The organism is Pontibacter virosus, assembly GCF_003096355.1.
In the GTDB taxonomy this organism is placed as follows: domain Bacteria; phylum Bacteroidota; class Bacteroidia; order Cytophagales; family Hymenobacteraceae; genus Pontibacter; species Pontibacter virosus.
The window spans coordinates 1-57,119 of the sequence record NZ_QEKI01000007.1 but is presented as its reverse complement, the minus strand read 5'-3'; the positions used below and the strand labels follow the sequence as shown (position 1 = coordinate 57,119).

Genomic DNA, 57,119 nt, shown 5'->3' with positions numbered 1-57,119 from the left:
TAAAATTAAGCATAACCGCCTGGAAGAGCAGCAGGGCAGTAGCCACGAGCCGGTAACTCAGGTATGAGCGCCCTGCAATCACGTCTATGGTCCAGTAAACGAATGCCGAAAGGGGCGCCGTGGTATCGTATATTTCGCGGTACATGGCAAAGCCGTCTGCCATCCGCTCCCCCACCAGCATATAAAGCAGCTCGGATGCAGTGGCAGGTATACCTAAAAAGATAAGAGGCAACCGGATAGCCAGAAAGAGTAATACCAGCAAAAATAAGCGGGAAGGCAGTATGCTTCGGAAGTAACTAATCAAAGGAAGACGGAGTTAGAAAGAACTATACACCAGCCTGAGCCGAAATGAATACGGCACAATTGGGGTAAAAATGCGAAATTAATATGATATTTGCATCTTCAATATGGAAAGTAAAAGACAACAGAAATTTTCGCGCCTTATTCAGAAGGAGTTGGCAGAGGTCTTCCAGCGTGAAGTGCCACACTTGTTCGGAGGCGCCTATATATCGGTGAGCGTAGTTCGCATGTCCCCTGACCTGGGCCTGGCACGTGTATACCTGAGCGTGATGAACGCCAAAGACGGCAACGAAATGCTGCTACAGGAGTTGCGCGTCAATACCAAGACTATTCGCCACCTGTTGGCCCAGCGCATCAAGAAACAGGTGCGTGTTATACCTGAACTCGTGTTTTTCCTGGACGATACCGCTGAGTACTCCGCCAAGATCGACCAGCTTTTTGCCAACCTGGACATACCACCCGCTCCTGAGGAAGACGAGGACGACGACACCTATACCCGCTAAGAAGCAGCAACACCCTTATGCAGTACGACCCGATTAAGCGCGTGCTGGGCGATGTTTTTAACAAGACCCCTTTCCTGCGCCGCGTATTTTATAACCTGCTGGACCTGCTCCTGCTACGTGCCTGGCACGTGCACAAAGAGCTGCGCGAGTGGGCCGCCGACCGCAAAAACGAGGAGCAGCACATATTGGATGCAGGCTCTGGCTTTGGACAGTATACCTATTGGCTTTCGAGCCAGAGTAGCAAGTGGAGCATACTGGCCGTCGATGTGAAAGACGAGCAGATATCAGACAGCAACCGCTTTTTCAGGGCCATCGGGCGCCAGAACGTACTGTTTCGCATTGGCGATCTGGTACAGTATCGCGAGGAAAACACCTATGACCTGATCTTGTCAGTGGACGTGATGGAGCATATTCTGGAGGACGTGGAAGTGTTCCGCAACTTTCAGGCATCGCTGGTGCCGGGCGGTATGCTGGTGATCTCTACCCCATCTGACCAGGGTGGTTCGGATGTGCATGGCGACGACGAAACTTCGTTCATTGAAGAGCACGTGCGCGACGGCTATAACATCCAGGAAATTCAGGATAAGCTTTTCTCTGCCGGCTTCAGCAAGGTGGAGGCGCGCTATTCCTATGGCAAACCAGGGCAGATTTCTTGGCGGCTGTCAATGAAGTACCCGCTCCTGATGCTGAATGCTTCGAAAGCGTTCTTTGTCCTGCTTCCATTCTACTACCTGGTTACCTTTCCTATTAGCCTGGTGTTAAACTGGCTTGATGTAAACGGCAAGCACGCCTCGGGCACGGGCTTGATCGTAAAAGCCTGGAAATAAATTGAATTGTTGATGGCTTAATTGTTAAATTGTTGACTCAATACAATGATTAAGTTGATGTGGAAGTTGTGATATAACTGTGTAGCTGCTAAACTTTTTGAATAGGTATAGCAGGAGGAAGGTTAGCACCAGGCCAAGTATTCTGAAAATAGCTGGAGCTGGAAATTTTTTTGTAAAACAATCAACAATCAACAATCAACAATCAACAATCAACAATCAACAATCAACCTTTAGCCTAAGCGCCCAGACCTGCTAAATGAACGTCCCTTATCTCATAGCGAAGCGTTATTTTTTCTCTAAGAAGAAGAGGAACATCATCAGTATTATCTCCAATATTGCCATGATTGGGGTGGCAGTGGGTACAGCGGCGCTTGTTATTGTGCTGTCGGTATTCAACGGCCTCGAGGATCTCATTCGCACCATTTATACCAGCTTTGACCCTAACCTGAAAATTTCGTCTGTCGAAGGCAAGTCTTTTGAAACGGATACGGAATTTATGAACCGTATACGCCGCACGCCGGGGGTGGCGCTCGTAACCGAGGTGATAGAAGACAATGCGCTGCTACGCTACAACGACCGCCAGATGGTGGTAAAGGTAAAGGGCGTGAGCGAGAACTTCTTTGAACAGAACAAGATCGGCTCCTCGGTAGTGGAAGGCCATTATAACCTGTATGCCAACGATAATTACTATGCCTTGGTGGGGCGGGGTGTGCAGTATCAGTTATCCATCAGGACGAGCAACGAGTTCACGTACATGCAGTTCATGTATCCGCGCAATACAAAGTTCAATCCGCTCAACCCCGAAGGTGCTTTCAAGTCACTGCAGATAACACCCGGTGGGGTGTTTGCCATCGAGCGGCAGTATGACGATGCCTATGTGTTTGTGCCGATCCAGTTTGCGGAGGAGCTTATGGAATACGGTCGGCGGCGTACAGCCATCGAGATCAAAGTGGATGCCGGCCATCGCATCGAAAGTGTAAAGCGCTCTTTGCAGAAGGTGTTGGGGGACGGTTTTCTGGTGCAGAACAGCGACGAACAGCACACAAGTCTGCTGCGTGCCGTGAAAGTCGAGAAGCTCTTTGTGTTCATCACCTTTACTTTTATTCTGCTCATCGCCTCCCTCAATATCTTCTTCTCCCTCTCCATGCTGGTGATTGACAAGAAGAAAGACATAGCGGTGCTTGCCTCGATGGGCGCTACAAAAGAGCAGATCCGCAACATATTTTTATTTGAAGGCGCGTTGGTCGCCTTTATCGGGGCCTCTTATGGACTGTCACTGGGCATGCTGATTGCAAACCTGCAGCAGACGTTCGGCATCGTCTCGATGGGTATGGCCACCTCTGTTGTCGACTCCTACCCTGTCAAGCTTGTATTGATGGACTTTGTGCTGACGGGTGCCGCCATTGTGATCATCACCATGCTGGTATCTATACGCCCCGCCCGCAAAGCCGCTGCCATGTCCGTGCGCGACAACCTGTAAGGTATAGCTGACGACCTGCCTGCCCTCCTGCTCCTGTTCACCCTTTACTTCCTCTAGCCAGCAAGTATGCGGCAAGATAGACTTAGCTACTTACAACAATGAGATACAGGTATGGTTCAGCGCAAACGGTGTATACCTACCCATATATGGTGCCTTGCATTTGACTCAAGGTGTCTTTCTGATTCAGGGAAGTGCTGTAAGACTAGTGCAAGCTGATGAGTTAGAGGCAGTTAAAAGACTGATAAAGCTGGCAGAAGAACTTTAAATAATATATAAGCATATTGAAAATTCTATATATTGAGATTAAAAGTCTTTAATGTATTAGAGTGATTGATTTAACACTGAAAATATAAAAATATTTTGATTCGCAGCGGTAATTTCAAGAGTTTAAGGTAGGAAATCAGGAGTTTTAGGGGTAAATTTGAAGTCCTAAAATTGTACCTGTATGAAAGTATACACCACACAGCCGTTTCAGGTAATTTACTCGCTGTTTGAGCACGAGTACCTGGGATACCTGTTCGAATCTTTTGTGGTGCAGATTAATACCAAGGGGCAGCTGACTTTACAGCACCAGAATATTTCTGCCAAAAACGCCGACGAATTCTCCGCTCGCCTCGACGCCCAGGATTTTAAACTGATCGACCTGATCGATCAGATACAGCAGGACGCTGTTCTAAAGAAGTTCTCGAACAAGAAGCTTTCTCCGGTTGATTTCTTCCTGAAGGTATACGACTCTGAAAAGGGCGATAAAAACATGCAGGAGGCGATTAGCCACTACATACAGGTGCGCATGAACAAGATTCTGGAAATGCTCCGGAACCGTCGCACGTTTATAATGGGCAAGGACGGCGATCCCACTTGGAAAGAGATTCAGGTAGCGGACGATAAAGCAACAGTGCGCTTCCACTTGCATCGGAACGAAGACAATACCCATTATTACCCTACCGTCAGGTACAAGGGCGAGAAGTTAAACTTCCAGTACCGCAATGCAGCCCTGATTTGCTACGAGCCGGCCTGGCTGTTGCTGGATGGCGTGGTATACAGTTTCGAGAGCGGCATAGACGGTAAAAAGCTGCAACCCTTCCTGAATAAGAAGTTTATCCTGATTCCGCGTTCGGTAGAGGAAAGCTACTACCGTAAATTTGTGACCTCACTGGTAGAGTCCTTCGACGTGAAGCCAAATGGGTTTGAGATTAAGCCGCAGCAATTCCGACCGAAACCGCACCTGAACTTCTCCGAAGTCAAGGCAACCAACGTGTCTGCACTGCTGAGCAACGGTGGCAGCGAGGCGAGCAAGGCCGATAAGGCTGCCGTAGCTGACAAAATACTTTTTAACCTGTCATTCAGGTATGGCGACCACATGGTGGAGGCACAGGACGCCAAGCGCATTAGTGTGAGTATGGAAAAGACAGAGGAGTCTTATATCTTCCATAAGCTGATACGCGATGCGGTATATGAAAAGCAATATGTGAAAGAGCTTGCCAAGCGCGAACTGGAGGTGAAGAACGGACAGGCGGTGCTGGACAAGAGCGCAGCCTTTTCGTGGCTTAACCATAACCTGCAGGCGCTGGAGGAACTTGGTTTCACGGTGGAGCAATCGGAGAAAAGCGGGAAGAATTACTTTATTGGCGACATCTCTGTTAATGTAGGTATAACCGAAAACAACGACTGGTTCGACATTTACGGTACTGTTCGCTTCGGTGAGTTCGAGGTGCCATTTATCAAGCTCAAAAACCACATCCTTACCCGCAATAATGAATACCTGCTACCGAACGGGCAGGTGGCCATTATACCGGAAGAGTGGTTTACGCAGTATATCGAGCTGTTTGCTTTTTCTGAGGGTGAGCACCAGTTGACGCTGCGCAAGCACCACATGGCGCTCGTAAACGACCTGCAAAACGGTAACCTGGCGCAGGTAACCATGACGCGTAAGCTGGAGAAACTGCGTGAGTTCGATGCCATAGAAGACAAGCCGCTGCCGGCAGGCTTCCAGGGCGAGTTGCGCCCTTACCAAAAAGCGGGTTACAACTGGCTGCACTTCGTGAAGGACTTTAAGTTTGGAGGCTGCCTGGCCGATGACATGGGCTTGGGCAAGACCGTGCAGACGCTGGCCATGCTGCAGCACCGCAAGGAAAACGGGGCAGAATCGGCTACCTTGCTTGTGATGCCTACCTCGCTTATTTACAATTGGCTGAACGAGGCGCAGAAGTTCACCCCAGAGTTACGCATCCTCACCTACACCGGCACCTACCGCGACAAGAACGTGGAGCAGTTCAAGGATTATGATTTGGTGCTAACCTCCTATGGCATTGTGCGCCTGGATACAGAACTGCTCAAGACCTACTACTTCGACTACATCATCCTGGACGAGTCGCAGGCCATCAAAAACCCGGATTCCAATACCTCAAAAGCAGTTCGTTCCCTGAAGTCGCGCCACCGCCTGATCTTAACTGGCACGCCGGTTGAGAACAGCACCATGGACCTCTGGTCGCAGATGTCGTTCATCAACCCGGGTTTGCTTGGCAACCAGCATTTCTTCCGGAAAGAGTTCTTAAAGCCAATTGAGAAACAGAAAGACGAGCACAAGACCCGCCGGCTTCATGCGTTGATCAAACCTTTTATACTGCGCAGGCACAAGTCGCAGGTGGCGCGTGAGTTGCCGCCTAAGATAGAGCACACTACCTTCTGTAAGATGACAGAGGAGCAGGAGCACGCCTACGAAGAGACCAAGTCGTATTACCGCAACAAGATCTTAACCAGTCTGGAGGAAAAGGGGCCGGGCAACACGCAGTTTGTGCTCCTACAGGGTTTGATGAAGCTCCGCCAGATAGCCAACCACCCTTTCATGACTGACCCAAACTATGAAGGCGAGTCGGGCAAGCTGAAAGAGGTGATGCGTATGACGAAGAGCATTGTGGCGAAAGGTCATAAAGTGCTTATATTCAGTCAGTTCGTGAAACACCTGGAAATCATTCGGCAGGCGCTTGATGAGAAGGAAATCACTTATGCTTACCTGGACGGTAATACCAAGAACAGGCAGCAGCAGGTAGAGCTGTTCCAGAATGATCCGAACATACAGGTGTTTCTGATCTCGATGAAAGCTGGTGGCGTAGGCCTTAACCTGACCGCCGCAGACTATGTGTTTATTCTGGATCCGTGGTGGAACCCTGCTGTAGAGGCGCAGGCCGTAGACCGAGCCCACCGAATCGGGCAGCAGAACAAGGTCTTCACCTACAAGTTCATCACCAAAGACACCGTAGAGGAGAAAATCCTGGCACTGCAGAACCGCAAGATTCAACTCGTAACCGACTTGATCAGCACTGACGAGAACGTCATCAAGAGCCTGACGAAAGAGGATATTGACAATCTGTTGAGTTAAGGTGGAATTGTTGATAGTTAAATTGCTGGCTCGATAGCGAATGATTATACCAAGGCCGCAGCATGATGCATGTTGCGGCTTTTTCTATTTTGGTTAAAGCACGATCTTAGGTATAACTTAATAGCGATTGTTTGGTTAATAGACATAGTGCTTAGGTATAAAGAGTAGGCGACGCTCTAAGGTATAGTCCGACCTACAGGTATAGAAGAAAAGGCTATACCTTAACTAGACTTTACTAGTTTCGCCTAGCCAAGTTGTACTGTCTATACCTGAATACTACTGTAACTTGGTTCAACTAGGGAAAGACAGGTATAGCTGCTAATCAACAATTTAACAATCCGACAATTCAACAAATTAATGCGCCTACACCTTCAAACAGCAGTTCAGCAGGATTATCTAAGCGTGTTTTATGCTTTTGATGAGCAGCTATTCAGGAAACTGGCACCGCCCTACCCTCGACTGAAACTGTTGCGGTTTGATGGCAGCGCGCCGGGTGATGTGGTGGAGGTAGAGTTGCAGACAGGTATAAAATCTTTCCGCTGGACCAGCCTGATCACAGAACGTGAAATAACGAATACGACGGCCTGGTTTGTAGACGAAGGACAGGAAGTACCCCCGCCCCTACGCAAATGGCGACACAAGCATCTGGTCACGCAGCACGGCAGCGGCGCCATCATCCACGATATCATCGACTACAGCACCGGGTATAAAGCATTGGATGCCATGCTATACCCACTGATGCTGGTGGCTTTCGGGATGCGGAAGCCAATTTATAGAGAGGTTTTTCAGCAGAAGTGACTTTATGTATAGCCATAGAAGGCTGCTGTTACTTACAGGTATACCAGCATTTATCAAAACCTTTGCCGTAGGCAATCAGTTAAGTGCAGGAGAGCAATAATCTGCTTAAATTCGGGTATGACGAAAGCGGCCATTATCGGATCAGGTATAGGAGGTATAGCCACGGCCATCAGGCTGGCGGTGAAAGGCTATGACGTGACCGTGTTTGAGGCTAATGCTTCGTTCGGAGGCAAGATGCACCAGTTCGACCTGCAGGGTTATCGCTTTGATGCCGGTCCTTCGCTGTTCACGCTTCCGCACCTCGTCGACGAGCTCTTCACGCTGGCTGGCCGCAACCCTTCCGACTATTTCACCTATACCCGCCTCGACCCGATTACGCACTACTTCTGGCCCGATGGCAGTCGCCTGAAAGCGTATGCCGATGCGGAGGCTTTCGCCGTTGAAGCAGAGCAGCAACTGGGCGTGAAGGCGCAGGATGTGCGGGACGTGTTGGCCAAAAGCGCCCGGCTTTACAAGGGCACAGCAGATACCTTTCTGCACAAGTCCCTGCACCGGCTCGATACATATTTGAGCGCAGATGTGCTCAAAGCGTTGGGGTGCCTGTCGGATTTGGGGCTGACAACAACCATGCACGATGCCAACACCAGGCTGTTCGATGATCCGCGGTTTGTGCAGCTGCTCGACCGCTTTGCCACTTACAATGGCTCCGACCCTTACCAGGCCCCGGGCACACTCAACCTGATTCCGCACCTGGAGCACAACACAGGCGCTTTTTACCCGAAAGGAGGCATTTACAGTATTGCGGCCAGTCTGGTGAAACTGGCAGAGGAACTTGGCGTGGCCTTCAGGTATAACGAGCGGGTGGAGCGCATTGTCATACAAAATGGCAAGGCGACAGGTATAGAAACCAGCTCGGGTAGGTATAGCGCCAAAGTAGTGGTGAGCAACATGGACGTGGTGCCTACCTATCGACGACTTCTACCTGACCAACCTGCTCCGGAGCAGACATTGCAGCAGCCGCGCTCCAGTTCCGCGCTGATCTACTACTGGGGTATAGCCCGTGCGTTTCCGGAGCTGCACCTGCACAACATCTTTTTCAGCCAGGACTACAAGCAGGAGTTCGAGCACATCTTCCAGCGCAAGTCCATCAGCCCCGACCCAACCGTGTATGTGAACATCACCTCTAAAATGGAGAAGAGCGATGCGCCTGCAGGTTGTGAGAACTGGTTTGTAATGGTGAACGTGCCGCATCACCAGGGACAGGACTGGGAGCAGCTCGTTGAGACTACCCGCCAGGCTGTGACGGATAAGCTAAGCCGCATGCTTCAGACTAACCTCCGCGAAGCGATTGTCTGTGAGCAGGTGCTGGACCCACTGCTGATCGAGCAGCAAACGTCTTCTTACGCCGGGGCGCTGTATGGCAGCAGCTCCAACAACCGCATGGCGGCCTTTCTGCGGCACCCCAATTTTAGCTCTAAATTAAAAGGACTCTACTTTTGCGGCGGCAGCGTACACCCTGGCGGGGGTATACCACTCTGCCTGCTTTCTGCCCGTATAGTGGGCAACCTGGTGCCCGTCGTAACATCAGTTAACCAAGCGAAACAGCATGCCTGAGACCACACATCCATACCAACCGGCTATACCTTTGCAGCAGCGCCTCAAGCCCTATGCTTTTGCTGCGGCGCTGGGAGTGCTGGCCATTTTTCATGCCGTGGGCTTTTGGGGACTCTTGTTTAGTGGCGAACCCGAAAAGTTTCAGCGGCTTACGCCCATGAACCTGATCCTCACGAACGTTCTGCTCTTTTCTTTTCACAAACGCTGGAACACAGCTTTTCTGCTTTTTGCGATAGTGGTTGTGGCTGCCGGCTTTTTTGCGGAAGTGGTTGGGGTGCACACCGGTTTGCTGTTTGGAGACTATACCTATGGAGAATCATTGGGAATGAAGTTTCTGGACGTGCCGCTGCTGATCGGACTTAACTGGCTGCTGCTCGTTTACACAACAGGGCATTTGGTGAACATGATTGACATGCACTGGCTTGTGAGAGCCGTGGTGGCGGCCCTGCTGATGGTCGGACTCGATTTTTTTCTGGAGCCGGTAGCGGTGGCTTTCGACTTTTGGGATTGGAAAGGCGGTCGCATTCCGTGGTCCAATTACCTGGGTTGGCTGGGGCTGGCTTTTCTGTTTCAGGTATACTTCCAAAAAGCCCCCATCTATAAACAGAACCGCCTGGCACCTTACGTATACCTGGTGCAGGCAGTTTTCTTCATAAGTATCTGGACTCTACTGTAAATCAGACTTATTCCACCTGTTGAGCAGTTTGCGGGGTGCAACTTATTGTGTTACATTTGCATGTTTTTAACGAAACAACAAAAGCAAATTTATAATACACATCAAGTCCACTGTTGCGTATAGATACCTGTCCTGTTGAGGGGCTTGATGACCTACTTCATTCAATGACTTTTCTAGAAACCATATTAGGTGAGCTCCTGCAGATTTTCAAGCGGGAAGGTATAGATGCGAATTCGGATGCGGATCTGATCAGAAAGCTCGACATACGACAGTCAACTTTCCATGAGCTTTTCTCGGACCGCGAGAATATGGTGAAACAGGTAATTCTGTATGATATAGAGGTAGAGAACAAGAGGCAGGCGGACTTGCTCTTAAAAGCATCTAACCCTGTGGAGGAAATCATGCTGCTCCTGCAGGATGGTACCAGAACGATCAAGCAAATAAACCCGGTTTACATCGGTGATTTGCAAAAGTATCCGGAGGCCTGGCAAATAAGCATGCAGAATCTGGTCGACAACAACCAGCATGTAAACGCTGAGATCCTGAACAGGGGCATACTGCAGGGTTATTTCCGCAAAGACATCAACCTGCAACTAGTTACTAAAATCATCCTGGAGCAATTCTTTATGATGATCAACCCGGTAGCTTTTCCGCCTGCAAAGTACGATCTGTCAGAAGTGTTCCGCAGCATCTACCTGTACTATGTGCGCGGCATTTGTACCGATATGGGCGGAAAGCTGGCAGAAGAGTATTTCGCCAAAAATAAAACCTAAGCAAAAGCTACATTATAAAAGCAGCCGGCCCCGAAACATTACGCTTCGAGGCCGGCTGCTTTATATGATTTTCAGAATAGGTACTAGCTGATAGACACACGCACCTTCTTGGTGTATTCACGCAGCGCAGTCTTAAAGTCCACGCCATTGTCGTTCATATAGTTCAGGATCCAGGCGGCGGCTATCACGTGCGTCAGCTGTTCGCCTTCGTCGTCGCCTTCCACCTCAATACCGAGCGGCTGCTCTTCCATCAGGGCTTCTTCAGCGGCTGTCAGGTTCTCCAGCGACTCGTTTTCTACTAGCTTTTTAATAACAGGTATCTTCATTTCTTAAACAGTCAGTTTATTGATCAGATCACGTACGGCTTCCTCCTTACTGGCGGCTACGGTATCTACCAGTTTGCCATTTTTAAAAACAGCAAAGAAAGGCAGGTTTGTTACGCCAGCTGCTTTGCGGGCCTCCGGGCTTGTCTCGGCGTTCACGTCTACGAAAGCCACGTTGGCAAAATCTTCTTCACCAGACATGCGCTTGAACTTAGGCGCAAACAAACGGCAGCTGCCGCACCAGTCAGCGTAGTATTTCACTACCACGTTTTGGTTTGAGTTAAGTACATTATCGAAATCGTTATCAGTTGCTACTATTACAGCCATGTTATTCTTTTTTATAAGATTAAACATCAGATCAGGTATACCTCATCTACCAGGTACAAAGGTAAAGGTTTTGGGCGTAAAATGCAGTGACATATATCACCTTAAACCGGTTGTATGGCCCATAAACAGGCCTGTCAGCGGAATGTTTAGCGCGGACGGCGGCTTTTCTTGGGTTGGTCGTTGAGGAAGGCTACCAGGTCCATCTTGTCGAAGGTGAGCTCCCAGGTTCCCATTAAATCGCCTTTTTTGTAGCCAGTGGCCTGGTCCTGCGGGTACTTTTCTTTGATCAGGAGATAATCGGATTCGCTCAACTCCTGACCCACTGTGCCGTGGCAGCTGAGGCAGCTCTCGTCGCGCAGGTAGATGGGCGAGGTATAGCGGATCTGGTCTTGGCCCAGCTCCTCAACTGTTATTCCTTGCTCCTGGCTGCTGCTATACCTGGCCAGCGTCTTAACTGTGCCGCCCTTGGCCAGGTTTTGCGGGTTGCGTGGGCGCTCGCTGAAGCGGCGCGAGATGGCGCCGAACTTGTCTTGCAATGTCTCTGTCTCTTCGTAGTTTTCAGGCTGGCAGTAAGGTATGGCGGCTGCTATACCTCCCTGGTTCAGGTGCTCGGTCAGGCGCTGGGTATGCAGGCGCTCAGCCACCACTACAATAGAATCACCGTACTTCTGGGTGGCGGCGAGGATATCCTGGCGGGTAAGGCGCTTGATCTTGTGGCGCTCCAGTTCCTGGGCGATTTCCTTCCCTCCTTCAATCGGTTTCACTTTCACATCGCAACCTGAAACTATAAAGGCTGTGCAGAGGGTTATAGTAGCGAGCAAAGAACGGGCAGTGAACATCTTTCGATACAAATTTGTAGTAGAATAAATAAGTAATATAACAGCTGCAACCAGCACTTATGTTTTATTACTTAAACGCCAATTTAGTATCTTTGCAGCTTAAAACCATAACAGAGCGATGTTAGATAAATTAGAAGCCATTAATCAACGGTTTGAGGAGGTAAGCCAACTGCTTATCCAGCCTGATGTGGCCAGCGACATGAAGAAGTTCAAATCGCTGAATAAAGAGTATAAGGATCTTGACAAAATAGTAGTAGAGTATAAGAAGTACCTCAACATCCTGAGCAACATCGACAATGCCAAGCAGGTAATTGCGACCGAAAAGGATGAGGACTTCCGTGAAATGGCCAAGGAAGAGCTGGACGAGCTACTGCCGCAGCGTGAGGCGATGGAGGATACCCTGAAAGAGCTGCTTATCCCGAAAGACCCGAACGATAGCAAAGACATCATCATGGAGATACGTGCCGGTGCCGGTGGCGATGAGGCTTCTATCTTCGCCGGTGACCTATACCGCATGTATACCCGCTTTGCTGAGAAGATGGGCTGGCGCACTGAACTGATCGATGCCACAGAAGGTACATCAGGCGGCTATAAAGAAATCATTGTGGGCATGTCGGGTGAAGACGTGTATGGCAAGCTCAAGTTTGAATCGGGTGTACACCGCGTGCAACGTGTGCCTGCAACCGAAACGCAGGGTCGTATCCATACATCAGTGGCTTCGGTGGTAGTACTGCCGGAGGTAGAGGAGTTTGACATTGACCTTGATATGAACGATATCCGCAAGGACCTTTTCTGTTCTTCAGGCCCGGGTGGACAGTCGGTAAACACAACTTACTCGGCTGTGCGTTTAACACACTTACCAACCGGCCTTGTAGCGCAGTGCCAGGACCAGAAATCGCAGCTAAAGAACTTTGACAAAGCACTGGCTGTACTCCGCTCGCGTATTTATGAGCAGGAGCTTGCCAAGAAACTGGAAGCCGAAGGTGCCCAACGTAAGAGCATGGTAGGCGGCGGCGACCGTTCTGACAAGATCCGTACGTACAACTACCCACAGGGACGTGTAACGGATCACCGTATAGGCTACACTGTTTACAACCTGCCTAACGTAATGGAAGGTGGCATCGACGACTTCGTTGAGGAGCTGCGTATAGCAGAGAACGCTGAGCGCCTGAAAGAGGGTGCCACAGCGTAGTAAGCTAACCTGCTTCTGACTAAGGTATATTTAGGAATGTGGTGCAGCCGAAAGCTGCGCTGCATTCCTTTTTTTATTTTAACTTGTTAAGGGTTATAATCTAAGGTCATTAAACTTTAGTTTCGCTGAACAATAATGGTTGCCAAATAAATGGAGACATTGATTAGAAGTTAACGCTCTTACTGCATGCTATGATAGGGAACAATTCTCAGGTATAAACGGTATGAAAAGCTTAATTTTATACAGTAAGGAGGGGCTAAGAGGTATCAGTAAAGTCGATAACATAGTTACACTTTGCTTGGTAGCAGTTGCTATACCTATTGGAATCTATGAATATGGCTTGTATGCTACTGTAGTAACTGTGTTCATTTTTTACGCTGCTTTTACTTTGTTTGAAATTGTATTTTTGGGCAGGGAGATATTTGCCTTTAGAAACCTAAAGAAGAAGAATTCAATAGAGCAGGGTAGGCTTTTTTATTATCTCATTGCGTTAACCATTATTTTCTGCGGACTACTATACCTGCATGATAAAACAGTCTATGTTCTTACAGCATCAATTACTATTGTCATGTGCTTCGCAACAGGTATTAGTCTCTTATCTTTAAGGTTTAAAAAATAGAGCAACCATTCAACAATTTAACAATCCGGCAATTCACTATCCCTTGAAATACCTGCTCGCCATACTGCCTCTTTTATTCCTACTCTCGATGGTGGGCTGTGAGCCTAAAGATGAGGTTGTGACCAACGACCCGGACGTGGTGCTGCGCTTCTCGGCAGATACGGTGCTGTTTGATACGGTTTTTGTAACGCAGGGCAGTGTAACACGGCGACTCAAGGTATACAACCCACAAAAGAATGCCGTGCGCATCAGCAGTATCAGTTTAGGCGGAGCTAATGTTTCCCCTTACAAATTGATCATTAACGGACAGGAAACTCCAATCGCAAACAACCTCGAGTTGCGCGGTCAGGACAGCCTCTATATTCTGGTGCGTGTCAACATCAACCCGGCAGCCCAAAACCAACCTTTCCTGGTGGCAGACTCTATAGTGTTCCAGACAAACGGAAACCAGCAGAACGTGAAGCTGGTGGCTTATGGGCAAGATGCGGTGTTCCATCAAAAGGGTGTAATCGGCAACACGACCTGGGCGGCAGGTAAACCGCATGTGCTGCTCGACACCGTACTGCTGCGCGAAGGAACCACATTGACTATTGAAAAAGGAGCACGCATATTTGCCACGAATAAAGCCGTGCTGCTGATCAACGGCACGCTGCAGGTTAAAGGCACACCAGAGGAACGGGTGACGTTCTCAGGTATACGACGTGAGCCTGCCTATGTCAATGCGCCCGGACAGTGGGAAGGTATACGCATCCTGGCTGGCAGTCAGAACAACACCATCCGCTATGCCGATATCCGCAACACGATTCGCGGTCTGCGGATCGGCAACCCGGGCAAGGGAGGTACTTTGGTGGAAGGCTGTGCGATACAGTATGCTTTTCTGGACGGCATCGTGGCTTTCACTTCGGATGTAAAGGTGGTAAACACTTTGATCCAGAACTGCGGGCAGTACAGCTTCGGCGGCTTGGGTGGGGGGAATTATGAGGTACTGTATTCGACCCTTGTCAATTACCAGAATCAGTTGCAGCGCGAAACCCCCGCATTTGTCATCGCTGACTTTATACCTGGCACTGATATCCGAGACCAGCCCACACGACTACGGCTGGGCAACAGCATTGTACACAGCGACGGCTCCAACTATATAAACGAAGTACTGCTGGAAGGCAACATTTCAACTGAGGTAGCGCACAACATACTGCGCACGGATGCTTACAAAAACACACTCAATAGCAACGGCAACCTGCTCAACATCGATCCCAAGTTCAAAGACGTTCGCAAGCAGGACTTCAGCCTCGACACCCTTTCCCCCGCCAGCGGTGCCGCCCTGCCTTTGCCAGGTATAGGTAAGGACCTCAAAGGTTTAAACCGCAGTTCCACCAAGCCAGATATCGGCGCTTTTGAGCGGACGGTTGATTGAGTGAGTTGGTGATTAAGTGAATGAGTGATGGAGTGGATGAGTGATTTGTTCAATGGAGCATTGATGGAAGAAACACGCAGATTTTATATAAGTTTACTCAAGCAGTGCTTTTGCGTATGAATCACAACGATCGACCTTTCAGTAAGTCATCCAGAAAATCAATAACTAAATCACGAGTTCGCTCAATCACAAATCAAAAAATAATCACTCATCCACTCCATCACTCATTCACTCAATCAAAAGCAATCACTCCATCACTCATTCACAACTCAGAAAAGACATGTGGTTTCAGAAAGAGATACGCTTGCCAGCCGTAAAACGCGGTTTCCACTTAATCACGGACCTGCTTCTGGCACAGTTGCCTGAGCTGGAGAACTACAAGGTGGGTTTGGCGCACATCTTTATCAAGCATACCTCTGCCAGCCTTTGCATCAACGAAGATGCAGACCCCACTGTGCGGCAGGATTTTGAAAGCCACTTCAACCAGATGGTGCCCGAGAATGCACCCTATTACCGCCATACTCAGGAAGGGCCAGATGATATGCCTGCGCACCTGAAGGCTGCTTTGTTGGGAAGCGCCGTGACAGTGCCGATCTCGGATGGGGAGTTTAATATGGGAACCTGGCAGGGCGTATACCTGTGCGAGCACCGTAATCATGCCTCTAAGCGCACCGTGGTAGTTACCCTGCAAGGCGAAGGCTACTAAGGTATAGCCGTTCCTATTTTACGATACTAACTTTTGTAACAGCGATGCCGTTGGTGCTAGTTGTGCGCAGGAGGTACATACCTGCCGGAATGTGTTGTACATCCAGTCTGATCACCCTGTCTGCCACCTCTTGGCGCAGCATCACCTGGCCGTGGCGGTTCAGCAGCTCTACCAGCTGAATCTGCTGACGTGCTGCCTGCTCTACAATGATATAACCCTTCGCTGGATTCGGGTATACCTTCACATTGTCTGCCGTCACATAGATGTAATCCTCTTTGGTGAGGGTATGGCTTGAGTTCTCGTTGGAAGTGGTGAGGGTAACGCTATACCTGCCCGGGCGGCTATACCTGACGGTTGGGTTCTGCGCTGTAGATGAGGCCGGCGTGCCGCCCTCAAAGTGCCACTGCCACCGTGTGGGCTTAAAACCTCCGAATGAACCGATGAACTGTACCTGGTCGCCGGGGGCCAGCAAAGTATCCTGGGGCTGGGCAGTGCTGAAACGCGAACGCAGCTCACCGGTACAGGCCGTGGACGCAAACATATACCCGCGCGCCGACTCCAGTATCGCTTGCATGTAGGTAGCCTGGCCTTTGGTGAAGAGGCTCATGCAGGCATCGTAGGAGTAGTCCATGTAGTTTTGCCACATGTTGCCGTAGGGGCCGTTGTCGCACGAAAGCTCGATTCCGCCTGGGCAGCCATCCGTCTGGGTAAACTGATTAGGCGTGTCGTCTATGTCATCGGAGTCGTTGCAGGTCATGCCGTTGCCCCAGATGTGCTTGAGACCCAGCCAGTGCCCCACTTCATGCGTGCCAGTTCGTCCCTGGTTGTAGGCCCACAGGCTATTGTTGTGCGGGGCCGCCCCTACCGTGCGATAGTGCAGCACCACCCCGTCGCGCTCAGGTGAGGCGTCTGGCGAGGAGGCATAGCCAATGCTAGTAGTACCCAGGTTGCCTATCCAGATGTTCAGGTACTGCTTTGTGTCCCAGGCATCCACCCCCCCATTGGCTGAGGACTTGATCTGATCAGAGAAATAACTGAAGCTTTCTTTAGCTGTTTGTGTGCGGGTGATACCTGTCGTAGGGTTTCCGTCCGGGTCTACTATGGCCAGGCAAAACTCAATGCGGGTGTCGGCGGCGAACGGTTGGAAATAATCCGGAGTATTGGTGGTGTCTGCGTTAAGACGGCGAAAGTCCCGGTTCAGCACTTCGAGCTGCGAGCGTACCTGCGCCTCGGAGATGTTTTCGCTCCCGGTCTTATACACCACATGAAACACCACAGGTATGGTAATGGTGGCCTGTTGCATGGCCTTGCCAGCAGGGCGCTGGCGCATGAGCTGCTGCACTGCCTGCTGTGTTTTTAAGCTGCGCTCCTCAAAGCCCGGATCTTGTCGTTTTAAAGTCTCCAGGTATGCCTCTGTGCTGCAGCCACGCCCCTGCTCAGCCGTTTGCGCAAAAGTCAGACGAACAAAGGCAAGGGCAAGAATAAGAGCGAGGGTACAGATACGCATAAGCACAGATCAAACAGACACTAAGGGTACAAGCGAAGGTAAAGTGCATGGCTTGAACGGCTTAGTAGAGCAATATACGCAATTTAACCCTTAAAAAAGAAATCGAATAAAAGGCGGTGGCTGCTATAGGTTTGCCTATAGGTTGGCATCAACACGGTACCGGAGGGAATCTCCAAAAATAAGCTTTTGCACGCCCTCCACCCGGTAGCTCGACAGATTGCCTGTACCTGGTTCTGCACTCAGGCTGATGTTTCTTTTAGAGTAGAATAACAGGTTCTCTTCCAGCACCATTGCTTCGAGGCTTTCCAGCTTCTGAGAAGGCGATATGGTGAGCTGCAGACGGTCAACAGGGGCAGCCGCTTCGGCATCTTTTGTGAAGATACTGACCGTGCTACCATTGGGCAAGCTATGGCGCTCTTCCCTGTAAAAATCGCGCAAAGCTGGGCGGCTCAGGTCCACTTCCTGAAAAATGGCGAGTTCTTTTTCCCAATCCAACTCCTCCATTTGCAGGGTTTCAGTTGGCTGTCCTTTTGTGATAACCGACTTTAGCACCGGAGGCTGCTCCTGTTGCAGACGGGCCGTTTGCGCTTGCAGGTAGCCCGTTAGGTCATAGGCAGGTTCTCTGTCCGTTGCAAGAGGCGGAGTAGGCCGCTCACAAGCCGCAAGTCCCCACAGCAGGGCAAATAGTCCGATGATGCGATAGCTGCTCAATTTACTGCGCTTTCTCAAGAAGTGATTCACCCGTCATCTCCAACGGCTGCGCGATACCCATCAAGTCCAGTATGGTAGGGGCAATGTCACCCAACTTTCCTGGCCTAAGGGTGCCTCTATAGTCATTGCTCACCAGTACGCAAGGCACCAGGTTGGTGGTATGGGCCGTGTTGGGTGTACCGTCCGGATTGATCATGAAATCAGCGTTGCCGTGGTCCGCTATTACGATTACGTCGTAGTTGCTTTCCAGGGCCGCGTTTACCACCGATTCGGCACAACGGTCTACCGCTTCGCAGGCTTTCACCGCAGCCTCAAACACGCCGGTATGACCGACCATGTCGGGGTTGGCAAAGTTAAGGCAGATAAAGTCGGCTGTTCTCTGCAGAAGTTCCGGCACGATGGCGTCGCGGATGTCGTAGGCACTCATTTCCGGCTTCAGGTCGTAGGTGGCGACCTTTGGAGATGGGCACAGCAGACGCTTCTCACCATCAAATGGCACTTCGCGACCACCCGAGAAGAAGAACGTTACGTGTGGGTATTTCTCTGTTTCAGCGATGCGGATCTGTTTGCGGCCGGCATTGGCCACCACTTCACCAAGCGTGTTGTTCAGGTTGTCTTTATCGAAAATAGCCTCCACACCTACGAAAGTGTCGTCGTAGTTGGTCAGGGTGGTGTATCGCAGGTTGAGCTTGTGCATGTTCTGCTCCGGGAAGTCCTGCTGCGTGAGCGCCTGCGTGATCTCACGGCCACGGTCAGTGCGGAAGTTGAAGCAGATCACCACATCGCCTTCCTTGATTGTTGCGATGGGTTGCTGCTCGTTGTTTACTTTCACAATCGGCTGGATGAACTCGTCCGTGACACCGGCGTTGTAAGAGTCCAGCACCGACTTGATGAGGTTCTGCGAAGGCGTGCCCTTGCCGTGCACCATCAGGTCATAGGCCAGTTTTACACGCTCCCAGCGGTTGTCGCGGTCCATGGCGTAGTAGCGGCCGATGACTGAGGCGATGGTGCCGGTCGTGTTTTCGAGGTGCTGCTCCAGGTCGTTGATGTACTTCACGCCTCCCTTGGGGTCTGTGTCGCGGCCGTCCATAAAAGCGTGGATGTATACCTTGTCCAGGCCATAGTCAAAAGCGGTAGTGCAGAGTGCCTTGAGGTGCTCAATATGGGAGTGAACGCCACCGTCTGACAGCAGCCCGATCAGGTGCACGTCCTTTTTGTTTTCTTTGGCGAAGGCATAGGCGCCCGCCAACGCCGGCATAGAGGCCAGCTTATGTTCTGCAATGGACTTGTTGATGCGCACCAGGTCCTGGTACACCACACGTCCGGCACCCAGGTTCATGTGTCCTACTTCTGAATTGCCCATCTGTCCCTCCGGGAGCCCTACCGCCTCACCGGAAGCCTGCAGCGTGGTGTGCTGGTAAGTCTGAATGATGTGATCGTAGAAGGGCGTGTGCGCCTTATGAATAGCTGAAACTTCTGGGTTAGTGGCGATTCCCCAACCATCCAGAATCATGAGCATTACCTTTTTATCCATGGTGCAAATATAAGATAATCGGTGGTGCCTTATCTGCCTAAAGAGCTGATTTGTGCCCAAGGTATGAGAAGCCCGCCCGGAATTGCTTAAATTGTAGCTGATGCCGGGCATGAAGCGGCACTATACCCTGAGTAGAGCAAGGCACCTGCTCCGAATCTAAGGTATACAGGGCTGCACGGCATATACTTCTGTAACGGCAGGTATAAATATCCCGTTACATCGGCATATATTGATTTTTCTTGTTAAATTTAGGTACTTGCTTACGCCTTTTGTTGGCATAGTTTTGGCTGATAGAGAGGACGAGATTACTTATACACCTTATGAAAAACTTTAAAAACATTGCTGTAGTACTTTTCCTGGCTTTTGTCACGACATTATTCGCTTCCGGACAGGCTGTGGCCCAGAAGGATGTGTTTGATGGAGTGGAAGCAGCTTTGCGGGCTGGATCGGCCAAGGATCTGGCCAGGCACTTTGACAGCAAGGTAAGTCTGTCGTTTGCAGACGAGAAGGCGACAGACTACAGTAAGACGCAGGCAGAGTTTGTGATGAAAAACTTTTTCAGCAAAAACCCGCCTACCGGCTTTGCTTACAACTTCCCGACCCCAAGTGAGTCCGTGCGAAAAGACAAGCGCTATGTGATCGGTACCTATACGCACCGCAACGGTTCTTACACTGTTTTGATCCGGGTGAAGGACGCAAAAGGTAAGTTTCTGATACATTCCATCGATTTCATAAAAGATTAAGCAGATAATAGTGAGATTTTTAGCAAGGCTCGGGATATATACCGGGCCTTTTTTTATTTTTGCACCGTGAAAGCATCATACCTGACAGAAAAAAGCATAGCTGAGTTTATATCCAGGGCTCTGGCCGAGGATATAGGCGATGGCGACCACTCGTCGCTGGCTTCTATTCCGAACGATGCCCAGAACCAGGCGAGACTGCTGGTGAAGGGTGACGGCATACTGGCTGGCGTGGAGCTGGCCGGATACATCTTTAACCAGGTAGACCCTGACCTGCAGGTAGAAGTACTGCTGCAGGACGGTGCTAAGGTAAAGCATGGCGATGTGGCCCTGACCGTGAAAGGCAAGGCGCAATCCATCCTGACGGCTGAGCGACTGGTGCTGAACTGCATGCAGCGTATGAGCGGCATCGCGACCTATACCCACTACCTGAACACCCTGATCGCCGGTACCAAAGCCAAACTGCTGGATACGCGCAAGACCACGCCAAACTTCCGGATCATGGAGAAATGGGCCGTGCTGATAGGCGGCGGCGTGAACCACCGTTTCGGCCTGTTCGACATGATCATTCTGAAGGACAACCACGTGGACTACGCTGGAGGTATACGCGAAGCCATAGAGGCCACGCAGCGTTACCTGCAAGAGAAGGGCAAAGACCTGCGCATTGAGGTGGAGACCCGCAACCTGGAGGAAGTAAGGGAAGCCCTGGAGACCGGCGGCATCCATCGCATTATGCTGGATAACATGACACCAGAGATGATGCGTGAGGCAGTAGCCCTGATCGGCGGCCGCTTTGAAACCGAGGCATCAGGCGGCATCACCGAGGCGACTATCGCAGAGGTAGCCAGGTGCGGTGTCGACTTCATCTCGGTGGGGGCACTGACGCACTCTATCAAGAGCATGGACCTGAGTCTGAAGGCTTATTAATTGAACTTATACCTGCCCGATAAAGGGCAGGCGCTTATATTTACTTTTTATGCAACAAAATCAACGTTACCGGATGCAGTCAGGTGCTGCTCCAAATGCCATTCGTACCAAAAAGTACCAGTTGGAGAAAAACACTTTTACAGGTATAGCTTTGGCCAAGGTATGGCGCAAGGACTGGTGGATGGCGCTTATCCCGCTGGTGCTGTTTCTGCTACCAGCTGTGTTTAGTTTTTCCTGGTGGTGGGTAGCGGGCGCTATTCTGGTTACGCTTATCTTTGTGCTGCTCCGTTCAGCTCAGGTAATGGGTGTGACGCAAATGGAGCAGGGAAATCCGCTGTTTGAGAAGCTGAGCTATGAGATTGACTCACGCCAGATTCTTTTGAAGCGAAACGAGCGCGAGGGTATGGCCCTGACCTGGGACATGATCGGTTCTGTGGAGCGTAAAGGCGAGTCGTATGTGCTGTGGTTGAAGCCTCCTACAGATGCCCAACTGCCAGGTGGCTGGAAGGGCTGGTTGGCCAAGAATTTCCAGGCGCCGGTGTTTGTGATGATGCCATTCCGCATCTTCAACAACCCCAACGACCTCAAATTGCTGGAGTCGATGCTGCGCCGTAAGGAGTTGATCGCCTAGCGGTATTAAAACCCAGGCCCGTATACCTGTCGTATTAACAGATTTGCTATCGCACTATGTAGTAGTGCTTTAAATTGAAGACCCATAACTTACTAAATAGAGATGAATAAGAACGTACTTGCAGTATTCGCCGCAGTTTGTGGTTTGTTTATGATTTCATGTGACACGCCAAAAGACCTGCGTCCTGAGGCAAAGGTGTCAAATGATACCGTTCCTCCAGGAATGCGCAGCACAAACAATGTGTCTGACTTAGGTGGAGATGCTGCAGCACATGGTGCTGAGGGCCATAGCACACAGAAAGAAGTTATGCCGAACCATGATCAGGGAGCCAACACAATTCAGCCAGGCGATAGCGTTCGTGAAAGTGGCGTAACCAATTCAGAAGCTGGCGCCGACAAGCAATAACTGGACGCTTGCTGATAAAATTTGAAGTCTGCCGTTGCTGTGCATAACAGTGGCGGCAGACTTTTTTATGAGTTGCCGTACCTGTGTATACTGCCTGCGTATACCCATGTTCCCAAAATAAAAGCGTATATTTGCATCCTTATTGCAATTGCGCAGCACCTATGGCCCAACAGGAAGAGTGGTTCAGCACTTGGTTTGACTCCCCTTACTATCATATCCTTTACAGCAACCGCGACGACCGCGATGCCCGGCTGTTCATGGATAACCTGCTGGCCTACCTGCACCCAAAACCGCAACATAAAATCCTGGACCTCGCCTGTGGCAAAGGCCGCCACTCCCGTTATCTGAACCAGCTTGGCTACGATGTAACAGGTATAGACCTGTCGGAGAAAAGCATTGCCTATGCCCGGCAGTATGAAAATGAGCGCCTGCACTTTGATGTGCACGACATGCGGGAGGTATACAAACCAGAGACATTCGACTTTGTGCTAAACCTGTTTACAAGTTTTGGCTATTTTGAGAGCGAGACTGAAAATGTGGTGGCCCTGAAAGCCGCCGCCATTAACCTGAAGCACGGAGGCAAACTCGTGATCGATTTTATGAACACCGACCGCACGATCGAGCGACTGGTATCGTATGAGCAGAAAGAGGTACAAGGCATTCTGTTCGATATAAGCCGGAAGGTGGAGCACGATTTTATCGTGAAGACCATTCGTTTTGAGGATAAAGGGCGTGCATACTGCTTTGAGGAGCGTGTACGGGCATTGCGTCAGGAAAACTTTATGGAGTACTTCCGTATTGCACAGTTGCGCCTGGTGGAGATTTTTGGGGACTACAAGCTGCAGGCTCTTGATCCGGAGAGAAGCGAGCGCATCATCTTCGTGCTAAAAAAGTAACGCAATATGATCATAGCTATACTTGTGCTCTTCTTCACGGTGGTGCTATCCAGCTTCCTCGTAAAAGTATTCCCGCCAGACAACAGCCGTTGGCTTAAGATGGCGCTGGCTTTTAGCGGCGCATACCTGTTCACGATCACCATCGTGCACCTGCTACCCGATGTGCTGATTGGAAACCCCAATCCGCATCGTGTTGGTTACTGGGTGCTGGCCGGCTTCTTTCTGCAACTGATACTAGAACTGTTTTCTCATGGGGTGGAACATGGGCACATGCACACCAACCACCACGGGCACACGCATGCAGGCTCTATGCCTTTTCTGCTGCTAGGCTCACTGTTCATTCACTCATTTCTGGAGGGTAGCATACTTGTAGAAGGTGGCGAGCGGCACGCGGGGCATCATCATGCGGGAGAGAATTTTTACGCAGTGCTGCTAGGTATAGCTATACATCACGTGCCGGCAGCATTTGCGCTGATGTCTGTGCTGATGTCGCGCATCGGCTCCTTCCGAAAAGCCTTCCTGTGGCTCCTGATATTTGCCATTGGGGCACCCTTAGGTATACTGGTAAGCAACTACATCATAAAAGACAACATAGGGGGTGAGTTGGTGTTCACCGCGCTTACAGGCCTGGTAGCCGGCAACTTCCTACACATTTCCACCACCATTCTTTTCGAAACCAGCCCCGACCACCGTTTCAACCGCAACAAACTGTTGGCGACTCTTTTTGGCTTAGGGCTTGCCCTGCTCACGGATATGGTATAAGTACAGGTATAGAATCTAAGCAAAAGCTAGAGTTACAAACTGTCCGATGGGGTAATGGTATCCACTGATTATAGAGTTTGCCAGGTAGAGTGTCAGCCAAAAACAAAAAAGGCTGATCTAAATCAGCCTATCCAAAGTAAAGAAGAGGAAAATTTACATAATAGTGGAAAGCAGTGTAGCTGCAAGCGCCTTTAGGGCAAGCACTACTGTGCTCGACTTTACTGTCACATCAGACTCCTCATCATCAGAGCCGGAGGCAAGTTCCTTGAAGAAGGAAAAGGGGCTCTCAAGCACATCATCATCTAAAACTGACTTTTGCTTTTTAGGAGCTGAAGGCTTTGTACCATCCGTGGTTGCGGCAGTAGCAGTGTTGGTGTCAGGCGCTACGACTGCGGCGGCTTCAGAGGTGGTTTTTCCATTATTCAGACCGGCAGCATTGGGTGCAATAGTTACACCAAGCAACAAGATTGTTGCCAGACCTGCCGTTACTGAAAGGGATTTCCACTTTTTGAGCATGGACAAAATTATGATTTAAAATGCAGTATTACAAATGATTAATAGGAATATTTGTAGGCTCATCTAAAAAACAAAGTGAGGGCTCTTACAAAAGTGGCCAGCACATAAACATCGTGTGTTAACGTACAGGAGCAGGTTTAACTACTTTCACCTCCACAGGCACTATACCGGCGCCAATATAGTCTAGCCGCTTAGCCGCCGCCTCACTCAAGTCAATAACACGACCCTTTACAAAAGGCCCCCGATCTGTAATGCTCACTTTAACCGATTTATTCGACTGCAAATTGGTTACTTTCACTTTCGTGCCGAAAGGCAGAGTGCGGTGTGCGGCGGTAAGCTTCCTGCGATTATAAGCCTCTCCATTGGCCATCTTACGGCCGTGCAGCTTATTGCTGTAGTAGGATGCCTTTCCGGTTTCGGTGTAGCCACGCTGTCCTACGGCAGGTTTTGAACTGGTGCAGGCACCTGCAGTGAATAAGGTGGAAGCAATTAGAAAAGTGCCGCAGATGTGTTGTAAGCGCATAAGTATTCGTAATAAGTACAGTCAGTTTAATTTAAACCTAAATAGTTTCTTTCCCCAAAAATAGCCTCAGCTCATGCTGCAACTGGCTAAGGTTGGCCTTTTCCAGGGGATGATGCGTGTCGGGGAATACCTGCAGGCTGGCGTTGGGCAGGTGCTGGTAAGCCCAGGCTGTTTCCTGCAGACTAACCATGCTGTCGCGGTCGCCGACGCTAACCCGAATAGGTATAGGTATGCGCGACAGGGTTTCTTCAGTAAGCAAAGGGTGATTGCCTAGGTGTAGCATCATGTCGGCTGTTCGGCGCATTACCTCCTGCCACTCGTTGGGTTGGTGACGCTCAGCCAGCACCGCCGCAAAAGCAGGCACTTTCTCCTGTACCTTCTCCGGCTGTAGCATTTTCACTTCTTTTACAGCTGTATCCTGGCTCCAGGAAAACTTAGTAGCCAGTGTGAAGATGCGTCTTACCCTTTCTGGGTGCTGAAGCGCCAGATATAGCGCAACGTAGCCTCCCATGCTATACCCAAATATGTCAACCTGCTGGAGTTGATGTTGATCCAGATAGTGCAGCACATTCTCTGCAAACAAGGCAATGCGAAAGGGCTCCTGGGGCATCGCGCTTCCACCGTGCCCTTGAAAGTTCAAGGGATGCACCGTAAAGTCTGCCTCAAGCATCTGTTCAAGGGGATGCAGGGTGCTGGCAGCACCTAGAGCGCCGTGAAGTAAGAGCAGATCAGGCATCAGCTGTGTTATTGCTTCACCTGGTAGTTATATACATCCACTGCCTGTGTCAGCTTGTCTTTGCGGAACAATTGAATGACCAGCGGTACAGCTATAAGTCCGGCGCCAGCATACACAGCAGGTGACACACTAACAGAATTGGGGTTGGTGGAGCTCTGCGAAGACGATAGCAGGCCGTAAGTAAGCAAACCTGCGCCCGCTATACCCATCACCGTCGAAATGGTTCTTTCGCGCTTGTGGCGTTGGATCAGCACCATACTCGAGGCGTTGTCAGCCAGCGCCTGCTCCAGGTTCTGCTGGTTAAAGGTCATCAGAGGGCCGTTGTCTTTGGAGAAGAAGTAAATCCGACGGCGGCTGGTCCGGGGCATGCCATACCCGTATGGGTGATACCCCATGGCGGCATAATCGATCGTGGTGGTGAAGAACTTAGAGATGCGCGGTCCTTCCATGATCCGCTTTGCAAAAGAGTCAAAGCGGTTGCCGGCGGCCACTCTCGCGAAATAGCCGTCGTTGTTCTGGTATACGTCTATCAGCTCCGGAGCGTACTTCAGCGTGTCGTCAACCAGGAAGAAGTCTTGTTTAAAGAGCGGCGACTTATACTGCACCTTGTTGCCGTATACTACCTGGCCGTTGCGTAGTTGCAGAAAGTGGCGGCCCTTCTGGCGTTGAGGTTGATAATTCTCCTGGGAGTACTCCTGCGCTTGCAGACTAAAGCCTAACAGCAGGCAGGCAATAAGTGCAAAAATTGTCTTGTTCATGTATAGGGTGGTTTCAGCTATAATTCAAATAAGCTTCGGTTCAGAAAATGACCGCGAGCATCACGAGCATTCCGGCCAGTGCCAGGTATACCCAGCCCATTAGCTGGCCCCTATGCTTACTAGGCACAATATTGCTCACCAATACAACGGCTATCAATACGCATACTATATATAATAGTATAAAAGTAACGGCTTTTACCCAATTCGGCACTATGGTATTCTGGGCCTGATACTGGTTGTCCATCCCCATACCTGACACCAGATACTGCAGCAGGAAAAACACTACTACTTCGAACACCAAAAAGAAAAACAAACCATATAGGCGATAGTGTTTTTGCTCAGCCATGTTGCCGTATTTATGTAAACAAAAGAAGGCTTCCAAAGACAGTGGCCTTCTGTATTAACTATTTAGTGTAGGCAAGTTCTTCTCTGCTTAAATATAATAACAGGAAGCTAATATGTCGCCATGCGTTTTATTTTTTAGAGTATCCCGTATACCTTAATAAAAGGTTGGACAAGCTTGGTTCATATCCTTCGTGAAGTATATAGGAAGGATGGCATGTTGTTTGTGATTAATTAACAAGCAGATATATATAGATTGCAACCTGATGAATTATAAATATATGTCTAATCAGTGCAATTTATGGTAAGATTAAAAGAATGTAGTTGCACATCAGTAATAATGTGAAACAATTACAGGGGGGAAACCCGTTAAAATACCAGATGAATGTAGGGATATGAGGTTATTGAAGAATATTAAATTAGACAATCACTATTTTAACTATGGTGACAAGACTCGTAAGATCTTTAGCATAGGCTACGAAGATCTCACGACACTCATCTATTATCAAGATAACAACAATAACTACACGTTAGTAATATCGAAAGAAGACGATCCGCCGCTGATAGTTGAAAAAAAGATATCGCGAGCGGAAGCGTTCAGATTAATGAATACCCGGCCCTGAAGCCGGGTATTTTTATTTAAGCCAAAATGGATAAGTGGAATAAATACTATAAGATAGCTTTTTGGGGTGCCGCAGCGAGCTTTATGGCCCAGGTAATCGTCTCTATAGCAATAGATCCGTATCTGGCGTCAGTTTTTACTCCTTTTTACGCTGTATGGGGTATTGTAGCCGTAGTGGGCTGGCGGCATGAGCATCCACGCAGGTAGCAGCTTTTAAAGCTGCTTGATGTCAATCAGTCGTGGATGGAGCGCAGCATCGTGATACGGCAACTTAATGCGCAACTCACCATTCTTATAAATAGCCTCTATGCGGCTTAAGTCAATCTGCGGAGGCAACATAAAAATTCGGTTAAACAAAGGTACTGCCATCTGAGGGTTTTCCTGGCTTTGCAGCACAGAAAATATCGTAAGCTGGTTTTGGTGTAGCACCACTTTAAACGATTCCGGATTGACTCCAGCAGCCCATACACTGATGACAGAACTTCTCTTCTTCTTTCTAATATCTACATACGTCTCACTAACACCACCTCCTACTGTATTTAGTAAGTCAATTTGATAAACGATTGATCGCAAAAACTCTTTATCCTTTATAATTTTCATCTCTTTCTCCTCTAGGTTTTCAGTGATTAATGGTGCAAAAGAGGTGCCAACGAGTATTGGCGCCAAAATGACCGACAAACCATATGGTAAGTGCCCTTAATGTGCCAAAATGGCTTTTTTAACTGATTCTATTCAATTATACTCTACTACTAAGGCAAGTATGGGACTCCCTACTTGACCAGAACTTTATACAATTTATCCAAGCCGATTGAAGTGCTTTCTATCCCATAACGGTGCAAATATTCCCATATATGGAAATATTCCGATTTATATCTACTTATCTGTTTAGGCTTACTGTTATAAATGAGGAAAATCACTTTTTCGATATTTTTCTTTAATTGATTGATGTATAAATGTTTACAAAAGTAAGTGAACTTGTGGTTTCCTGTTTTGTTGCACTTTAACATAAATAATTAGCTCTATAATATGCTGGCACACTTCTTTCATATATAGTGGTATAATATAGTATGCCATGAAATACATTTACACTGTTTTAATTGCCCTTTTAGTATTTACTTCTGGATTACAGGCTCAAGTAACTGTTTACCACGAGAATATGTCTGACCCCGTTGTTGGAGTTTATTCAGGGGCAGCTGGGGAATGGACCTTTGACAACCAGGTACCAGGCAATACTTTGCAAGCTTCAGGGGGGCGATACATCGCAACTACTACAGCGCAAAAAACTGATGGAATGCGGGCTAAAGCAGCTTATCTATACAATGATATTAGTACCATAGGCTATGAGAGTCTTATTCTCACATGGATAGATTACCGCTCTTTCCTAAATAATGGAAACAGTGGCACTATGAATGGGAATCCTGTGAAATTGTATTACAGCGTAAATAAGGGCGCCAACTATATAGAGGTTACGGGTCTCAACGAAGCTATTACTTTTAATAAATGGGTTCAAAAGAGCGTTAAGTTACCTATAGCATGTAATAATGTGCAGGATATTAGGCTTGTATGGGTTATTTCTAATGATAATAAACATGGAGACTACTATGCTATAGATGACATCACCTTAACAGGTACTCCAGAGGAAGGCATCTCTACTCTCGACTGGAATAAGGTTGCTAAGAATGAAGACCCTTTTGCTGCCGGAAAATCTTATACAGTTGATGGTAAAGTGGTTTTTTTAATAAGTCAGTTCCAGCAGGCGTTGAGTTATCGGCACGCGTGACAGATAGCCTTTTCCAGTCTCCTACAAAGACGCTTACTCTTATCCAGAAAAAGGCTACTGCTAGTGTTGGATCATTTATCACTATTAAGTTTAACGAACCTGTAACGGACTTACACTTTACGCTGTATGACGTAGACCAGTCTTCAGGTCAGTTTCAGGACAAAATAAACGTAACAGCAAAAGGTGTATTGAATGAAACAATAACTCCTACACGTAATAAGGTTATCCGTACCGCTAATAACCGTTTTAATGCGCCATCTGAAATTCTGGGTGTCTCTTCTTCGGATGTGACTGCAACTTCTGCAGAAGGTAATGTGAAAATCACTTTTGGTGCACCTGTTACAGAGGTTACACTGGCATATACTAATACTGACGGCACACGTAATGGCGACGGACAGCAAGGGATAGGTATTCACAATTTATCCTGGAGATTTGAGCAGCCAATCGTTTCTCTCCCTGTAGAGCTAGTTTCTTTCAAGGCGCAGTCTACCAAGGATGGTGTTCAGCTTAGTTGGAAAACAGCTTCTGAGCAAGACAACAAAGGCTTTGAAGTAGAGGTATCTGCTGATGGCAAGAACTTCAAAAAAATAGCTTTTGTGGAGAGCAAGGTAGGCACTTCTTCGCTTACACAAAATTATAGCTTCATCGATATGAGAGCGGTGGTTGGTATTAACTACTACCGACTCAAGCAAATTGATTTCGATGGGGCATTTGAGTTCTCTAAAGTAGTGGCTGTAAATAATACACCTATGGCTGCATCTTCTGTCTACCCAACGCTGGCATCGCAGGAAATTACGGTGAGAATAGCTTCATCTGATGAGCAGGTGACAATAGCGGTAGCTGACATGGCTGGAAAGCAGTTGTTGATAGTTCAGAACCCTCCGGAGCGTCAGGTAGTGTTGCCAGTACAACACCTGCAGAACGGTATTTATTTCGTTACAGTAATTTCTGGTGCACAAAAAGAAGTGTTCCGCTTCGTGAAACGTTAGTCAGAACTCCATTCATAGTTAAACAAGAGGGCTAGTCTTTAAGGCTAGCCCTCTTGTTTTGCAGTGGTATGCCAGGGAGGTTGCCGATTTATAAATAAATCCTGTGCAAGCCTTCAGATTCTGTATTGCTCCATAACATATGATAAAAATAATATAAGTTGACCGTGTCATTTCTGTAAATACTCTTGAACAAACAGTGTTATGCACGTAGCTGTTATCTATTTAAATCATGCAGTTGATGAGGTGTGTTGATGGAATGGTTTTTATTCCTTTACTAAGTTGACAGGAGTAACTATTTTGCGTCTTATTAGATGCATGCTAAAGCAAGAGTGCAATTTTAAGTGTTGCTCCTATACAGTTACTGATTATATTTGCAGCATAGGGGTAGGTTCACAATGATTACTTACTACCAGAACAATGTAGGCACGATCTGTAATGATTTAGAGTAGTAGACCGGTTATAGCTGTTTAGGATGGTTTTTTTAAGTTGCTTTAGCTTCAATGATCCCTCTACACAGCATTTATAACCTTAGCCTTCCAGATTTAATTATAATACCAACTTACATAAGAGGAATTTCTCTTGATGGAACTTTACTTTCAAAATAGCTTTGTCAAGCTTTCCTATGACAAACTCCTGAGGCTGGGGAAAGCCGAATGGCGTGGCCGCTTGCATGGTGCCGAGCTCAGAGAAGCTTATTTGCTTTGCCATGAAATGATCAACCGCTTCTCGCTAATAAGATGGCTGGCAGATGACCGCTTGATGGGCAGCATATCGCCTGCAGACCTTAAATGGAGCTTAGAAGTGCATGTGCCGAGAATGGCTAAAAGCCACTTAAAGCGATTGGCTCGTATACCCTCCCAGTTCGAAGCAAATCGGGAAGCTATAGGGGTCATGATTAACAAAGGATACACGTTTGACTCTCCCTTAGAACTCCGGGATTTTGAGAACGAAAAAGAAGCCATGCAGTGGTTGCTGGAGCCGGCTCGGGTATCATCAGCTGCTACCAGTTCTTTTTAGCTCTATAAGCTCAACTTATTATGAAGCCGCTGACTCTTGTCAGGGGCTTTTTGTTTTTAATGGCTGGCGCATGTGGCTGTCCACTGAAACTATAGTCCAACGCATCTGCAGCTGCAACACAGGATACACTTAGATTGGGGAAAAAAGAAGGAGGACAATAAGCCCTCCTTCTTCAGTTATTTTACGATCCGCAAGCTTCGCAAGAGTCCGGGTCATCCAGGCTGCAGGCCATGTCGCTGCGATTTTGGTCCTGGTTATAAACTGGCTCCAGCGTCTCGGCGGCTTGTTTCTCTACCGTGAACTTGATAGCGTCTACAGCGGCTTTGGTGCGCAGGTAGTACATACCTGTTTTCAGGCCTCTCTTCCAGGCGTGGAAGTGCATCGAGGTCAGTTTGCCGAAGTTCACGTTCATTACGTGCAGGTTCAGCGACTGGCTCTGGCAAATGTAGGCACCGCGGTCAGCACTCATATCGATGACCGTACGCTGGCTGATTTCCCATACAGTCTTATACAGGTCTTTAATGTTCTGCGGGATGTTCGGGATGTCCTGCACCGAGCCATTGGCTGCGATGATGGCGTTCTTCATCTTGTCATTCCACAAGCCCAGGCCGATCAGGTCCTTAAGAAGGTGCTTGTTAACCACCATGAACTCTCCTGACAGCACGCGGCGTACGTAAATGTTAGAGGTATAAGGCTCAAACGATTCGTTGTTACCCAGGATCTGTGCAGTAGAGGCAGTCGGCATTGGAGCCAACAGCAGGGAGTTACGCACTCCGTGCTTCACTACTTCCTGACGCAGCTCGTCCCAATCCCAGCGGCCGCTGTTTGGTGTTACACCCCACATATCGAACTGGAACTTACCCTCTGATAGTGGAGAACCTTTGAATGTCTCGTAAGCACCGTTCTTCTTGGCCAGATCCTTAGAAGCCGTCATGGCGGCGAAGTAGATCGTCTCGAAGATATCCCTGTTCAGGCCTTTGGCTTCGTCGCTTTCAAACGGCATGCGCAGCGCGATGAATGTGTCGGCAAGACCCTGCACGCCCAGACCGATTGGACGGTGGCGCATGTTGGAATTGCGGGCCTCAGGCACCGGGTAGTAGTTGATGTCGATTACCTTGTTCAGGTTCAGCGTCACGTGGTACGTCACGTCAAACAGCTTCTGGTGGTCGAACACCTTATGACCATTCTCCTCCTTCACGTAACGTGGCAGCGCCAGGGAAGCCAGGTTACATACCGCCACCTCATCGTGACTTGTGTACTCCATGATCTCGGTGCAGAGGTTGGAGCTCTTAATGGTACCCAGGTTTTGCTGGTTGCTCTTGCTGTTGGCTGCATCCTTATACAGCATGTACGGCGTACCTGTCTCAATCTGGGACTCCAGCACGGCAAACCACAGGTCCTGTGCTTTTACCGTTTTGCGGGCACGGCCTTCGCGCTCGTACTTCTCGTACAGGCGCTCAAACTCAGGACCCCAGGTGTCGCCCAGGCCAGGTGCTTCGTTCGGGCAGAACAGGCTCCAGTCGCCGTTTTGCTCCACGCGCTTCATGAACAGGTCTGGCGTCCAGAGGGCGTAGAACAGGTCGCGGGCGCGGTTTTCTTCCTTGCCATGGTTCTTCTTCAGGTCCAGGAACTCGAAGATGTCGGCATGCCACGGCTCCAGGTAGATCGCGAAAGCGCCTTTGCGCTTGCCACCGCCCTGGTCCACGTAGCGGGCCGTGTCGTTGAATACCTTCAGCATTGGGATGATGCCGTTGCTCGTGCCGTTGGTGCCTTTGATGTAAGAGCCCGTCGCACGCACATTGTGGATGCTCAGACCGATACCGCCGGCGCTCTGCGAGATCTGCGCGCATTGCTTCAGGGTGTCGTAGATGCCTGGTATGCTGTCGTCCTGCATGGTAAGCAGAAAGCACGAGGACAGCTGAGGCTTTGGCGTGCCGGCGTTGAATAACGTTGGTGTGGCGTGCGTAAACCACTTCTCAGACATGAGATTATAAGTCTCGATGGCAGATTCGATGTCTTCCTTGTGGATACCCACGGCCACACGCATCAACATATGCTGGGGGCGCTCCACGATCTTGCCATCAAGGCGAAGGAGGTATGAGCGCTCCAGCGTTTTGTATCCGAAATAATCGTAGTTGTAGTCCCGGTCGTAGATGATGGTCGAGTCCAGCGTAGCGGCGTGCTTGCGGATGATCTCGTACACATCTTTGGCCAGCAATGATGCGTTCTCACCCGTTTTCGGGTCTTCGTAGGTATAGAGACGCTTCATGGTGTTGGAGAAAGACTTGCTCGTCACCTTGTGCAGGCTCGAAATGGCCACACGGGCAGCCAGCACCGCATAGTCGGGGTGTTTGGTCGTTAGCGACGCAGCGGTTTCTGCCGCCAGGTTGTCCAGCTCTATCGTGCTTACGCCGTCGTAAATGCCGTCAATTACTTTCTTGGCTACCTCAATCGGCGACACATAGTCCATGTTCAGACCATAGCACAGCTTCTCGATGCGTGCGGTGATTTTGTCGAATTTGACGGATTCCCGTCTGCCGTCTCGTTTAACTACTAACATAGCGTATACATTTAGCGGGTGTTAAAAGCCCGGGTTTTTATAAGGTGTAGGTATAAGAGAACCGCTACCGATGCAGCGGGTTGAAACATGCTAATATTTTCATAAGGAAATACGTTAATATGTGCGTAATCCGTTGAAATACTATAGTTTAAAAGCTAAAGCCAATTGCTTTCACAAGTTTGGAGGCGAATGCTCCTTCTGGCGCTTACTGCCAGTTATAGGGTCCGGTGTTGTAGGCATTGGCGCGGTCGGCTATACCTGCATCCGGATAATATAAGGTAGTTCAGGAAGGGCCTAGGCTGTCGCCCGGCTCCCTTTATCTCCTAAACTTACAAAGTTATTTCGTTGGTTAAAAGTCTTCGTCGAGCGAAAAAACATTTTTGTCTTTGTCACCCATTACACCGGCTTTCTGGTACTCGCCCACGCGCTTCTCGAAGAAGTTGGTCTTGCCCTGCAGCGAGATCATCTCCATAAAGTCGAACGGGTTGGTGGCATTGTAGAGCTTGCTGCAGCCCAGCGACACGAGCAGGCGGTCGGCCACGAACTCGATGTACTGGCTCATCAGCTTGGCGTTCATACCGATCAGGTCCACAGGCAGTGCGTCCGTCACGAATTCCTTCTCGAATTCCACTGCATCACGGATGATCTCGTGCACGCGGCTCTCAGGCAGCTTATTGTTCAGCATAGAGTAGAGCAGGCAGGCGAAGTCGCAATGCAGGCCCTCGTCGCGGGAGATCAGCTCGTTAGAGAAAGTTAGCCCTGGCATCAGGCCACGCTTCTTGAGCCAGAAGATAGAGCAGAAAGAACCCGAGAAGAAGATACCCTCCACAGCTGCAAAAGCGATCAGGCGCTCCGTGAAGTTCTCGCTGTTGATCCACTTCAGGGCCCACTCGCCTTTTTTCTTCACGCACGGCACCGTCTCCAGCGCATTGAACAGGTAGTCTTTCTCTGATTGCTTCTTTATATAGGTGTCGATCAGCAGGGAGTAGGTCTCCGCGTGGATGTTCTCCATCATGATTTGGAAGCCATAGAAGCAACGGGCCTCCGGAAGTTGCACTTCCTGCATGAAGTTAATGGCGAGGTTCTCGTTTACGATGCCATCCGAAGCGGCGAAGAAAGCCAGTACGTGGCTAATGAAGTGTCGCTCGCCGTCGTTCAGGTTTTCCCAGTCTTTCTGGTCCTGCGACAGGTCGATCTCTTCGGCAGTCCAGAAGCTGGCTTCTGCCTTCTTATACATTTGCCACACCTCGTCGTGCTGTATCGGGAATAAAACAAAGCGATTCGGGTTTTCTTGTAATATTGGCTCCATGCTCGTAAACTTTAATGTTTTTTAAACTAACAGCAACACTTCGTCACTGTTTTATCAGATGTCAAACTCAGTAGTCATTGCACCATGTGATGAATGCTCTTGAGATAACAGGATTTCAAATATAGTGATAAGAACTTGAATTGGCTGGCTAAAGTTGTTCAATTTATTAACACTTTACTAAGTCTTTGATTGTCTGAAAATTGAGCTGAAATTAACAGCCTTATTAACATGATGTTGTTAACATATATAATATGCTAAATATAGTTAATGAAATATTAATTCATTGTTAAGTGAAGGAAAGTGCAACCTCAGAGTGCCCTGTTAAGTGTAAAAGGTGTTTTCAAGGTGATAAAATCCAAAAGGTTGCTCTTTGAGCAGTTTTCCGGAAGATGAATTCGGGTGGCATCTCTTTGGTTCTGTGGAAAACGCGATTTTCAGAGTTGGCTGTCAAGGTCCTGCAGACTAGTGTGTTATGCTTGTTTTTAAAGGGTGCAAAATTACAGGAAGGAGATTTCAACATCGTTATCCACATAGTTGTGCATAAGGTCTGGGAAAACAGAAAGAATTAAGGGGCAATGATTTGCATATTAAATATAAGACCGCTAATTTTGCAGACTTAAATTTTTTTAAATCATACATTGAAGCTGATGTACGCAATTGTAGAAATCGCAGGTCAACAGACCAAAGTAGAGAGCGGTAAGTTCATCTACGCTAACAAGCTTTCCGGCAATGATGGTGACGCCGTTGAGTTCGCCAATGTTCTTCTTACTGATGATAATGGCACTATTACTTTAGGTGCTCCTTTCGTTAGCGGTGTTAAAGTGGTTGGTAAAATCCTTGGCAACGTGAAAGGCGACAAAGTGATCGTTTTCAAAAAGAAGAGAAGAAAAGGCTATCGTAAGAAGAATGGTCACCGCCAGCACTATACGAAAGTCCTGATCGAGAGCATTGGATAAGCAGTAAGAGGAAATTAATCGTAAAATCTTTCAGGCATGGTTCGTCCGCCTGAACTAAATAGTAAAAAAAATGGCACACAAAAAAGGAGCTGGTAGTTCTAATAACGGCCGCGAGTCTCACTCAAAACGACTTGGTGTTAAGATTTACGGTGGTCAGGACATCATCGCTGGTAACATCATTGTAAGACAAAGAGGCACTGCACACCACCCAGGCAACAACGTGGGTATGGGCAAAGACCACACACTGTTCGCTATGGTTGACGGTGTAGTTCAATTCAAAAAAGGCGTTAAGAACCGTTCTTACGTTTCTGTAATTCCTAAGGTAGAAGCAGAAGCATAGTTCTGACCGATACTAATAGACTAAAAGGGCTGCCCACGGTAGCCCTTTTATTTTGTCCGACGGAAAATATCTTGCTTTAGGGTAACTATCGTACTGATACCTCCGTATAAGAAGGTATAAAGAGTTATAGAGTGAAAACAATTAAACTCTTTTAGGAAAAGGACACTTTTAGTGTCCTTTTCTGTTTTTATACCTTTTTTGGGCGGCCATTATGCTCACTTCTACCCTTCTTCCCGCTATCTTCCTATTATCCCGCAACAAAAATTCGCCTTTTGCGGATAAGTGTGTATCTTTACAGCATTCTTATCAAGAAAGACTGAGGGACAGGGCCCTATGACGTCTTAGCAACCTTGTACCAGCTTGGTGCTAATTCCCTTCTCAGCCATACCTTGGCCGGGAAAAGATAAGAGAGTATACCTACCTTGGGTGTCCTTCTTGATAAGCGCATATGTAGACTTAACGAAGAGGGGGGAACACCAACATGACCAAATCACATCCGATCTATACCTTGCTGCAGGAGCGTGTGCTCGTGCTCGATGGCGCCATGGGCACCATGATCCAGCGTTACAAGCTCTCCGAAGCCGACTTCCGGGGCGAGCGTTTTAAGGATCATCCGTCAGACCTGAAGGGCAACAACGACCTGCTTTCCATCACAAGGCCCGACATCATCAAGGCCATCCATACCGAGTACCTGAAGGCCGGGGCCGATATCATCGAGACGAACACTTTCAGCGGCACCAGCATTGCCATGGCTGATTACCATCTTGAGCACGTGGTGTATGAGATGAACTATGAGTCGGCAAAAATTGCGAGGGAAGCGGCAGATGAGATAGAGGCCAAAGATCCTACGCACAAACGCTTCGTAGCAGGTGCTGTTGGGCCCACCAACCGCACGGCTTCCCTTTCCCCAGATGTGAACAACCCAGGTTTTCGCGCCATCACCTTCGACCAATTGGTGGAGGCTTACTATGAGCAGGTGCGCGGACTGGTGGATGGCGGCTCAGATTTGCTGTTAGTAGAAACCGTGTTCGATACGCTCAACTGCAAGGCAGCCCTCTTTGCGATACAGCAGTATGTAAACGATGGTGGCAAAGAACTGCCGATCATGGTATCCGGTACGATCACGGACGCCAGCGGCCGTACCTTGTCCGGGCAGACGGTAGAGGCTTTCTGGAACTCGATCTCGCATGCGCCTATCCTGAGCGTGGGCTTTAACTGTGCACTGGGTGCGCGTCAATTAAAAACACATATCCAGGAGCTGTCACGCATCTCCAACTGTTATATCAGCGCCTACCCGAACGCCGGTCTGCCGAACGCCTTTGGCGGTTACGACGAGACAGCCGAGCAGATGGGTGCCATTGTAGAAGAATACCTGAAAGAAGGGCTGGTGAATGTACTGGGTGGTTGTTGTGGTACTACGCCTATCCATACCAAAGTAATCGCAGACTTGGTACGAAAGTATAAACCGCACGTTCCTACCCCCGTAGCCCCGCTCCCCCGCTACAGCGGCCTCGAGCCCCTCACCATCACTTCTGATTCCCTTTTCGTGAATGTCGGCGAACGCACCAACGTAACCGGCTCCAAAAAATTCTCCCGCCTGATCGTCGACGGCAAGTTTGAAGAAGCCCTCTCTGTTGCCCGTCAGCAGGTAGAAGGCGGTGCCCAGATCATCGACGTGAACATGGACGAAGGCATGCTCGACTCAGAGCAGGCCATGACGGACTTCCTCCACCTGATCGCCTCCGAACCCGATATAGCCAAGCTGCCGATTATGATCGACTCCTCGAAGTGGAGCGTGATTGAGGCGGGTTTGAAATGTGTGCAGGGCAAATCTATCGTTAACTCTATCAGCTTAAAAGAAGGAGAAGCAGAGTTCAAGAGGCTGGCCCGCAAAGTACGCCAATACGGTGCTGCGGTGGTGGTCATGGCATTTGATGAAACAGGCCAGGCCGATACCTTGGAGCGTAGAAAAGAGATATGTGAGCGCTCTTACCGTATTCTGGTGGACGAAGTAGGCTTCCCGCCGCAGGACATTATTTTCGATCCGAACATCCTGGCCATTGCCACAGGTATAGAGGAGCACAACAACTATGCGGTTGATTACATTGAAGTGGTAAAATGGATCAAGGCCAATCTGCCGCATGCACAGGTAAGCGGTGGCGTGAGCAATCTGTCCTTCTCCTTCCGGGGCAACGACCTGGTGCGCGAGGCCATGCACACCGTGTTCCTGTACCACGCCGTGCAGGCAGGCATGGACATGGGTATCGTGAATGCAGGTATGCTGGGCGTGTACAGCGAAATTCCGGCGGAACTGCGCGACCTGATCGAAGATGTGATCTTTAACCGCCACCCGGACGCTACCGAAAAGTTGGTAATCTATGCAGACACCATTAAGGGCAAAGGCAAAACAGCCACTGCAGCTGACAACTCATGGCGTGAGGCGCCGGTGGAGGAGCGTCTGAAACATGCGCTGGTAAAAGGGATCGTAGACTTTATCGACGAGGACACCGAAGAGGCCCGCCAGCAGGCAACCAAAACACTGGACGTGATCGAGGGACCCTTGATGGCCGGTATGTCGGTGGTAGGCGATCTGTTCGGGGCCGGCAAAATGTTTCTGCCGCAGGTAGTAAAGAGCGCCCGCGTGATGAAAAAGTCCGTGGCATACCTGCTGCCCTTCATGGAGAAGGAGAAGCTGGCGTCCGACACGTCCAAGTCAACAGCGGGCACGATTCTGATGGCGACCGTGAAAGGCGATGTGCACGACATCGGCAAGAACATTGTGGGCGTGGTGCTGGCCTGTAACAACTACGAGGTAATAGACCTGGGCGTGATGGTGCAGCTGGACAAGATTCTGGCTGAAGCCGAAGCCTATCAGGTAGACATCATCGGCCTGAGCGGTCTGATTACCCCTTCGCTGGACGAGATGGTGTACGTAGCGCAGGAGATGGAACGCCGCGGCATGAAAATTCCGCTCCTGATCGGTGGCGCTACCACCTCGCGGGTGCATACTGCTGTGAAGGTTGCGCCACAGTACAGTGGGCCGGTTATACACGTGCACGATGCATCACGCAGTGTAACGGTGGTGAGCAGCTTGCTCAGTAGCGAGCGCGACGCTTATATCGCCGAGATAAGAGCAGAGTACGAAAAACTGCGCCAAGACCACCTGAGCCGTACCAAAGACCGAGCCTTTGCCAGCATAGAAGAAGCCCGTGCCAACAAGTATAAAGTAGACTGGGACGCAACGGAGGTAACGAAGCCAGGCTTTATCGGCAACAAGGTATACACCAACTACCCGCTGCAGGAAATTATCCCATATATCGATTGGACACCTTTCTTCCATACCTGGGAGCTCAAGCGCCAATACCCGAAAATCCTGAACGACCCGGAGCTAGGTATAGAAGCCACCAAGTTATTTAACGATGCACAAAGTATGCTGCAGGAGATTGTGGACAAGCAATTGCTCGAAGCACGCGCCGTGGTGGGCTTCTACCCCGCCAATGTGGAGGCGGATGATACGATCGAGGTATATGCCGATGATTCACGTGAAAATGTGCTGACTGAGTTCCATACCTTGCGGCAGCAGGGTAAGAAAGGAGCCAACGTGCCGAACCTGGCCTTCTCCGATTTCCTGGCCCCGAAAGAAACAGGTATTTCCGACTACATCGGCGGCTTTGTGGTGTCGGCAGGCTTTGGCATCGAGAAGCTGCTGGAGCAGTACGAAGCAGAGCACGACGACTACCGCAGCATCATGGTGAAAGCGCTTGCCGACCGTCTGGCCGAGGCCTTTGCCGAACTGATGCACCTGAAGGTGAGAAAGGAACTGTGGGGCTACGCGGCAGACGAGCAGCTGGACAACGAGGGGCTGATCAAGGAGCAATACAAAGGTATACGCCCGGCTCCCGGCTACCCCGGCTGCCCGGACCATACCGAAAAGATCACACTCTTCAATTTGTTGAAAGCGGAAGAGACGGGTGTTATCCTGACGGAGAACCTGGCCATGCACCCGGCATCCTCGGTAAGCGGCCTTTACTTCTCACACCCGGATTCCCGTTACTTCGGCCTCGGCAAAATAGGCGAAGACCAGGTAGCCGACCTGGCGCGGCGCAAAGGTATGGCCAAAGAGGAACTCGAGCGCTGGCTTTCGCCAAACCTAAACTACGAACCGAAACCGCACCTCACCCCAACCCTCTCCTAAGAAAAGGAGAGGGAGTTATGCCTGATCCTGTTTTTTGTCATCCTGTAAGGATCTTGTGGGAAATGAGATTAGGCAGAGGCTATAAGGTGTAACTTTTCCTTTTTAAGAGGAGAGTTCTCGTGCAGGAAAGTCCCCCTTTGAAGGGGGCAGGGGATGATAAACTTAGGCTGACCCAGATCTCTCACTCTGTTCGAGATGACAGGTAAGGCCCCAAGTTTAGGCACTTATAAAAGGGAAAGGGTAAGCCCAACCATTTAACAATTCAGCAATTTAACGATTCAGATAAAAATTGAAAGTAACCGAGCACTTCCAAAACGCCAATGGCAAGACCTTGTTCACCTTCGAGATCCTGCCGCCGCTAAAGGGCGAGAACATGAAAACCCTGTTCAACCACATCGACCCCTTGATGGAGTTCAAGCCGCCCTTTATCGATGTGACCTACCACCGCGAAGAGTATATCTACAAGCAACGGGAGAACGGCCTATTGGAGAAGCGCAGTACACGCAAACGGCCAGGTACGGTAGGCATTTGTGCGGCCATCCAAAACCACTACAAGGTAGACACAGTACCGCACCTGATCTGCGGTGGCTTCAGCAAAGAAGAGACAGAGAACGCCCTGATTGACCTGCACTTCCTAGGTATAGACAATGTGCTGGTATTGCGCGGCGACTGTGTGAAGAGCGAACAACGCTTCGTGCCAGAGCCGGATGGTCATACCTATGCAACGGAGTTGATTGGGCAGGTCGTGAACATGAACAAGGGTTGTTACCTGGATGACGAGCAGGCATATCATAACAGTACCGATTTTTGCATCGGTGTGGCGGGCTACCCGGAAAAGCACTTCGAGGCACCCAACATCACTTCAGATTTGCGCTGGCTCAAAAAGAAGATAGAACTCGGTGCAGAGTACATCGTCACGCAGATGTTCTTCGAAAACCAGCGGTACTTCGATTTCGTGAACCGCTGCCGGGCCGAAGGTATAAACGTGCCGATCATTCCGGGCCTGAAACCGATGACCACCAAAACCCAGCTCACCCTGTTGCCAAGTTTGTTTCATGTCGAGATTCCATGCGCACTGGCTGATGCCATTGAGGCCTGTCCCGATAACAAGGCGGCCGCACAGGTAGGTGTGGAGTGGGCGATACAGCAATCCAAAGAGCTGATGGAGTTTGGCGTGCCCTGCCTGCACTACTATTCCATGGGCAAATCGGAGTCGGTGCGGAAAGTAGCGGAGGAGCTGTTTTAAAGAAACCCCAACTAAACTAAACCTAACCATAAGGCTGGGGCTTTTGGCTCCGGCTTTTTTATTTCTCGGGAGTGGCTATACCTGTGGCACGACCTCACGGCGTTTTCAGACCCGCGAGCGTCTAACAGGTCGGCCTTCAACAAATAGGTATAGGTATAGCTACGGCCATTGATTTAGACACTCGCGGGAGCTGCGCACACCGCGAGGTCTGGCGCAGGTATAGCTTACCTTACAAAGTCGGAAAAACAGGTGACAGCTTATACAGCACCGGCTTGCTGGGGCTGGCATCGAGTTGCAGACTGGCGATCTGGATGTTGAGCAGGTATAGCCCGTCGTTTACCTGGTCCGGCACATAGATCAGTTCGGTGATGGTGGCGCCGCAGCGGGTGTTTTTGGGGTATTGCCAGAAAGCGTGGTGGCAGAGCAGTTTGCCTTCGTCCAGCTCACGGTCCACGGAGGGTAGGTCAAGCAGTAGGTGCTGTATACCTTTCTCAGCCAGGTATTGGCCGATGGCGTGTTCCAGGTAAGGCGGGTTCGTGCCTGAATAGTGGCGGGTGAGTTTCTCGTCTGTGTTCGGCAGGGTGCGGATGACGAGCGCTTCGCACTTTATACCTTGCAGTTTGGCTTTTACGTCTTCCAGCAGCACCACTTCATCGCCATTCTCTTGCTTTTGCGGGGTAACCGTAATCAGCTGGGCTACGAACAGAAAGCGCTTCAGGCAGTTGTGGATGGTCGCATGCTCGTCGGCGGAGATGTGGCCGTAGCACTCAGTGTGGGTGCCGTTGCCGTGTGGTGTCAGGTGCACCCGCTTATAATTGGTGCTGCCACCTTCTACCACGCTTCCTACAAAGTCTCCTACCCTGATCACATCGAAGGATACTGGTTCGGCCCAGAAGCACTCAGGCTGCGGTTGTTTATCGTGCAGCGGCATTGAGATGTCCAGCGGCTGTGTCGGGTCGAAGGTATAGGGCTGGTCGCGGTATGTGATGGAGGCTTGCATGGCTTAACTGCCGTAACCCCGCAGCCAGCGCAGGGCATCAGCATCATTCGTAAAGTTTCTTACTTCAAAGGACAAGGCTCCCAGCGCTTCAGCTCTGGTGATGACAGCTTCAAATGAGAGTCTGTTGAAAACATTTTCGGGCAGCACACGGGCCAGCTTTTTCACGCCCAAGTCCGAAAGCGACTTATAATAGGTAGTAGACAACCACTCTTTGGTATGAGGCAGCAACTTGCCAATGACCAAGGCATTTAGAAGGAGTTTGTCGGCTTCAGAATCCTGTAGAAGCTGGCTTAACTTTTCAGCCGTCTGGACCATTTCGTTATGCTCCACAGGGCGTAGCCAGGTGTTGGCCAGTATGCCGTGCTCGCGGTCTGCTGCAATTCGGCTGATGTCGTTCTGGTAAAGTGTTTCCAATAGCTGCATAGTAGGTGTGGCGCGGGGCTCTGATTCCGGCCTACTTCAAAACTACAAATAAATTTGATATATAGTAGCCTGTGTATGTGGCTAGTCTGCCATAAGATCCAATGTTATCTGGTCTGCAAGCAGTTTGCCTTTGTCAGTCAGGTATAGCACGTCCGTCTCGATCCAGGCCAGTTCTTTCTCATAAAGCTGTTGCAGGTATGACTGGTGTTGTGACTTTACATCGTAGCCGTATCTGTCGCGCATCAAGCGCAGGTCGCAACCCCAGATGGTGCGGAGCGTGGTGAGCAGGTAGTCGTTGGCCTGATCGGCTAGCGTAAGTTCTTCTACCTCGGCAGGTATAGTGCCTGCAGCCAGGGCGGCGGTGTACTTGCGGTTATGCGCTACGTTATACTGCCGGCTGTGGCCGTTGAAGGAGTGTGCACTCGGGCCGACGCCCAGGTAATGCACCCCACGCCAGTAATTGCTATTGTGTTTCGACTCATGGCCGGGCTTGCTGAAGTTGGACACCTCGTACTGCACATATCCGTGCGCCTTCATCTGCTCCAGCAAAATCTCAAACTGCTGCGCCGTGAATTCGTCTTCTGAAGGCTTGAAGGAACCTTTTTTGCTCCAGCGGCCTAAGGCAGTGTCGGGTTCAATGGTAAGGGCATAGCAGGAAACATGCTGTACGTTCAGGGAGAAGAGCGTTTTCAGGTCTTCCATCCAGATGTTGTGGTCCGGCGCAGGTATGCCATAGATCAGGTCCACGGTGATGTTGTCGAAGCCGGCAGCTTGGGCGTCGCGTACGCATTGCAGGCTCTCCGTCGCGTTGTGGGCGCGGTTCATCAGGCGCAGGTGTGGCTCGTGAAAGGACTGCAGCCCGACACTCAGGCGGTTTATACCCGCCGCTTTGAGTTCCTGCAATTTCTCCGGCGACAGGTCATCGGGGTTAGCCTCCAGTGTTATTTCCGCCTCCTCCGAAACTATAAACAAGCTTTTGATGGTTTGCAGGAGAAGGTATAGCTCTGACTGTGTGAGTAGCGAAGGGGTGCCGCCACCGAAATAAATGGTGCGTACTTCCTGTCCCTGCAGGTAATCTTTGCGCAGCTCCAGTTCCCGGGCAATGGCCTGAATAGTAGCCTCCTTGTGCCCCATGGAGGTACTGAAGTGAAAGTCGCAGTAATGGCAGGCCTGTTTGCAGAAAGGAATATGAAGGTATATGCCGGACAATTTTTTAATTGTTAAATTTCTTTAATTGTTAAATTGCTGATGGTTAAATTGTTGTTGAGATCGTGCAATATGTGAAGATATGATGCGAGAATCCGTTCGGGCGGTCATACCTTTTGCCGCTATCATATACTGTGACAAGGGCTCCTGTTATAGATTTAACAATTTAGCCCTTAAACAATTCAACCATCAGGAACACAAATGTACAAAATCGCGGTCTTAATCTGGTGCTTATTCCTATGGCTGCCCCTGGTGCAGGCGCAGGACAAGCCGCCCGTGCCATCGCAGCAAGTACACCCACCGGCGCCCAAGCTGGTTAGCCAGACGAAGGCAGCACTCAGGATACATACTGCTGGCGTCGATCAACAGGTGCTCCGGCAGTACAACTACCGCACCCAACTAACCGACACCGTGGAGGCACGCAAAGAAGTGGTGGCCCTGGTGCACCGCCTGCATCAGGATGCTTACCTGCTCGCCTCGGCAGACAGCTCTTACAAGCGCAACGATACGCTCCACGTGAAACTGCACATCGGCGGGCGCTTCGACTGGGCCGAACTGCGCAACGGCAATTTGAGCGAAGGCATCCTGGTGGAGTCTGGTTTTCGTGAGAAGTTTTACCGCAACGTGCCCTTTAAGCCGGCCGAGTACGCCCGGCTGCAGCAGCGCATCCTCGACTACGCCGAGCGTAACGGCTACCCCTTCGCCTCCGTCTGGCTCGATTCCATTCAGATAGTGGATAATAAAATAAAAGCTGCTTTGATGGTAGAGAAGGCCTTTGTGGTCACCTACGATACCCTGCAGGTGATGGGGGGCAGTAAAACGCAACCTAAATTCCTGATGCGCTACCTGCAGCTATACCCTGGCCAGCCTTATAACCAGGATCAGGTGGAGGCCTCACAACGGATGCTTACTACGCTGCCATACCTCAAGGTGGCGCGGCCTCCGCAGGTGCAGTTCTTCCGCGACAAGGCAAAAGTGGTTTACTTTCTCGAAGACCGACAGACCAATCAGATAGACGGTGTGGTCGGTTTCCTGCCAGACCCGAGTCGCTCTGGCAACAAGCTGCTAATTACGGGCGAGGCCAACATGAACATCCGTAACATCAAGGGCAGCGGCAAGCAATTGGGCCTGCAATGGCGTCGGGTCAACAAAGGCTCTGTGATTCTCAATGGCGAGTACCTGCATCCCAACCTCTTCGGAACACCTTTCGAACTGGGCACACGTTTCGGATTGCTCAAACAAGACTCCAGTTTCATTACCATACAACCGCGGGTGCAGCTGGCTTATAACACGATTCGGTACGGGCGCTTTAGTGTGTTCACGGAATGGCGCAACTCCCGCATTCTTTCTACGGCCAACCCGCAAAGCTTACGTGCTTTAGACCTGGCCGATGCCCGCACCAACACCTATGGTCTGAACTACCTCTGGAACAACCTGGATGACTTCTATTTTCCTCGCAAGGGTCGCTTGTTGGAGCTGCAGCTAGCCGCAGGTCGCAAGAAGCTGTTGCGCAACCCGAGTCTGGAAAAGGAATTTTACGACACCCTGGAGGTAAACACGACCCAGCTCAGTCTGGGCGTGCGATTAGAGAACTTCTTTAGGGTTGGCAAGAATAGCGCCCTGCTGGCCAGGCTTCGAGGCGAGGCACTGCTAAATGACCAGATTTTCCTCAACGACATGTACCGCATAGGCGGGCTGGCCACCCTGAGGGGCTTTGACGAGTACTTCTTCTTCGCCTCCACCTATGGCATCGGCACGCTGGAGTACCGCCTGTTCACGGCCGAAGACTCCTACGTGCTGCTCTTCTATGACCAGGGCTACTACCGCAGCGACCTGGAGCAGTCGAAGGCCGAAGGACTGCCGCTTGGGGTTGGCGGAGGTATAAGCTTCAGTACCGGCGCAGGAATATTTCAGTTGGTGTACTCTGTCGGAAAATCAGAACAGCAGCCTATGTCGCTGAGAGCCTCAAAGATACACTTCGGAATCACGAGTAAATTCTAGCTTCTCACAATTTTTTTAAGGTTTTTGGCAACTAAAGCTTGCGCAGTAAGTATCTTTATACTACTTTTGTAACACAATAACAGTGCGGGATGGAGCAGTTGGTAGCTCGTTGGGCTCATAACCCAAAGGTCACAGGTTCGAGTCCTGTTCCCGCTACCTAGAAGCCTTAATACGATAAGTATTAAGGCTTTTTTTATTTATCGTTAACGTAACCGTTAACGCTCTTGAATACGTTCGCTGTAAAGATGGAGCTTTGGCTTTGCCAGCAATAAGTACATAACTATCAGCAATGGTTTATTAGATTGTATCTCTACATTAGATATAGGTATAGCTCTTTTCTTGACTTCTGGCGTATTGATTTGAAATGACGTTGTTTGATAGCCTTCGGTATATTAAGACTAGCTTTTTGAAGTAAAAATTGCTATTTTAAGTGTAATTTTGCAATTGAGATTTAAGTGTAAATGCAGGAGGAGTTAATGTCTGTAATGAAAAAAGTTTCTTATATAGAAAGCTCCATAAGAGGGATTGGCAAAGGTGAGAATCAGGATAATATTCTTATTCTTGAAAATGAAAATGGATATTTATTTGTAGTGTTTGATGGAGTTGGGAGCGCAATAAATAGCGCAGAGGCCACTAGACTAGCCAAAGAATTTATTAGTAACGTTTGGAATGACTTCTTTAAAGGTCCTGATCTAAAACTTGCTTGGCTTATGGCAAGTACTAATTCTTATCTTGTGTCATATCCTAAAAAAGAACTATTAACAACCTATAGTGCTGTTTATATACCTAAATCAGAGCCCAAGATTATTTTGTACTCTAGTTTAGGTGATTCTCGAATCTATGTAGTAAATCCACAGTACCTTGAGCAGATTTCAGAGGATGATAAGTTATCTGCAAACAGCAATTATATTACGAAATGCCTAGGTCTTGAGCATTTGCAGCCTGATGACTTCAAACAAAATAGATTGAATTTATATGATGATAAACTGTTGCTTTGTACTGACGGATTTTATCATATTTTGGAAGCTAATTTGCTAGACTTCTTCTTTACATTGATAAAAACAAACCCATCTTCAATAAGAAGATCTTTAAATGCTAAGTTAATAGGCAATAATGATGATGATGCGACGTATCTTCTGATTCAATGAAATTATGTTTATTACAGAGAAGGAATTAGTAGTTACACTTAAGCAAAACTATTCTGAGATATGTACTTGGAATACTGAGAGTGAAATTACAAAACTACTTGAAGAGGTTAATTTAGGTTTTGGGGTGGCGGATATAGTCATCTCTAAGTTGAGAGCTTCTTATAACAGCTTAAATGAAGTTGAGTTGAATTACTTTGATTTAACAATTTATAAAATTGTTGAATCAAGTAAAGGGGTTACTTTGGATGAAATTAAGAAGATTACAAGAGCAAGTAATCAAAGTATTAAGGCTTCTTTAGAAAAGTTAATCTTGGAAAGCTACATTAATAAGGAGGATACATTTTACAACATCAAGAATGTATACCAGCATCAAATTGAAGAAACAGTTGCTATTGAGGCTAAATTAAAGAATTGGAAAAGAGCGCTTCAGCAGGCATATAGGTATAAATGGTTTGCATCTTTATCTTATGTGGTTCTAGATTCTAAGAATATAAACCCTGCAAAACGTAATATACAAGAGTTCGAGAAGTACAATGTAGGTTTAGCTACCATTGCTAAGAATGGTAGCTTAGATGTTATATTTAAACCTTATAGTGAGGCGCCTTTAGACATTAAAATGCAGTTGTTATTAAATGAACTGTTAAAAAGATCTGATCTAGCTTACCTGGAGCGTAAAAAAGATTTCCATATACCTAAATGATAGTTTTTGCTTTCGTCTTCTAAGTAAACATTTCTGCTTTCTAACGCTTCATAAACAGAGATTGCTTCATCAATCTTGTTTAGGACAAATAACTTTCTTTGATCAATATTTGATATAGAGCTTACTTTTTTCAAAAGTTTAGCCACAGAAAGCATATAATTTTTATGTACTTCTGGCTTTGTATTACTCCATGGATAGTTCTCTTGAAGAACAGCATCAGAAAAGATATTATGCTGATTTTCAATAAAATCTAATGTTCCTTTTTCTCTAAGTAAGGTCATATATTGCGCCTTAATCATATTAAGTGCAGCTTCTGAAAAATACCAGCCTTTTGAAGGGCCTCCACCCTCTGTTACTGTAAATCTTTTGATACTAAAATTTCTAAGATTTTCGAATGAAGCAATTGTAACATAGTCAATATCAGTTAGTGCAAGAAAAACCAGAGTATCCCAATTTGCATAAGCATATATGGTTTTGAACCCTTGTTTTTTTAACACGGAAAGTACACGAGTAATGTTAGACAGGTAGGTTGTCTCGATACTTAACTTTTGTCTTGTTTCTGGCTTTGGCTCACATACAATGTAATAACCATCGAAAACAATCTTTTTGTCAGTTAGATGATAAAGGACAGTTTCTACCTTCTCAGAATTATGTATTGTGTGGTAGCTAAAAGGAATAGACATAAAGTACTGTACATCATCCGCCTTATTAATAATTAGCCACCTATTAACTTGTTTAATTATTCCTATGAAGGCGTCAATGTTTTCATTATCACAATAATTTGGAATGATGATCTTCTTAAATCCAAGCTTTAACTGATACTCAATTCCTTGAATAATAGAAGTGATAAGGTATTGATTAGTCTCAGCACCTGAGTCAACGTTAGATGGATGAAAGCTATAAGTCGTTAATTTACTTTTAGTAAGGTTAGCGGACTCCTTCTTTCCATAATATTGTAAATCGATAAAAGACTTATCTATCACAGTTGTTGTTTTATAGCCTCCACTAATTTTGTCTCTTCCAAAATATCCATCAGGAAAGCTATAGGCGCAGAAAACAAACCCATCGCCAACTTCATTTTGAAAATGTAAGTCCAAATTCCAGTTTGCGTTGTGACCTAATAAGTGTAAAATCTCCATATTCTATCTTAAAAGTGATTTGATTTGTTCGATAAGTCGAGGTCTTTCTGCAGGGCTAAACTTTAGTACCTCTGCAAGAAAAGGTTTCAGCCTGCAGTGTTCATTCATAGAGAAGTTTTGTTGATTAGATTTGAAACAATTACTTATCTCTTCTTGAGTTTGACCGAAGGGTAGAGTTCCACTATAAAGGTGATATGCTAATACTCCTAAAGAGAAAAAGTCAGTACGATAATCTACAAGCTCTTTTCTGCCGGCATACTGCTCAGGTGCAGCAAAAGGCCAACTATGTGGTTGAAAACCGCTGGCGGTTAGGGAATCAGCACCTAGATCCCTTGCAATACCAAAATCAAGTAGAACCGGAATACCACCATCTTGCAAGATGATGTTATCTGGTTTAATATCCCTGTGTACAAAATCGTTTAACCAAATAGGTGTTAGAATATTTACTAACCTTTCAGTAAGCTCAATAACTTTATCATCTTGACCGATAAAATCACTAACAGCATCGGTAAGAGTAACACCCTCAATATATTCTTCAAATACTACTATTTCGCCTTCAAAATCCTGTATACTTGATATCTTAGGTATTCCATCTAAATCTTTAAACTTTTCATAGATTTCTAGTTCACGGATCATCCTTGCATCCTTTGATGCAGTATGGAATAATTTAAGTGTTATTCTTTTATCCCCTTGATTTACAAAGTAAACAGTCTTCTGGCCACCCCTTTTTAGATCTTTGAATGAGCCAGTTATCCCAAACCTTTCAGTAAAGGCTGGTGAAAAGTCATATATGGGCATTCTAAATTGTTATAAGTCTCAGCTAAAGCTATTAGGCTAGGCTGTAGTTAATATTTATTCACAAAAGCTGATTACAGCTTTAAGTGTAAAGTAACAATAATTTACCTATATAGTGAAACTGTACAATTTAATTTTGTTAAATTTTTATCTGGATGAAATGACAGTACATGTGTAATTAGTGGCGACGATCTAACAAGCGCTTTACACTCATGGCTGCAAATGCCTTACCTGTAATGGTCGTTAATTCCATTTGATTTAACTTGTCAGCTATATGTTGAAGCTTCAAACCTTGCTTATCATATTCTAAAGCCCAATTCAATGCATTCTTATTAGATTTGTTTTGTATTGCTTTTAATTTGCGCGCTAGAGCCCCTTTTTGACGGCCTTCCTCCGTTAAGTTAGATATATTGCCAACCTTTTCTCCACGGGCTTTCTTAGCGGCTAATGCGTCCTTTGTTCGCTTGCTTATCAACTCTCTTTCATGTTGTGCCATCACTGCAAATATGCCTATGGTAAGAGTGTTTGCATCTGGCATATCTGCGCAAACGAAATCTACACCAGAATCTTTAAGAGCAAAGATAAAGCCTGCATTTCGGCTGAGTCTATCAAGCTTGGCAATTATAAGGGTTGCACCAGCTTGTTTTGCATGAGCTATGGCTTTCTCCAATTCTGGCCGATTATTTTTTTTGCCAGATTCAACTTCTGTGTATTCTGCTAACACTTGAGTTTGTGTAATAAACCCTTTAACCGCTGCTTTTTGCGCTTCGAGTCCTAAACCTGATATACCTTGCTTCTGTGTTGAGACTCGATAATATGCTATGTGTTTTTTCATGTTACAGTCGTGTTATACAGTACATATTTAATATACTAAATATTTAACACTCCTGCAACGTCCCTTCCAGAATAGTTATGAGTATTTGGGAGTGTAAAATGATATAAGTTCTGGTATCACCAAAGACTATCGATCAATGTGTGAGTGATTATTTGACTGGGGGAATCAAGCGCCGTAGGAGTGGGTTAGTATAACCCGTTATTGGCGCCAAACATGATCATCATTTCAATCTTGCTGAGAGACTTGCCATCTTGATTAGCTTTGATGAATTCATACTGACCATTCTCCATATCAACAGCTAGCAATAGTTCTACATTGCTATTTCGCTTAGTCCCTTTGATGAATGATTTCTGCTCATAGGAGGCTAGGCCCTGAACCAGCATTAATTTTTTCCCCTCTACTCGCTCAGAGGGCTTGAACACTTTCCACTCAGACTTTCCTGAAACTCCGGCTAGGCTATTGAGACCATCATAGATATAAACCTTGTCTGCAAAGTAAGCCAATTTTAGGCCCTTGATAATTTCTAGGTCACTCTTATTTGGTACTATGTTGCTTGAATATACTGGTGAGCCCTCCAAGGCTAATAAGCCGCTCCATATCCATCCTTCTCCTGCTGATATTTTGACTCTATACCATTTATCATCCTGACTCTCGATCTTCCGCAATGAGGTGTTGTCATCCAGTATTTCTACATAGGTTAAGAAGGGCAATGAGCCTACCTTGCCTGACTCAGTACTTGGTTCGGATCTTAGTACTGCGCCACTAGGAGCGACCACAAGCCCTTTACTCACTGCAGAGGAGGGTAAGATGCTATTGAGACTTATGGGGCCCTCTGTGCCTTTTAAAATGATAAAGACTGCCACTATTATAGCGGTTCCTAACGTTATCAAGGCGGCTTTGATTTTAGTGCTGTCTGCTGTCATTTATAAAGTGGTCAGTTTAGTATTACAAAAGGAGTAGTAATGTTAGGCATGTCTGTTAAGATTAGAAATGAGCCTCAATAAGGTGCTTATACTCGATAGCTAATAAGTGTACAAATCACTATTAAGTAACTTAATAGAATCAGCCTCTGACTACATTTTCGTAGCTTTAAATATATGATGTATGTGAGTAATGTAATGAATCATATAATGAAGTACCGTTACACCTTCTGAGACCCCGCATACTCTAGTCTAGACAGCACTTTTTTTATAGTCCTATCCCCTTTCTTATCATATCTGGTGTCACTAGCACTTATCTCAACCTTTACTGACCTGAGATCTATAATATGCTTGCCCTCACTAAGGGTTTTCACCTCTGGGTGTAGCATAAGATAAGCTAACTGCTCCTCAGTTACGTTTTTGTCAAGTGATCGAATCTCACCTTTTTTATTTATAGCAACCTTTATCCTTTGTTCACTAGTGTCCTCCTGCCAATTAAGATAAATCACTAGCGCTGAGTTGACCTTATGTTTTACATTCTCCAGTGAAATTACTCCCCCAGAACTCAGTTTTAGCAACTCGGTCATTTGCTTGCTGTTCTCACTAGAGAAGTAGCTATCTGATTCCGCTTTTGATAAGCTAGGGCTGTATTCTCTACCTATTTTGACTAACCGACCTTCCTTATTAAAGTATGACCATAGCATCAAAGGAGATATACTGTTGCTCTCTTTCTCTCTCAACCTTAAAGCATAGTCATACAACAAATCTAAAGCCTCATCTTGAAGGATAGGCTTTAAGCTTGTACCATTATCCAGCTTGTCCAAAGTGAAGTGACTGTTGCTGGCAATCATTTCTAACATTGCTGTATTTCTATTCTTATTCTCAGCTATCCTCTTTTCATTCCTTATTTTTTCTTCATGCTCTTCGGCCTCTCTTGCTAGCCTTCTTTCTGTCTCAACTTTATCAAACTGCCTCTGGCGCTCAGATTCCTCAGCTTCTTTTTTCTTTCTGAAAGCAGCAATTTCACTGGCGCTCATGTTATACTCTTGTATCTTAATACTGGTGACACAGTTACTAACATACACCTTTTGACCGCTTATAAAGGTAACCTTATCAACCCCAATCTCCTCTGACTCATCATAGTGTAACCTATCACGATTTAAATTTTTATCATAAAAGCTGATTGGGATTAACTGAAAGAGGAGGCCGTTAGACTGAGGCACCTTGGCTAATTCGTTATAGAGTATTCCGTATGCTTGATTTGGCCTACCGTATTCCCCTTCGATAATCCAGCTAATTGAGCCCGGATAAGATCCAAACATAGCACTACATGGTGTGCCAGATTTCAATGTGCCAGGATGTACCTCTACGGTCACTGCCTTACCTCTAGCCATTACCCACTTTTTGCCATCTGGAACTGTCTGGGGATATTTGGTAACGAATACATCTTTCTGACTATAAGCATCAAACCTTAAACTCAATAGCAGCGCGATCACTAAAATAGCATATCTCATAATCCTGTCTTTTCTATAATGAATTTACTAAGAGTAAATATAACAAATATTGGCATACGCATATATGCGTATGCTTGATTTTGTCTTCTTGCTTTGTGGTCAAGCAAAGAGAACAGTTACTTAAGACGATAGGGGAAAGGGTAAAGGAGGCAAGGTTGGCCAAGGGGTTATCTCATGTACAACTGGCTAATGAAGCTGAGATAGCTGTTTCCCAAGTTTGGAGGATCGAGACTGGGAAGGTCAATGTAACAGTTGTTACCCTCTTTGCAATAGCCGAGGCACTTGATGTTCGAGTAACTGATTTACTTGTGGGTAATACAAAGAATTAAGGCTTTGGGACCCTGTATGGGAAGGTATTGGTTAGACCCCGCTGTAAGCCACTCAGATGCGTTCTAATCTCTTAGTGTTGTTCAGTACGGTGCTGTATTGCTCAGTGGCAGGGCTCGCTATACCTCATTAAAATAGCCTTCTGTTGGAGTAGGTGAGGGTAGTGTTAGCAGGGTGGCTACTTCTTGGTTGTTAAGTAACTTAAAAAGCTAAATCGTATGAGGTAACCCCATGGCTCAGCTCATTTTAAATTACTTTATTCCTAAGCTTGCCAGTGTCTCTGCGCTATAATTTTTCTTAAGGTAAGCCAACCTCTCCTCTGGGCTATCCATTATCAGGTCCGGCTCTTCCAAATATAGGTTGACTATGTCTCTATCAAGCTCCTTAGCTCGTAGGTTAGGGTAAATTTCAGGGTTCGAATCACCCTTTTTCTTTTTCTTCTTTCTCATAATCAATAGGCTTTAGTGCTCTCCTTATATACGGTTCTTACTATTTAATAGCTACTCTACTTGCTAGCTATCTTATTAAGTGACTTAACTTGTAGATAGGCCATTGTTTATAAGTCTTGTTGTTGTAATTATATTTAAAGATAAGGGTTAAAATGCTGATTAATAATCATTTGTGAAAAACCTAGAAGCTAAACATCACTACCATGCGAAGAAGTAGGCCCTTCAAAGAATTCGCTTACCACTTTGGGTGTCTTTGAAGGGCTATTCTTAAGTCATGAATTTTATATTTTAGATGATAAAATAGTGTCATCTAAAGAAGCCATAATTGCCATTGCATATTCCGAGCGCTTATGCACTCTAGTAGCTTCGCCTGTAACTTTTTCCAAGTATGAAACACAGGCCAAAAAACAAGAATCCTTTATGAGATCTCTCATATAACTATCATGCTTTATTTGGGCCTTGATTTTTGAGGCAGTGTTCAATCTAGCTTCTATCCTAACTACACCATTTCCGAATTGTGAAGCAGATTTGATTTTGTTATAAATTGCAAGAACCCTGTCCCTTTTTCTGTTACCTAGTTTACCAGTTGCGAAGCATATACCCTTAGGAAAGTCATACAGGTACTTGTGGTGCTTTGGTGCTCTTACAACGCGTCTTAAGCATTTATAATCATAAGGAAGATCAAGCATAGCAGTAATGTCAACTCTGCAAAGGAAGAATTCCTTAAAATCTAATCCAATACACTTTGTAATCATATCCATTGCTCTTTTAGCTTCCTTAGTATCGGATAAATAACAGTTTCTACCATAAAGGATCTTAGGTAAGCTACACTGTATAGCAATTAGAATACCTGCTTTGAAATCTATCTTTAAGATTCCCTTTCCGACCTCCATTGTATAATAGAATTTTGCTTTGTCTCTAGAAGGTCTAGATGTGTCTGGGCGCATGCCTCTGCGCCTCAGCTCATGAACGATTTCCCAGTACTGGTCGCCAATAAGCATATAACCACGTACCGTGTCATACCCGATCGTATTCATAAAAGTAGCTATGAATAGAATCTAGTACTGACGGTACTGCTTCAAATCACTTATCAGTTCTTCTCTGATGAAGTAAGTTCTTTTGTTATCTGGGAACTGGTATGAGCGGATAACCCTATTCTTTGCTAACTTAATAAGAGTCGGTTTACTGGTCTTAAATAATTCTTCAGCCTCATCTAGGGTAATAGGGGTTTCAGTCTTCGAAAGCTCCGAAAGTACAGACAGCTTCAAGTCAGAAATGGCAAGAGCAACAGCCTTGTTTAAGGCTGATTCAAACTGAGATGTAAAATGTGATAATGGATTTGCGTGGGCATGGGTTTCCATAAAGCCTGATAATCTTCAAAATAGAATATCCAATCTGTCGCAGAAAAGGCTTCTGCTGCTTTACGGTCTTGCCCTGTACTAGAGCTGGCTGTTACACCTTGATGCAATACTAGTTAGAAAACTATTATTATCCAAATATGATTAATGTTGTATCTTCATTGAAGGAAAAAGTTTACATATGTAAATTGACATTTCTGTTTCTGAATTATAATTCTTGTATATTCCAGCTTAAGCTTATTATCATTAAAACTCAACAATGTCTAACAGAACCTTTAACTTATACTGTGACGAAAGCTGTCATCTAGAAAATGATCACAAGCAGTTTATGCTACTGGGATATATCAACGTTCCGTACAATCAATTACAGATACACAAAGAGGCTATTGAAAATATAAAGATAAAGCACAACTTTTACTCAGAGATCAAGTGGTCAAAAGTTTCTCACTCCAAATTCGCTTTCTATCAGGAGTTAACAGATTACTTTTTTAGTACTGATCTGAAGTTTAGGGCCATTATTATTGATAAGCACAAGGTTAATAACAATGGATTTGATCAGGACTTCGATACCTTTTATTATAAAATGTATTATCAGCTTATATACCATAAGCTCGATATGAGCTCAACGTATAATATCTTCTTAGACATTAAGGATACATTGAGTAAGTGGAAGGTAAAGAAGCTACGAGAGGTCCTGCAATACTCCTACAGTTCGATTAGGACTCTACAGAACATTAGGTCTCATGAAAGTATCTTTATGCAGCTGGCAGATTTTTTCACAGGCGCTCTAAATTATAATTTAAATGAGGAGCTTGTTGTGACGGCAAAAGTAGACATTATCGAGCGGATCAAGAACCACTCAAATCACACATTGGATTGTAATACTACAAAGTCTGCTAGCAAATTCAACCTCTTCTTCATTGAGCTTAAGTAGTAATGGCAACGAATTTATTAAAGGTATATAATGCTTTACTCGAAATAGATCATTTGGATGATAGAGCAAAAACTGAATCATTGACCCGAGTTTTCAAAAGGGATTTCGCAAGTGAACCTGGTCTCTTTTTTAGAAAACGTTCTGTTGAGCCAACGCCAGGAGAAGAAGACAAGTTGCAGCGATTGTTAAGGCACTTCACAACTGTCGTAGCGGATCATAAGACGATGAAAAGGGAGTATGAAGCTGAGCGGTCGAAGAGGCTACACTGGATAAAAGTTCATATTGAAGAAACAACAAAGGCTGATGCAGTAGTTTTTAGCTCGCAGGACAAAGATGGGGTTAGAACATACTTGCTGAACAAAGACGAGAAGTATGTTGTAGTACTGGAGCCATTACGAAAGAATAGTGCTTACTACATTCTTTCAGCCTATCGTTTAGGAGCTGATAGCTATAGGAAAATGATGAATAAGTATAAAAGGAAACTGGACTATATAGCATAAAAGGAGGCTGTAAAATAAACTGTGTCAAAGGATTAGCAGTATTACCTTTAACACAGTCACCATGGAAGAGAAAAACGAGCTGGATCTGGAAAAGATCA

57 protein-coding genes, 1 tRNA gene and 1 riboswitch (1 of these 59 running past the window's edge) are annotated in these 57,119 nt (G+C 47.4%); of the genes, 32 read left to right on the top strand and 26 right to left on the bottom strand.

Features of this window, described 5'->3' with window-relative positions; genetic code table 11:
* Positions 1-262 carry the 5' end (the start) of a hypothetical protein gene (locus tag C8E01_RS12280; RefSeq protein ID WP_165820626.1) on the bottom strand. It extends 1,103 nt beyond the left edge of the window, so 262 of the gene's 1,365 nt are visible here — the first part of the coding sequence; the start codon lies at positions 260-262; the stop codon falls past the left edge of the window.
* Positions 263-407: 145 nt separating this feature from the next.
* Between C8E01_RS12280 and rbfA the strand changes: the two genes are divergently transcribed.
* The 8 genes from rbfA (at position 408) to C8E01_RS12240 (ending at position 10,350) form a co-directional block, all read left to right on the top strand.
* Entirely contained in the window at positions 408-803 is a 396-nt protein-coding gene (rbfA, locus tag C8E01_RS12275) for a 30S ribosome-binding factor RbfA (RefSeq protein WP_116543743.1), read from the top strand.
* Positions 804-820: 17 nt separating this feature from the next.
* The gene (locus C8E01_RS12270) at positions 821-1,630 is read left to right on the top strand and encodes a class I SAM-dependent methyltransferase (RefSeq protein WP_116543742.1); all 810 of its coding nucleotides are present in this window, start codon (positions 821-823) and stop codon (positions 1,628-1,630) included.
* A gap of 256 nt (positions 1,631-1,886) precedes the next feature.
* A complete protein-coding gene (locus C8E01_RS12265) occupies positions 1,887-3,110 on the top strand; it encodes an ABC transporter permease (RefSeq protein ID WP_116543741.1) in 1,224 nt (407 codons plus the stop codon).
* Positions 3,111-3,555: 445 nt separating this feature from the next.
* Positions 3,556-6,489, top strand: a complete 2,934-nt coding sequence (locus C8E01_RS12260) for a DEAD/DEAH box helicase (RefSeq protein ID WP_116543740.1) — start codon at positions 3,556-3,558, stop codon at positions 6,487-6,489.
* Positions 6,490-6,846: 357 nt separating this feature from the next.
* Positions 6,847-7,287 (top strand): SRPBCC family protein, encoded by a 441-nt coding sequence (locus C8E01_RS12255; protein WP_116543739.1) that lies wholly within the window; start codon positions 6,847-6,849, stop codon positions 7,285-7,287.
* Positions 7,288-7,404: 117 nt separating this feature from the next.
* Positions 7,405-8,901 (top strand): 1-hydroxycarotenoid 3,4-desaturase CrtD, encoded by a 1,497-nt coding sequence (gene crtD, locus C8E01_RS12250; protein WP_116543738.1) that lies wholly within the window; start codon positions 7,405-7,407, stop codon positions 8,899-8,901.
* A complete protein-coding gene (locus C8E01_RS12245) occupies positions 8,894-9,577 on the top strand; it encodes a carotenoid biosynthesis protein (RefSeq protein ID WP_116543737.1) in 684 nt (227 codons plus the stop codon). The genes crtD and C8E01_RS12245 overlap by 8 nt, the downstream gene beginning before the upstream one ends.
* A 164-nt stretch (positions 9,578-9,741) precedes the next feature.
* Positions 9,742-10,350, top strand: coding sequence for a TetR/AcrR family transcriptional regulator (locus tag C8E01_RS12240; protein ID WP_116543736.1), 609 nt, complete (start codon positions 9,742-9,744; stop codon positions 10,348-10,350).
* An 83-nt stretch (positions 10,351-10,433) separates the two neighbouring features.
* Here the strand turns inward: C8E01_RS12240 and C8E01_RS12235 are convergent, their stop codons facing one another.
* The 3 genes from C8E01_RS12235 to C8E01_RS12225 form a co-directional block, all read right to left on the bottom strand.
* Positions 10,434-10,676, bottom strand: a complete 243-nt coding sequence (locus C8E01_RS12235) for a DUF6952 family protein (protein WP_116543735.1) — start codon at positions 10,674-10,676, stop codon at positions 10,434-10,436.
* A gap of 3 nt (positions 10,677-10,679) precedes the next feature.
* On the bottom strand, positions 10,680-11,000 hold the full coding sequence (locus C8E01_RS12230; protein WP_116543843.1) for a thioredoxin family protein: 321 nt from the start codon (positions 10,998-11,000) through the stop codon (positions 10,680-10,682).
* Between the two features lie 146 nt (positions 11,001-11,146).
* Complete coding sequence (locus tag C8E01_RS12225; RefSeq protein WP_243409548.1) at positions 11,147-11,770, bottom strand: Tll0287-like domain-containing protein; 624 nt, start codon at positions 11,768-11,770, stop codon at positions 11,147-11,149.
* Between the two features lie 187 nt (positions 11,771-11,957).
* Between C8E01_RS12225 and prfA the strand changes: the two genes are divergently transcribed.
* From prfA to C8E01_RS12205, 4 genes are all read left to right on the top strand, one after another.
* Positions 11,958-13,031: a peptide chain release factor 1 gene (prfA, locus tag C8E01_RS12220; protein WP_116543733.1), complete on the top strand. Its 1,074-nt coding sequence runs from the start codon at positions 11,958-11,960 to the stop codon at positions 13,029-13,031.
* A 223-nt stretch (positions 13,032-13,254) separates the two neighbouring features.
* On the top strand, positions 13,255-13,650 hold the full coding sequence (locus tag C8E01_RS12215) for a hypothetical protein (RefSeq protein WP_116543732.1): 396 nt from the start codon (positions 13,255-13,257) through the stop codon (positions 13,648-13,650).
* A 43-nt stretch (positions 13,651-13,693) separates the two neighbouring features.
* Positions 13,694-15,064, top strand: coding sequence for a hypothetical protein (locus C8E01_RS12210; RefSeq protein WP_116543731.1), 1,371 nt, complete (start codon positions 13,694-13,696; stop codon positions 15,062-15,064).
* A 280-nt stretch (positions 15,065-15,344) separates the two neighbouring features.
* On the top strand, positions 15,345-15,770 hold the full coding sequence (locus C8E01_RS12205) for a secondary thiamine-phosphate synthase enzyme YjbQ (protein ID WP_116543730.1): 426 nt from the start codon (positions 15,345-15,347) through the stop codon (positions 15,768-15,770).
* Positions 15,771-15,783: 13 nt separating this feature from the next.
* On the opposite strand, the gene C8E01_RS12200 is transcribed toward C8E01_RS12205, so the two are convergent.
* The 3 genes from C8E01_RS12200 to gpmI all read right to left on the bottom strand — a co-directional run bounded on the left by C8E01_RS12200 (position 15,784) and on the right by gpmI (position 19,522).
* Positions 15,784-17,277 (bottom strand): M43 family zinc metalloprotease, encoded by a 1,494-nt coding sequence (locus tag C8E01_RS12200; RefSeq protein ID WP_116543729.1) that lies wholly within the window; start codon positions 17,275-17,277, stop codon positions 15,784-15,786.
* A 135-nt stretch (positions 17,278-17,412) separates the two neighbouring features.
* The gene (locus C8E01_RS12195) at positions 17,413-17,988 is read right to left on the bottom strand and encodes a hypothetical protein (protein WP_116543728.1); all 576 of its coding nucleotides are present in this window, start codon (positions 17,986-17,988) and stop codon (positions 17,413-17,415) included.
* 1 nt (position 17,989) lies between these two features.
* Positions 17,990-19,522, bottom strand: a complete 1,533-nt coding sequence (gene gpmI, locus C8E01_RS12190; protein ID WP_116543727.1) for a 2,3-bisphosphoglycerate-independent phosphoglycerate mutase — start codon at positions 19,520-19,522, stop codon at positions 17,990-17,992.
* 320 nt (positions 19,523-19,842) lie between these two features.
* Between gpmI and C8E01_RS12185 the strand changes: the two genes are divergently transcribed.
* The 6 genes from C8E01_RS12185 to C8E01_RS12160 all read left to right on the top strand — a co-directional run bounded on the left by C8E01_RS12185 (position 19,843) and on the right by C8E01_RS12160 (position 23,883).
* On the top strand, positions 19,843-20,265 hold the full coding sequence (locus C8E01_RS12185; RefSeq protein ID WP_116543726.1) for a DUF4783 domain-containing protein: 423 nt from the start codon (positions 19,843-19,845) through the stop codon (positions 20,263-20,265).
* A 66-nt stretch (positions 20,266-20,331) separates the two neighbouring features.
* Complete coding sequence (nadC, locus tag C8E01_RS12180; protein ID WP_116543725.1) at positions 20,332-21,189, top strand: carboxylating nicotinate-nucleotide diphosphorylase; 858 nt, start codon at positions 20,332-20,334, stop codon at positions 21,187-21,189.
* A gap of 49 nt (positions 21,190-21,238) precedes the next feature.
* Positions 21,239-21,820, top strand: coding sequence for a hypothetical protein (locus C8E01_RS12175; protein WP_243409547.1), 582 nt, complete (start codon positions 21,239-21,241; stop codon positions 21,818-21,820).
* Positions 21,821-21,922: 102 nt separating this feature from the next.
* Positions 21,923-22,225 (top strand): hypothetical protein, encoded by a 303-nt coding sequence (locus C8E01_RS12170; RefSeq protein ID WP_116543723.1) that lies wholly within the window; start codon positions 21,923-21,925, stop codon positions 22,223-22,225.
* Between the two features lie 161 nt (positions 22,226-22,386).
* On the top strand, positions 22,387-23,121 hold the full coding sequence (locus tag C8E01_RS12165) for a class I SAM-dependent methyltransferase (RefSeq protein WP_116543722.1): 735 nt from the start codon (positions 22,387-22,389) through the stop codon (positions 23,119-23,121).
* A 6-nt stretch (positions 23,122-23,127) separates the two neighbouring features.
* Entirely contained in the window at positions 23,128-23,883 is a 756-nt protein-coding gene (locus C8E01_RS12160; RefSeq protein ID WP_116543721.1) for a ZIP family metal transporter, read from the top strand.
* Between the two features lie 153 nt (positions 23,884-24,036).
* Here the strand turns inward: C8E01_RS12160 and C8E01_RS12155 are convergent, their stop codons facing one another.
* The 6 genes from C8E01_RS12155 to C8E01_RS12120 all read right to left on the bottom strand — a co-directional run bounded on the left by C8E01_RS12155 (position 24,037) and on the right by C8E01_RS12120 (position 28,046).
* On the bottom strand, positions 24,037-24,399 hold the full coding sequence (locus C8E01_RS12155) for a hypothetical protein (RefSeq protein WP_116543720.1): 363 nt from the start codon (positions 24,397-24,399) through the stop codon (positions 24,037-24,039).
* A gap of 118 nt (positions 24,400-24,517) precedes the next feature.
* Positions 24,518-24,922 carry a septal ring lytic transglycosylase RlpA family protein gene (locus tag C8E01_RS12150; protein WP_116543719.1) on the bottom strand — a complete coding sequence of 135 codons (405 nt, stop codon included), beginning with the start codon at positions 24,920-24,922 and terminating at the stop codon, positions 24,518-24,520.
* Between the two features lie 37 nt (positions 24,923-24,959).
* Entirely contained in the window at positions 24,960-25,658 is a 699-nt protein-coding gene (locus C8E01_RS12145) for an alpha/beta fold hydrolase (RefSeq protein ID WP_116543718.1), read from the bottom strand.
* An 8-nt stretch (positions 25,659-25,666) separates the two neighbouring features.
* Positions 25,667-26,416 carry a hypothetical protein gene (locus C8E01_RS12140; RefSeq protein ID WP_116543717.1) on the bottom strand — a complete coding sequence of 250 codons (750 nt, stop codon included), beginning with the start codon at positions 26,414-26,416 and terminating at the stop codon, positions 25,667-25,669.
* A gap of 40 nt (positions 26,417-26,456) precedes the next feature.
* Positions 26,457-26,762, bottom strand: a complete 306-nt coding sequence (locus tag C8E01_RS12135) for a hypothetical protein (RefSeq protein WP_116543716.1) — start codon at positions 26,760-26,762, stop codon at positions 26,457-26,459.
* Between the two features lie 831 nt (positions 26,763-27,593).
* On the bottom strand, positions 27,594-28,046 hold the full coding sequence (locus tag C8E01_RS12120) for an Hsp20/alpha crystallin family protein (RefSeq protein ID WP_243409546.1): 453 nt from the start codon (positions 28,044-28,046) through the stop codon (positions 27,594-27,596).
* Between the two features lie 406 nt (positions 28,047-28,452).
* Here C8E01_RS12120 and C8E01_RS12110 point away from each other — a divergent pair, with 406 nt between their 5' ends.
* From C8E01_RS12110 to C8E01_RS12100, 3 genes are all read left to right on the top strand, one after another.
* Entirely contained in the window at positions 28,453-29,160 is a 708-nt protein-coding gene (locus C8E01_RS12110; protein WP_133242762.1) for a hypothetical protein, read from the top strand.
* The gene (locus tag C8E01_RS12105; RefSeq protein WP_116543711.1) at positions 29,157-30,149 is read left to right on the top strand and encodes a T9SS type A sorting domain-containing protein; all 993 of its coding nucleotides are present in this window, start codon (positions 29,157-29,159) and stop codon (positions 30,147-30,149) included. The genes C8E01_RS12110 and C8E01_RS12105 overlap by 4 nt, the downstream gene beginning before the upstream one ends.
* A gap of 582 nt (positions 30,150-30,731) precedes the next feature.
* A complete protein-coding gene (locus C8E01_RS12100; protein WP_116543710.1) occupies positions 30,732-31,166 on the top strand; it encodes a SpoIIAA family protein in 435 nt (144 codons plus the stop codon).
* Positions 31,167-31,347: 181 nt separating this feature from the next.
* On the opposite strand, the gene C8E01_RS12095 is transcribed toward C8E01_RS12100, so the two are convergent.
* Positions 31,348-33,726 (bottom strand): ribonucleoside-diphosphate reductase subunit alpha, encoded by a 2,379-nt coding sequence (locus C8E01_RS12095; RefSeq protein ID WP_116543709.1) that lies wholly within the window; start codon positions 33,724-33,726, stop codon positions 31,348-31,350.
* 349 nt (positions 33,727-34,075) lie between these two features.
* Positions 34,076-35,035 (bottom strand): ribonucleoside-diphosphate reductase small subunit, encoded by a 960-nt coding sequence (locus tag C8E01_RS12090; protein ID WP_116543708.1) that lies wholly within the window; start codon positions 35,033-35,035, stop codon positions 34,076-34,078.
* Between the two features lie 647 nt (positions 35,036-35,682).
* Between C8E01_RS12090 and rplU the strand changes: the two genes are divergently transcribed.
* The 4 genes from rplU to metF all read left to right on the top strand — a co-directional run bounded on the left by rplU (position 35,683) and on the right by metF (position 41,772).
* Positions 35,683-35,991 (top strand): 50S ribosomal protein L21, encoded by a 309-nt coding sequence (gene rplU, locus C8E01_RS12085; protein WP_116543707.1) that lies wholly within the window; start codon positions 35,683-35,685, stop codon positions 35,989-35,991.
* A gap of 70 nt (positions 35,992-36,061) precedes the next feature.
* Entirely contained in the window at positions 36,062-36,331 is a 270-nt protein-coding gene (rpmA, locus tag C8E01_RS12080; RefSeq protein ID WP_116543706.1) for a 50S ribosomal protein L27, read from the top strand.
* Between the two features lie 300 nt (positions 36,332-36,631).
* Positions 36,632-36,741: riboswitch (SAM riboswitch) on the top strand.
* A gap of 71 nt (positions 36,742-36,812) precedes the next feature.
* Positions 36,813-40,526 carry a methionine synthase gene (gene metH / locus C8E01_RS12075; RefSeq protein WP_116543705.1) on the top strand — a complete coding sequence of 1,238 codons (3,714 nt, stop codon included), beginning with the start codon at positions 36,813-36,815 and terminating at the stop codon, positions 40,524-40,526.
* A 289-nt stretch (positions 40,527-40,815) separates the two neighbouring features.
* Positions 40,816-41,772, top strand: a complete 957-nt coding sequence (gene metF, locus C8E01_RS12070) for a methylenetetrahydrofolate reductase [NAD(P)H] (protein ID WP_116543704.1) — start codon at positions 40,816-40,818, stop codon at positions 41,770-41,772.
* Positions 41,773-42,001: 229 nt separating this feature from the next.
* Here metF and C8E01_RS12065 read toward each other — a convergent pair whose 3' ends face one another.
* From C8E01_RS12065 to hemW, 3 genes are all read right to left on the bottom strand, one after another.
* Entirely contained in the window at positions 42,002-42,772 is a 771-nt protein-coding gene (locus C8E01_RS12065) for a cyclase family protein (protein WP_116543703.1), read from the bottom strand.
* A 3-nt stretch (positions 42,773-42,775) separates the two neighbouring features.
* The gene (locus C8E01_RS12060) at positions 42,776-43,195 is read right to left on the bottom strand and encodes a hypothetical protein (RefSeq protein WP_116543702.1); all 420 of its coding nucleotides are present in this window, start codon (positions 43,193-43,195) and stop codon (positions 42,776-42,778) included.
* 81 nt (positions 43,196-43,276) lie between these two features.
* Positions 43,277-44,404, bottom strand: coding sequence for a radical SAM family heme chaperone HemW (gene hemW / locus C8E01_RS12055; protein WP_116543701.1), 1,128 nt, complete (start codon positions 44,402-44,404; stop codon positions 43,277-43,279).
* 198 nt (positions 44,405-44,602) lie between these two features.
* Between hemW and C8E01_RS12050 the strand changes: the two genes are divergently transcribed.
* The 4 genes from C8E01_RS12050 to C8E01_RS12035 all read left to right on the top strand — a co-directional run bounded on the left by C8E01_RS12050 (position 44,603) and on the right by C8E01_RS12035 (position 48,250).
* Entirely contained in the window at positions 44,603-46,402 is a 1,800-nt protein-coding gene (locus tag C8E01_RS12050; protein ID WP_243409545.1) for a BamA/TamA family outer membrane protein, read from the top strand.
* Between the two features lie 83 nt (positions 46,403-46,485).
* Positions 46,486-46,558 (top strand) — tRNA-Met (locus C8E01_RS12045).
* A 305-nt stretch (positions 46,559-46,863) separates the two neighbouring features.
* Complete coding sequence (locus tag C8E01_RS12040; RefSeq protein WP_116543700.1) at positions 46,864-47,550, top strand: PP2C family protein-serine/threonine phosphatase; 687 nt, start codon at positions 46,864-46,866, stop codon at positions 47,548-47,550.
* 4 nt (positions 47,551-47,554) lie between these two features.
* Positions 47,555-48,250: a hypothetical protein gene (locus C8E01_RS12035; protein WP_116543699.1), complete on the top strand. Its 696-nt coding sequence runs from the start codon at positions 47,555-47,557 to the stop codon at positions 48,248-48,250.
* Here C8E01_RS12035 and C8E01_RS12030 read toward each other — a convergent pair.
* The 5 genes from C8E01_RS12030 to C8E01_RS12010 all read right to left on the bottom strand — a co-directional run bounded on the left by C8E01_RS12030 (position 48,211) and on the right by C8E01_RS12010 (position 53,453).
* On the bottom strand, positions 48,211-49,389 hold the full coding sequence (locus C8E01_RS12030; RefSeq protein ID WP_116543698.1) for a hypothetical protein: 1,179 nt from the start codon (positions 49,387-49,389) through the stop codon (positions 48,211-48,213). The genes C8E01_RS12035 and C8E01_RS12030 overlap by 40 nt on opposite strands.
* Before the next feature lie 3 nt (positions 49,390-49,392).
* Complete coding sequence (locus tag C8E01_RS12025; RefSeq protein ID WP_116543697.1) at positions 49,393-50,187, bottom strand: protein kinase domain-containing protein; 795 nt, start codon at positions 50,185-50,187, stop codon at positions 49,393-49,395.
* Positions 50,188-50,362: 175 nt separating this feature from the next.
* Positions 50,363-51,019 carry a recombinase family protein gene (locus C8E01_RS12020; protein WP_116543696.1) on the bottom strand — a complete coding sequence of 219 codons (657 nt, stop codon included), beginning with the start codon at positions 51,017-51,019 and terminating at the stop codon, positions 50,363-50,365.
* Between the two features lie 185 nt (positions 51,020-51,204).
* A complete protein-coding gene (locus C8E01_RS12015) occupies positions 51,205-51,942 on the bottom strand; it encodes an SH3 domain-containing protein (RefSeq protein WP_116543695.1) in 738 nt (245 codons plus the stop codon).
* Between the two features lie 218 nt (positions 51,943-52,160).
* Positions 52,161-53,453 carry a hypothetical protein gene (locus tag C8E01_RS12010; protein WP_116543694.1) on the bottom strand — a complete coding sequence of 431 codons (1,293 nt, stop codon included), beginning with the start codon at positions 53,451-53,453 and terminating at the stop codon, positions 52,161-52,163.
* Between the two features lie 95 nt (positions 53,454-53,548).
* On the opposite strand from C8E01_RS12010, the gene C8E01_RS22165 reads away from it, so the two are divergent.
* Positions 53,549-53,782 carry a helix-turn-helix domain-containing protein gene (locus C8E01_RS22165; RefSeq protein WP_165820625.1) on the top strand — a complete coding sequence of 78 codons (234 nt, stop codon included), beginning with the start codon at positions 53,549-53,551 and terminating at the stop codon, positions 53,780-53,782.
* Between the two features lie 249 nt (positions 53,783-54,031).
* Here the strand turns inward: C8E01_RS22165 and C8E01_RS12000 are convergent, their stop codons facing one another.
* From C8E01_RS12000 to C8E01_RS11990, 3 genes are all read right to left on the bottom strand, one after another.
* On the bottom strand, positions 54,032-54,229 hold the full coding sequence (locus C8E01_RS12000; RefSeq protein WP_116543692.1) for a hypothetical protein: 198 nt from the start codon (positions 54,227-54,229) through the stop codon (positions 54,032-54,034).
* A 281-nt stretch (positions 54,230-54,510) separates the two neighbouring features.
* Complete coding sequence (locus C8E01_RS11995; RefSeq protein ID WP_116543691.1) at positions 54,511-55,266, bottom strand: hypothetical protein; 756 nt, start codon at positions 55,264-55,266, stop codon at positions 54,511-54,513.
* 21 nt (positions 55,267-55,287) lie between these two features.
* Complete coding sequence (locus tag C8E01_RS11990; RefSeq protein WP_116543690.1) at positions 55,288-55,590, bottom strand: hypothetical protein; 303 nt, start codon at positions 55,588-55,590, stop codon at positions 55,288-55,290.
* A 256-nt stretch (positions 55,591-55,846) separates the two neighbouring features.
* Between C8E01_RS11990 and C8E01_RS22160 the strand changes: the two genes are divergently transcribed.
* Entirely contained in the window at positions 55,847-56,521 is a 675-nt protein-coding gene (locus C8E01_RS22160) for a DUF3800 domain-containing protein (protein WP_116543689.1), read from the top strand.
* 2 nt (positions 56,522-56,523) lie between these two features.
* Positions 56,524-57,021, top strand: a complete 498-nt coding sequence (locus C8E01_RS11980) for a hypothetical protein (RefSeq protein ID WP_116543688.1) — start codon at positions 56,524-56,526, stop codon at positions 57,019-57,021.
* The last annotated feature ends 98 nt before the right edge of the window (positions 57,022-57,119 follow it).

Excerpts from the sequence above, each read along its gene's own strand:
- C8E01_RS12175 (WP_243409547.1), top strand. The coding sequence starts at position 21,239 with ATGCAACAAAATCAACGTTACCGGATGCAGTCAGGTGCTGCTCCAAAT.
- C8E01_RS12135 (WP_116543716.1), bottom strand. The coding sequence starts at position 26,762 with ATGGCTGAGCAAAAACACTATCGCCTATATGGTTTGTTTTTCTTTTTG.
- C8E01_RS12230 (WP_116543843.1), bottom strand. The coding sequence starts at position 11,000 with ATGGCTGTAATAGTAGCAACTGATAACGATTTCGATAATGTACTTAAC.
- gpmI (WP_116543727.1), bottom strand. The coding sequence starts at position 19,522 with ATGGATAAAAAGGTAATGCTCATGATTCTGGATGGTTGGGGAATCGCC.
- C8E01_RS12065 (WP_116543703.1), bottom strand. The coding sequence starts at position 42,772 with ATGCAAGCCTCCATCACATACCGCGACCAGCCCTATACCTTCGACCCG.
- C8E01_RS11980 (WP_116543688.1), top strand. The coding sequence starts at position 56,524 with ATGGCAACGAATTTATTAAAGGTATATAATGCTTTACTCGAAATAGAT.
- C8E01_RS11990 (WP_116543690.1), bottom strand. The coding sequence starts at position 55,590 with ATGGAAACCCATGCCCACGCAAATCCATTATCACATTTTACATCTCAG.
- C8E01_RS12040 (WP_116543700.1), top strand. The coding sequence starts at position 46,864 with ATGCAGGAGGAGTTAATGTCTGTAATGAAAAAAGTTTCTTATATAGAA.
- C8E01_RS12145 (WP_116543718.1), bottom strand. The coding sequence starts at position 25,658 with ATGCCTGATCTGCTCTTACTTCACGGCGCTCTAGGTGCTGCCAGCACC.
- C8E01_RS12095 (WP_116543709.1), bottom strand. The coding sequence starts at position 33,726 with ATGTTAGTAGTTAAACGAGACGGCAGACGGGAATCCGTCAAATTCGAC.
- C8E01_RS12150 (WP_116543719.1), bottom strand. The coding sequence starts at position 24,922 with ATGCGCTTACAACACATCTGCGGCACTTTTCTAATTGCTTCCACCTTA.
- C8E01_RS12050 (WP_243409545.1), top strand. The coding sequence starts at position 44,603 with ATGTACAAAATCGCGGTCTTAATCTGGTGCTTATTCCTATGGCTGCCC.
- C8E01_RS12155 (WP_116543720.1), bottom strand. The coding sequence starts at position 24,399 with ATGCTCAAAAAGTGGAAATCCCTTTCAGTAACGGCAGGTCTGGCAACA.
- rpmA (WP_116543706.1), top strand. The coding sequence starts at position 36,062 with ATGGCACACAAAAAAGGAGCTGGTAGTTCTAATAACGGCCGCGAGTCT.
- C8E01_RS12205 (WP_116543730.1), top strand. The coding sequence starts at position 15,345 with ATGTGGTTTCAGAAAGAGATACGCTTGCCAGCCGTAAAACGCGGTTTC.
- C8E01_RS12185 (WP_116543726.1), top strand. The coding sequence starts at position 19,843 with ATGAAAAACTTTAAAAACATTGCTGTAGTACTTTTCCTGGCTTTTGTC.
- C8E01_RS12110 (WP_133242762.1), top strand. The coding sequence starts at position 28,453 with ATGAAATACATTTACACTGTTTTAATTGCCCTTTTAGTATTTACTTCT.
- C8E01_RS12060 (WP_116543702.1), bottom strand. The coding sequence starts at position 43,195 with ATGCAGCTATTGGAAACACTTTACCAGAACGACATCAGCCGAATTGCA.
- C8E01_RS12010 (WP_116543694.1), bottom strand. The coding sequence starts at position 53,453 with ATGAGATATGCTATTTTAGTGATCGCGCTGCTATTGAGTTTAAGGTTT.
- C8E01_RS12100 (WP_116543710.1), top strand. The coding sequence starts at position 30,732 with ATGGAACTTTACTTTCAAAATAGCTTTGTCAAGCTTTCCTATGACAAA.
- C8E01_RS12235 (WP_116543735.1), bottom strand. The coding sequence starts at position 10,676 with ATGAAGATACCTGTTATTAAAAAGCTAGTAGAAAACGAGTCGCTGGAG.
- C8E01_RS22160 (WP_116543689.1), top strand. The coding sequence starts at position 55,847 with ATGTCTAACAGAACCTTTAACTTATACTGTGACGAAAGCTGTCATCTA.
- C8E01_RS12240 (WP_116543736.1), top strand. The coding sequence starts at position 9,742 with ATGACTTTTCTAGAAACCATATTAGGTGAGCTCCTGCAGATTTTCAAG.
- C8E01_RS11995 (WP_116543691.1), bottom strand. The coding sequence starts at position 55,266 with ATGAATACGATCGGGTATGACACGGTACGTGGTTATATGCTTATTGGC.
- C8E01_RS12255 (WP_116543739.1), top strand. The coding sequence starts at position 6,847 with ATGCGCCTACACCTTCAAACAGCAGTTCAGCAGGATTATCTAAGCGTG.
- C8E01_RS12200 (WP_116543729.1), bottom strand. The coding sequence starts at position 17,277 with ATGCGTATCTGTACCCTCGCTCTTATTCTTGCCCTTGCCTTTGTTCGT.
- prfA (WP_116543733.1), top strand. The coding sequence starts at position 11,958 with ATGTTAGATAAATTAGAAGCCATTAATCAACGGTTTGAGGAGGTAAGC.
- C8E01_RS12090 (WP_116543708.1), bottom strand. The coding sequence starts at position 35,035 with ATGGAGCCAATATTACAAGAAAACCCGAATCGCTTTGTTTTATTCCCG.
- crtD (WP_116543738.1), top strand. The coding sequence starts at position 7,405 with ATGACGAAAGCGGCCATTATCGGATCAGGTATAGGAGGTATAGCCACG.
- C8E01_RS12170 (WP_116543723.1), top strand. The coding sequence starts at position 21,923 with ATGAATAAGAACGTACTTGCAGTATTCGCCGCAGTTTGTGGTTTGTTT.
- C8E01_RS12245 (WP_116543737.1), top strand. The coding sequence starts at position 8,894 with ATGCCTGAGACCACACATCCATACCAACCGGCTATACCTTTGCAGCAG.
- rplU (WP_116543707.1), top strand. The coding sequence starts at position 35,683 with ATGTACGCAATTGTAGAAATCGCAGGTCAACAGACCAAAGTAGAGAGC.
- C8E01_RS12020 (WP_116543696.1), bottom strand. The coding sequence starts at position 51,019 with ATGAAAAAACACATAGCATATTATCGAGTCTCAACACAGAAGCAAGGT.
- C8E01_RS12000 (WP_116543692.1), bottom strand. The coding sequence starts at position 54,229 with ATGAGAAAGAAGAAAAAGAAAAAGGGTGATTCGAACCCTGAAATTTAC.
- C8E01_RS12260 (WP_116543740.1), top strand. The coding sequence starts at position 3,556 with ATGAAAGTATACACCACACAGCCGTTTCAGGTAATTTACTCGCTGTTT.
- rbfA (WP_116543743.1), top strand. The coding sequence starts at position 408 with ATGGAAAGTAAAAGACAACAGAAATTTTCGCGCCTTATTCAGAAGGAG.
- C8E01_RS12035 (WP_116543699.1), top strand. The coding sequence starts at position 47,555 with ATGTTTATTACAGAGAAGGAATTAGTAGTTACACTTAAGCAAAACTAT.
- C8E01_RS12140 (WP_116543717.1), bottom strand. The coding sequence starts at position 26,416 with ATGAACAAGACAATTTTTGCACTTATTGCCTGCCTGCTGTTAGGCTTT.
- C8E01_RS12030 (WP_116543698.1), bottom strand. The coding sequence starts at position 49,389 with ATGGAGATTTTACACTTATTAGGTCACAACGCAAACTGGAATTTGGAC.
- C8E01_RS12015 (WP_116543695.1), bottom strand. The coding sequence starts at position 51,942 with ATGACAGCAGACAGCACTAAAATCAAAGCCGCCTTGATAACGTTAGGA.
- C8E01_RS12165 (WP_116543722.1), top strand. The coding sequence starts at position 22,387 with ATGGCCCAACAGGAAGAGTGGTTCAGCACTTGGTTTGACTCCCCTTAC.
- C8E01_RS12265 (WP_116543741.1), top strand. The coding sequence starts at position 1,887 with ATGAACGTCCCTTATCTCATAGCGAAGCGTTATTTTTTCTCTAAGAAG.
- metH (WP_116543705.1), top strand. The coding sequence starts at position 36,813 with ATGACCAAATCACATCCGATCTATACCTTGCTGCAGGAGCGTGTGCTC.
- C8E01_RS12270 (WP_116543742.1), top strand. The coding sequence starts at position 821 with ATGCAGTACGACCCGATTAAGCGCGTGCTGGGCGATGTTTTTAACAAG.
- C8E01_RS12160 (WP_116543721.1), top strand. The coding sequence starts at position 23,128 with ATGATCATAGCTATACTTGTGCTCTTCTTCACGGTGGTGCTATCCAGC.
- C8E01_RS12215 (WP_116543732.1), top strand. The coding sequence starts at position 13,255 with ATGAAAAGCTTAATTTTATACAGTAAGGAGGGGCTAAGAGGTATCAGT.
- C8E01_RS12025 (WP_116543697.1), bottom strand. The coding sequence starts at position 50,187 with ATGCCCATATATGACTTTTCACCAGCCTTTACTGAAAGGTTTGGGATA.